This is a genomic window from Nitrosospira multiformis (assembly GCF_900111585.1).
Classification (GTDB): Bacteria; Pseudomonadota; Gammaproteobacteria; order Burkholderiales; family Nitrosomonadaceae; genus Nitrosospira; species Nitrosospira multiformis_B.
On the sequence record NZ_FOHI01000001.1, the window covers coordinates 57,672 to 115,342 of the forward strand.

Sequence of the window (57,671 nt, forward strand, 5' to 3'; positions counted from 1 at the left end):
GTCATCGATTGAAGCCACGTTCGCCAAGCCTAGAACATAATCGCGCGGATCACTTAATTCAAATGAAAACGTGGTAGATCCACTAGGACTAAGCGTGATAGATGTCGGCAGGCCTGGCACCGAAGTGCCTGTCGGTACGAGGAAGTTGTCGATGTTAAAGTTCGCATTATCATTGTCCACGAAAAAAGCTATGTCGCTGTACATTATCGGGAATGGGTCATGGTTCGATACTGTCACGATCGCTTCCCCAGTTGTCAGATTAAATGATAGACGCAGTGGTTCACCGGCTATAGTAATGTTGCCTATATCGTTACCGTCCTCTGTCCATCTACCCGAGGTTATCCTGCTTGCCGGGTTATCAATAATGGTTGTTCGGCTGTTATCAAAATCGATATCAACCTTGCCTTTGTCGGCCAGAGTCCCGAATGTATTTTGCGCAAAGGTAGCTTGCGTCAAATCTGATGATAAACCGCCTCTTTGTGTCCTCGGTGGCTCTGTTCGCGTGGTAAGTCGGGCTTCTCTGGTTTGATTGTCGAACGTCACGCGGACATCGTTTACGTCCTGCCCTGTGTTGTTTTGGATGGTTTGCCGCAAGAATCCGGCGAATACAACATCAGGAAAACATAGGCTCCCAAGGCCAATGAGTGACGAGACAGCGAGATACAACATGAGTTCAAACCGGCAGATTTTCATACCATAATCCCCTCAAAACGGCTCTCACAAGTTGATACATCTCCTCCGCGTCGTCCAGTACGACGGACTGTAATGAGATATCTCTATTTCATTGAGATGTGGCATCTGCATTGCGCCGTCTCCTTACAGTTCGACCGGCTGATCTCTCATGGTTAAAAAATAGTGGAGATTCGGGAGAATGCAAGGTGAAACAATTCAAGGACTAGTTTCCGACTGGGACCAGATACAGATGTATTGATGACGGAAGTTTTTATCGCCCAAAAATCGCTCTGCTAGAGCGTCGTGGTATGCCTATATTAATAACGAGAGCGGGCATTTTCGAGACATGCCCACATAAGAGTGAGTCTGACCGGATAAAAAAATGAAATATTCTCGGTAAGTCTTGGTACGTCTTGGTACGTCAAACGAGTGTCATCTCCATCGACGTTTTCGAGGAGACGGACGGCATACCTTTGCGGATCGCTTTACTACGACTATTAAATTCCAATCAATCGAAAGGAGGTATGAAATGAGCATTATAAAAATGCCAGGCTTTACCACGGAAGCATCGGTCTACACTGCGACTAACTATTCCTTAAGAGCCAAATGACTCGCGAAGTAGAGAGACCGTAAATTTGCAGTCATCAGGTGAATCCGAATTTAACCTTTGCACGTGGTATTCGTTCTGTTGCAGGGAATACAAGAATCCGCAGTGCTGCAGAGAAATGCGCTTATGCGCTCTAATGTAATACTGCTAATTCGCTTCCCTTTTATCCTTGATAACCTATTTTTTCATGAATAAACGTCATGGCTGCTTCCTTCTCCAGATTCAAAGAAGATGCCTCCATCAGCAAAAGGAAAAACTCGATCAGAAAAAGAAAAGGGCTCGTGACACGTGGGGTAATGTGTGACGAGCCCAAATGTAGAAGGAAAATAATGCGTAAAACAAACACGGTACTACTGGCAACTTCAAAGAGAAATCACAGGCAGAATAATGGATTTTTACCCCTCTGGGAATGTGGCAAATTGTCGCACCATTATCGCAGGGATTGGGGGATGGGAATATTCCATTTACAGGTTCAGAGAATCTATTCAAGGATTCTTGAGAGCACATGCGTGAAAACGCAGGTGCTCTCCGATAAATGTGCTGATAAAGAAATAGCTGTGATCGTAGCCTTCGCGCATGTTGATTCGCACAGGGTAATTCGCCGTATTACATGCTGCGATAAAGCGTTCGATTTTCAGTTGCTCGGGCAGAAACTCATCGGCAGAGCCCTGGTCGATCAGCATGGGTAGATACTCCCGTGGACGTGCAGATTCTATAAGCAAAGAGGCGTCATAGTTCCACCAGTTCTTGACGTCATCTCCCAGATAGTGACCGAAAGCCTTTATGCCCCACGGACTGGTGGTGGGATTCACAATAGGTGCAAAGGCGGATACTGACCGATATCGCTGCGGATTGCGCAAGGCGATCATCAAAGCGCCATGCCCTCCCATCGAATGACCGCTGATCGACCGCCGGTCATCGAGTGGAAAGTGTTTCTCCATCAGGACCGGCAACTCATCGACGATATAGTCATACATCCGGTAATGCCGGCTCCATGGCTCCTGCGTGGCATTCACATAGAAACCCGCGCCCAGGCCCAGATCGTAGGCATGATCGATTGCTCTCGCGACCTTTTCTCCTCGCGGACTGGTGTCGGGCATGATCAGCGCGATGCCGGATTCTGCTGCCACTCGCTGCGCCCCGGCTTTAATCGTGAAATTCTCGTCCGTGCAGGTCAAGCCCGACAGCCAATAGACAGCGGGCACCTTTTCGCCCTGGTTTGTTACTGGTGGAAGATAGATGGAAAAATTCATTTCGCAGTTCAGCGATGGCGAAAAGTGTCTGTAGCGTTTTTGCCATCCGTCGAACGAACGATGCGATGAGAGAAGTTCCAACTCCTCTGGATTCTGATTCATGGATACAACCCTTGTTAACGGAAACCGCACAGATCATTTGTCGAAATGTATCACCGTGCGGATGGACCTGCCCTCATGCATGAGGTCGAATGCATTATTGATATCCTCCAATCCCATCGTGTGGGTAATGAAGGTATCCAGCTCGAATTCTCCATCAAGATAGCGCTGTACATAGCCGGGCAGTTCGCTACGGCCCTTCACTCCCCCAAAAGCGGAGCCGCGCCAGACGCGGCCGGTAACGAGCTGAAAGGGGCGCGTGCAGATTTCTTCTCCCGCCGCGGCAACGCCGATAATCACTGATTCCCCCCAACCCTTATGACAGCATTCCAGTGCCGATCGCATGACCTTTACGTTGCCGATGCATTCGAAGGAAAAATCCACGCCTCCACCGGTCATCGCGATGATCACCTCCTGGATCGGTTTGTCGTGATCTTTGGGATTCACCACGTCAGTAGCGCCCAGTTGGCGCGCAATTTCAAACTTTTCTGGATTGATGTCGATAGCGATGATGCGTCCAGCTTTGGCCATCGCAGCGCCGATTATCACGGCAAGGCCTATGCCACCCAAACCGAATACCGCTACCGTATCGCCTGCCTTTACCTTTGCAGTATGGGTCACCGCCCCTAAGCCGGTGGTAACGCCGCAACCGAGCAGGCACACCTTTTCCAGCGGCGCTTCCTTGCTGATCTTGGCCAATGCAATCTCAGGGATTACCGTATATTCGGAAAAAGTCGAGGTACCCATGTAATGATAAATGGGTTTTCCATCCTTCGAAAAACGGGTAGTGCCGTCCGGCATCAGCCCCTGTCCCTGGGTTGCCCTTATCGCCTGGCACAGATTGGTTTTCCCCGATCTGCAGAACTTGCACTCGCGGCATTCGGGGGTATACAACGGGATGACATGATCGCCTGCCGCCACGCTGGTTACACCCTCGCCGACCGCCTCGACGATGCCTCCGCCTTCATGCCCCAGAATAGCTGGAAATTTGCCTTCGGGGTCTTTTCCGGACAAAGTATATGCGTCTGTATGACAGACTCCCGTAGCGACTATGCGCACCAGTACCTCACCTTTCCTTGGCGGCATCAAGTCCACTTCCTCGATCTTCAAAGGCTGGCTTGGCCCCCAAGCCACTGCCGCGCGGGTTTTTATCGTATCCATGTAACGCATGCTCCTTATTTTTGCATGATCTCGTTAGTATGCAGGAGGATGCGAGCGACTTACAAATGTGGTACGGGTAAATCAGTATCCATCATTTTCTGATCCCCCACTGGGAGCGTCGGTTTGCTTTTTCGGTTGACCTGTCCTATGCTGAAATCAGCCGGTTTTGAATATTTTGAATATTCTGCACGCTGGTGATTTGCCTTGTTAACTATTATCAGGAGATCATGATGCGAAGAATATACTTTCTGGTTCCCGACATTTCGACGACCAAACGCATTGTCGATGAGTTGCTTCTATCCCGGATAGAGGAAAAACACATTCATGTGGTCGCCAGGCGCGGTACCGAGCTCGAGGATCTGCCCGAGGCCAACCTGTTGCAGAGGACCGACTTCATTCCCGCGGTGGAAAGGGGACTGGCGGTAGGCGGTACCGCGGGCGCTCTGGCCGGACTGGTTGCGGTCGTTCTGCCGCCGGCGTCTACGGTAATTGCGGGCGGTATCGTGCTGGGAAGCGCGCTTGCAGGAGCAGGTGTCGGCGCCTGGGCGGGAAGCCTGATTGGTGTGAGTACGGCAAGCTCGAGAATTAAGCAGTTTGAACAGGCGATCGAAGCAGGTCAGTTGCTCGTACTGGCTGATGTGCCAAAAAGTCGTGTCGAGGAGATCGAGGCGCGCATAAAAAATCATTTGCCGACTGTAGAGATTGAAGGAACCGAACCGAAACAGCCCGCCTTTCCGTGATCGGGCCTGCGCCACCGGCGCTTTGAAATTGCTGCGAGGTGAATGGGAAAGGTAGCCTCGCACAACGACGAGGAACAATGAGAATCGCATACGCTGCATAGGATCTTATCGGCAGATAATTTGCATTGATCCTCAGCACGGCAGCGGCAAAGGTGAGCGCGGACAGGCAGGTTCTCGTAACGGTCGGAAGTCGCTGGAATCCTGCTGGTCTATTTCCGAATCCTCCCTTCTGTCCCTGGTTTTTTTGCTGGAAATCACATCCAATTTGCCGTCAAGGTTTTAGTTTGGCTCCTACTGGTTTATCATTCGCCATTCCCCACCGGGATCAAACTGGAGAAAGGCAATGGCTGGCTTGAGTAAAAACACGCCTGTTCCCGTTGAAATCAAGCTACACCGAAAATCACGGCTGCTGGAAATCACTTTCAGTGATGGAAAGACGTTCCAGTACACCAGCGAGTTCCTGCGGGTGTATTCGCCCTCGGCAGAAGTGCGAGGTCATAGTCCCGGCCAGGAAGTACTGCAGACCGGCAAGAAAGAGGTGAATATCAATCGTATCGATCCGGTAGGCAACTATGCGATTCAACTGACTTTTTCTGATGGCCATAATACCGGGCTTTATTCCTGGGATCTGCTCTACGAGTATGGTCTGCAACAGGATGAAATGTGGCAGCGCTATCTGCGCCGAATGGAAGAAGCGGGAGCCAGCCGGGAACGGCTCGGGTATTTATCGGACTGGAACCGGGAATCAGCGGCAAAAAGCTGAGGCTATCCGGAACCAGGCTTCTTCTCCCTCTACCCTTTATTTAAGTTTGAATATCGATGACGAGAACTACCCATTTCGGCTTTAAGACCGTGTCGGAAACGGAGAAAGCACGCGAGGTAGCAGGTGTGTTTGATTCTGTCGCGGACCGTTACAACCTGATGAATGACCTGATGTCGGGGGGCATGCATCGGCTGTGGAAACGATTTGCTGTCGAAACGAGCGGAGTCCGGACAGGGGACCGTGTACTGGATATTGCCGGGGGAACGGCGGATCTGAGCTCGCTCTTCCTTGAGCAGGTGGGGAGCAGGGGAGAGGTCTGGCTGACCGACATCAACAATTCCATGCTGACCATTGGTCGCGATCGGCTGCTGGATGAAGGTACTGCGGTACCGGTTGCGCAATGCGATGCGGAAAAACTGCCGTTCCCTACCAATTACTTCGACTGCGTAAGCGTTGCTTTTGGTCTGAGGAACATGACGCACAAGGATGTTGCGCTGAAAGAAATGCTGCGCGTATTACGTCCCGGGGGCTGCGTTATCGTGCTTGAATTCTCCAGGATATGGAAACCTCTGCAACGGCTCTACGACCTCTACTCGTTCAAGGTACTTCCCGCGATGGGGGGTCTCGTCGCAAAGGACCGGGACAGCTATCGGTATCTTGCTGAATCCATCCGCGTGCATCCAGGGCAGGAGGAGTTGAAGCAATTGATGCAGAAAGCCGGATTCGAGCGCGTGGAATATTTCAATCTTGCTGCAAACGCCGTAGCATTGCACCGAGGATACAAGTTTTAGGACCTGCTAGCATTTGTTTCGCATTTCGCACACGCGCGTATGTCTGCTATCGCACAGAAACCTTTCCGTAGCTGATAATATTGTTGGTTATTCCGTTTTCACAGGAGGATGGAAAAGAGGCAAAAGAAGCGGTAATCATTACAAATAAGAGCGGAGTGCTCTTCATTTTTCCCTGAATTTTCTCCTGATGCTTCCTTCTTCCTTTATTCATAGCGAGGAGAGGAAGGTAATAAGCTTCTGAATCGGTGCCATATGCACCCGCTTTAAAAAGGTTCGGACAGGCGGTGCTGGAGATGCTTGTATAGCAGGCAATATCCCTCTTTTCCCATGGCTTCACACGGAAGTATAAGCAAGACCCACTCATGTGTGTCGGCGAACTCGGAGTAGATTCGCGACGATTTTTTTCGAGCTATCATGATGATCGAGGTTCGTCACTCAGTGCTTCTTTTTGGCGAAATACTGATAGACCGGTTCCCCGACCGGGACGTGCTCGGTGGCGCACCTCTTAATGTAGCCTGCCATTTGCACGCTTTTGGCTGTGCGCCTATTCTCGTAAGTCGAATAGGCCAGGATGCGGAGGGGGCGCGTCTGTTGCAGACGATGGAGAGCGCCGGATTGAGTATGCATGGCATACAGCTTGACTCGGTTTATCCTACAGGCGTGGTAGCGGTTCATCTGGGGGCAGAAGGGCATCGGTTCAATATTGTCCCTAACCAGGCTTACGATCATATTCATCCACGTCTGGCACGGATGGCCGCGCTTGCGGCAAACCCGAAAATGGTCTATTTCGGAACGTTGGCTCAGCGCGCCGACTCGCATCGCGCTCTGCGTCATATGCTGCGCGCAACCAGCGGTCAATGTTTTTTTGATGTCAATCTGCGCGATCCCTGGATTTATGGCGAACGACTGCACTGGTCGCTGCGGCATGCCGATATCGTTAAAGCGAACAACGATGAGCTGGATCGTATCGCTCAACTGATGAATATGGATGAGTCTGGTGCCGAGACTCAGGCCAGAGCGCTGATTGAGCGATATCAGTTGCGCGGCATGCTCATTACCTGCGGCGGAGCCGGTGCCTGGTGGCTGGAGCGTGGGGGAGAAAAAATATCGATTGTGCCGGACAAGGCAGTGGATGTTGTCGACACGGTGGGAGCGGGGGACGCGTTCTCCGCGGTCTTTATGTTCGGCCTGTTGCGGGGATGGGATATGCCCGTCACCTTGATGCGGGCACAGCAATTTGCCAGTGCGGTTTGCGGAATACGGGGAGCCATTCCCGAACACGGCGATTTTTACGAGCCGTTCATCAGACAGTGGGCAGTGGACGGTTAGGAGACGGATGAAAGAGTTATACGTACTGATGCTGAGCCTGCACGGCCTGATTCGGGGCAACGACATGGAGTTGGGGTGCGACGCGGATACCGGCGGCCAGGTGCTGTATGTAGTGGAGTTGGCGCGAGCACTTGCGCGTCAGCCGCAGGTTGGCAAAGTGGATCTGCTCACGCGAAGGATAGAAGATCCTTCGGTTTCCCCGGATTATTCCCGTCTTGAGGAACCGCTGGGCAACAATGCGCGCATTATCCGCCTTCAATGCGGTCCCCGTCGCTATCTGCGCAAGGAAAGCCTTTGGCCCTACCTGGATCAACTGGTGGATCGCGCGCTGCTTTTTCTCCGCGGGCAGAAGCGCTTGCCGGATGTTATCCACAGTCATTATGCCGACGCCGGTTATGTCGGCATGCAGCTTTCCCAACTATTGGGCATCCCTCAGATTCATACCGGACACTCATTGGGACGCAGCAAGCAACAACGCCTGCTGGCACAAGGCCGGAAGCCGCAGGCACTGGAGCGCCAATTCAGCTTTTACCGGCGAATAGCTACCGAGGAAGCGGTATTGCAACATGCTAGCCTGGTCATAACCAGCACCCCTCAGGAAAGCGTCGAGCAATACGGGTTATACACCAACTATCACCCGGAACGCGCGGTTGTCATTCCACCGGGGACTGATATATCGCGTTTTTCTCCTCCCCATCGTCAAAAACCAGTGGAGGTGGAGACTGCGGGCCTCATTGATCGCTTTCTCACCCACCCGCGCAAGCCCCTGGTATTGACCATTTGCCGTCCTGAAATTCGGAAAAATCTGGGGGCGCTGGTCGCCGCCTTCGGCAGTTCGCCCAAACTACATGAACAGGCCAATCTCGCCATCGTAGCGGGCAACCGGGATGACATCCGTCAACTGGATGCTGCCCAGAACGAAGTGATGACCGATCTGCTGCTGGATATCGACCGCTACGATTTATGGGGCAAGGTGGCCCTGCCCAAGCACCACAAGCCTTCCGACATCGCCGGTTTCTACCGTCTTGCAGCCCAGCGGCGGGGCGTGTTCATCAATCCGGCGCTTACCGAACCCTTCGGTCTTACACTGATCGAAGCTGCCGCCAGCGGACTTCCCATTGTTGCGACAGAAGATGGAGGACCGCGCGATATCGTGGCGAACTGCAAAAATGGGATACTGGTAAATCCATCGGACACCGGCGCGATTGCCGGAGCGATCGAGTATGCGCTTGCTGATCCTATGCGCTGGCGGCGCTGGGCGCGAAACGGCGTTTCAGGGGTAAAAAACCACTACACGTGGGAGGCGCATGTCAGGAAATATCTGCATGTTCTGTCGCGTCTGCTGCATCACGAGCGCAAGCGCATCCGCCGAAACCTGGCGATATATCAAAGGCAACCGCGCCCGCTGCCCTTGATATCGCATATGCTCATCACGGATATAGACAATACGCTGCTTGGCGACCGTGCTGCGCTGCGTCGCCTTCTCGCTATCCTGCGAGCGACGCCCCCCAACCTGGGCTTTGGTGTCGCCACTGGCCGCACGTTGGAAAGCGCCGTGAAAATATTGAAGGAGTGGGGCGTACCCTTGCCCGATGTGCTGATCACCGCAGTGGGCAGCGAAATCTATTATGGTCCCGAGCTTCGTCCGGATATCGGGTGGCAAAACCTGATCAAGTATCTATGGCGCCGCGATGCCATTGAAAACGTATTGCAGAGAGTGCCGGGACTCACGCTGCAGGCGCGCGAAAACCAGCGTGAATTCAAGCTCAGCTACAACGTGGATCCGGAAAAAATGCCGCCAGTAGCCAAAATCCGCACATTGTTGCGCGAGCAGAATCTGTCAGCACACCTGATCTACTCGCGAGGGACTTATCTCGACGTGTTGCCACTGAGGGCGTCCAAAGGGCGGGCAATACGTTATCTTGCGTACAAGTGGGGACTGCCGCTACGCGCATTTCTGGTCGCGGGGGATTCCGGCAATGATCATGAAATGCTGATCGGTGACACCCTGGGCGTTATAGTCGCCAACCATAGTCCCGAACTCGCAAGCCTGAAAGGGAATGAGCAAATCTATTTTGCCCGGTCCGCATATGCCGATGGCATTGCAGAGGGTATGGCGCATTATGAATTTGGTACTTCCATCATGGAGACTGCAAATGCTGCACAAATTTGAAGCCTGGGCTGTCGATCATCGCGGTGATATGTATACGCTTCTGCGCAGGTGGTTCGAACTGGAAAGGCCACTTTTGCTTCATTCCGATCTAGGAGCGGTTTTTGATGCGTTGAGCGCAGATCATGCGCCTCTGCTTGCTGATTCACAGATACGAGAGGTCGTAGACACTTTGCAGGAAGCGGTGTGCCGGCCTCCAATGGTCTATATGGCAGGTCGCGAGGACGCGGGGTGCTGGTGGTACGCCCGCCTGCATCTGGATCGGCTAATCCCCGAGTCTGTCACCGTGTCGGAATATCTCGCTTTCAAGGAACTGCTGGTAAATCCGGAGGGGGCGAATGAGCCCGTGCTGGAAATTGATTTTGCACCTTTTAATCGCAGTTCTCCAAAGCTCAAGGAAATCCGGTCTATAGGGCAGGGTGTGATTTTCCTCAACAAGCAACTTGCCGGGGGGCTGTTTGGGCAACTGGGGTTGGGGTCGGACAAGCTGCTGCATTTCCTGGCAGTACATTCCATGGACGGAAAGCAGTTGATGTTGGGCGGCAATTTCACCGATGTGCCGGCGCTGCGTTCCGGGTTGCGCAGGGCTCTGAGCATGCTTGAGAAGTATCCCGACGATACCGAGTGGAAGGATGTTGCCGAGTCCCTCGGAGGTATCGGTTTTGCACCCGGCTGGGGAAATTGTGTGGGCCGTGTGAGCGAGACGATGAGTTTGTTGGTGGATATTCTGGAAGCCCCCTCTCCCCAGATCCTGGAGAGCTTCCTCGCCCGCATTCCGATGATCTCGAAACTGCTGATTCTGTCTCCCCATGGCTACTTTGGCCAGGATAACGTGTTGGGACTGCCGGACACGGGCGGACAAGTGGTATACATCCTCGATCAGGTGCGGGCTCTGGAACGGGAAATGAGCGAACGCCTGATATTGCAGGGAATAGATGCGGCGCCAAAAATCCTGATTGGTACGCGCCTCATTCCCGACGCGGGCGATACACTCTGCCACCAGCCTCTGGAAAAAATCCACGGTACCCAGAATTCATGGATCGTGCGAGTGCCATTTCGAAAAGCGAGCGGTGAAATCGTTCGCCATTGGATTTCCCGGTTCGAGATATGGCCATACCTGGAAAATTTTGCGCATGACATTGAACGCGAAGCTCTGGCCCAACTCAGCGGTAGTCCCGACCTGATCATAGGCAACTATTCCGATGGAAATCTTGTCGCCTCGCTGATTTCCAAACGGATTGGTGTAACTCAGTGCAATATTGCGCATGCACTGGAGCAGAGCAAGTACCTGCACTCGGCGTTGTATTGGCGGGAGAACGAAGCTCAGTATCACTTCAACTGCCAATATACCGCCGATCTCATCGCGATGAACAGTGCTGATTTCATCATCACCAGCACCTTTCAGGAAATTGCGGGTACCGAGCAGACGGTAGGCCAATATGAAACGTACCAGAACTATACGATGCCCGGCTTATACCGGGTGGTGAACGGCATTGACCTTTTCGATCCCAAGTTCAATATCGTTTCGCCGGGTGCGGATGCAGAAGTTTATTTTTCTTATCTCGATCGCGAGCGGCGCCTGGACGCCCTGATTCCGGACATCGAGCGTCTTTTGTACGGGGAGGATCCGGGCGTGCCCTGCCGGGGCTACTTCGCGGATCCTGCGAAGCCTTTGATTTTTACAATGGCGCGCCTGGACACTGTGAAGAATCTTACCGGCCTTGCCGCATGGTTCGGGCAGTGCGAGTCCTTATCGACTGCCGCCAACCTTCTGGTAATCGGGGGGCATATCGATCCAGCAGCCTCCAGTGATGGCGAGGAGCGTGCCGAGATCGAGCATATGCATGCCCTCATGAACGAGTACAAACTGGAGGGACGCATGCGCTGGCTTGGCACCCGGCTGGAAAAGAATCTTGCCGGCGAGCTGTACCGGCACGTGGCGGACCGTCGCGGCATTTTTGTTCAGCCGGCGCGATTCGAGGCATTCGGGTTGACCATTATCGAGGCCATGGCCTCCGGCCTGCCTGTATTCGCCACCTGCTATGGCGGCCCGCGCGAAATCATTCAACATGGGGTTTCGGGCTATCATTTCGATCCCAACAATGGATTGGCGGGAGCTTCCGCCATGGCAGATTTTTTTGAGCGGGTGGCGGTTGATCCAGGTTTTTGGGACAAGATTTCGCAGAGAGCCTTGCAAAGGGTCGAAGCGCGCTATACTTGGCGCCTCTATGCCGAAAGAATGATGACGCTATCGCGTATTTACGGTTTCTGGAAGTTCGTCAGTAAGCTGGAGCACGAAGAAACCGTGCGTTACCTCAACATGTTCTATCACTTGCAGTTTCGGCCTATGGCACAGGCGCTTCCCCAATAAAAGGCGGTCATGCTGGCGTTTTTAAAGAATAAGACCGTTCCAATGCGCATCGTGCCGTCAATGGGGAAAGCTTATTTGTTGTTCGGCGATGTTTTCTCTGCTGTCGGCATCACTTGAGAACGGTCGGCAGCATGCAGTTTCTGGAATAGATCCAGCAGGCAGTTTTTTACCGTAAAAGTGCTGACTTCCAGTATCGCCGCCGTTTCAGAAACCGTTTTACCCATCCGGATCCACTCCATTATCGCGATTTCGCGAGGACTGAATCCATACTCCTCCGGATTTAACGGAACCAGGCTGCGTCGATTGTTCCGGGGCGGTGGATCGATGCGGCCGAATGCCGCGTCGATATATGGAAGCAGTATTCCGATGACATCCATCGAGGAAGGGGACATATTCCTGCTCGAACTGAACATTACGTACAGACAATCATGCTGCCAGCGTTTGTCGCTGATGCCATGTACCAACATGGAATGCATACCTTGCAGCGCCCCTCCCAGAGGACATTGCAGGACGCGTTCTTCCATCAGGAAACCATATTCGCCGCTACCAAGAGCGTAAGGAACCCTGTCGAGTTGGAGCCAGCGGTGGAACAGACCCTGGAGTAAGGGTAGCAGCGCCCTTGCATCGGAGTTTTCGCTCCTCACTTCGAGCAAGGCAGAGACAACGTCATGACACACAGCATCTGCCTCGAAATCTCCCCATGCAGCGAGCATGATCTCGTGAGGCAGATAGTGTTGCATCTCGCCTTGCAGCCACAGCAATAGATCATAGTGACAGCTTACTTCCAGCCATTCCTGGATGATATGGTGGTACCGCTCCACGTGTTCCACAGAAAAAGAGGCCGGCCAGTTCATTGGGAATATTGATTGGAGTTACGGTGGATATCCATTCACACTATATGTAAGCAATCTTCATACCAAGAGGTAATTCGCGGATTTCAAAGGTCGAAAAGACGTTTGATGGAAGAAATATGGGAAGAATGTAAAGATTTCTGACAGACGATCAGGCCTATTTAAACTTGCAGCACCGAAGCTCCTGGATTATTTTTACCCACTGCGGCGCTGGAATACGGCGTTTCCGCAACTGGTATTTTCTTGTTGACCCCTTTCTTTGTTGATAAAATAAATTGGATTTAGTCCTAGAGAGTTCTTGAACCAGAGCTATTTGTTCCCGAGCCGGGGAACAGGGCAGGTTGGGAACAGAGCGAGCCACGGTTCCTCCCTGAGGTGGAGAGGCGCGTTTTTTTTTATTGCCGATTTTGACCAGTGCGGAGAAATTCCGTAAAGGAGTATCATGAACAAGAGAGTAAAGGACAAGAGAGTAATAGCGATTGCATTCTCTATTATTCTGTCGTGGCCCGTCTCTGCCTTCTCGTTGCAGCAACCGGAATCACAATCACAGTCACAATCGGCTTCATCCCGGGAATTGCCTCATGGAGACGGTTGGCGCCTCGTGCGCTCAATTCAGCTTGGCAACTCAAAAAACTATATCCATATGGTCCTGATCGATGGCAAGCGGGATATGGATAAGGCCGTTTATGGCGCTGCGCTCAGCAAGATATGCCGATCGGAACCCGATTTCTGCAGGGTCAGATTCTGGAATGAAGAACGTTACGTAGCTGACTCGATTTCGTTTACAGATGCTCAATTTAAAGCGCTGCGGGCCGAATACATATTCAATCGTGCCGGACACGTGCAGCAAATGAAATATGCATGCACGGTCGTATCCGACAAGAATCAATGTTTCTCTCACTGAGGAACACGATCGGCTGCATCCGGGAAAGCGGGAGAGGTTCGTCCGCCTGCTGACCAAAAAAAACAGGAAGCTCAAATGACACGCAGATTGATCAGTTCAGGCTCCACCTTCGAACAGGAGATCGGTTACTCCAGGGCTGTAGTTGAGGGTGACTGGGTCTTCGTCTCAGGCACGACAGGTTTTGATTACAGCAAAATGACAATCTCGGACGATCTTCTTGAGCAGGCTGAGCAATGTTTCAGAAATATCGGTGCTGCTCTGGATGAGGCCGGGGCAAGCATGAGAGATATTGTGCGCGTCACCTATATATTGCCTGATGCTGCCGATTTCCCCAAATGCTGGCCCATATTCCGGAAATATCTTGGGGATGTAAAGCCAGCGGCAATGATGTTGGCTGCCGGCCTGTCGGATCCGCGTATGCGTATCGAGATACAGGTAACCGCAAGGCGCGGCTCAGGAGCGTGAGATATTTGAACGATCAAGGGAGAGCCTGTCGCTGTTGGCAGAGAGGATGGTTGGGATTTAGGATTCCACGCTAATAACAAATGAAGGGGGTAATTGATGGCTGAAAAAACAAACAAGATCTTTATCAGTTTTGCACTCAGGGACAGAAGTGCTCACGATCAGCTTCTGGAGCAATTGAGGGAGCAAACAAAGTTTTCCTTTGAGGAAATGCCCGTCAAGCAGTCCTGGGAGCCTTCCTGGAAAGACGAGTGCCGGGAGACGGTGAGGGGATGTGATGGCGTGATTGGCCTGATTACCAAAAACTACGTCAGAGCGGACGGCCAGCAATGGGAACTGCACTGCGCTTACGATGCGAGAATGCCTGTACTGCTTATTCACGGAGATTCTGATAAGCTCCCCTCCAAACTGCCTGAACCCGTTGGAGACCGCGAGATCGATGCGTGGACCTGGCCGACGATTTCATCGTTCCTCAACAGACTATAAGCATTTTTTCCTGAGCACTCCGGGCGGCAAAAAACCGCATATTGCCGACCGGAGCATGTCAGTTTTTCATATACCACCTTCCATAGCCTGGGGAAACCTGTCGCCTGGGGAAACCTGTCAGAAGGCGCCAGCAGCCCTGAGCCAAGTTCGACCGCTGCCTTTGTTGAAAGTGGGACCGCACGTTAAGAGTATTGCTGAAGAGTATCGATGCTCCCGCTGGAACCGCCCGGTGAGTCGAGAAAACTCTTATTGCAACACGCCCAGATCCGCTACCCGTTGCTCGATAGTTCGCATCATTTCTTCATAGGTTGGCGTTCCGGTTCCTCCGAAGCGTCTTTTGAACTCGGCCTCCGGCATGAATTCCGGCAGATCGGACCAGAAGGGCATCAAATCCGTGTCCCCAATGCCGGAGAGGACGCGATACTGAAGTTGCTGGGCTGATGTCTCGCTTGCTACCGCTTTTTCTCCAAATTTTGTGCCTGCGTGATCTGCAGCAAGATCGTTAAAGGAGAAGCCGCTGCCATGGCGGGAGTCCTCGAATTCCTTGTATAACCCGATTGCATCCGCGAGTGCGGTGTCGGCATAGGCAGCGATGGCGGCGGAAACCATGAAGTGCTTGGCAAAATCATCACGGCCATCCAGTGTTACAACCTGAGGCTGAGCTCGGGGCCACGCTGTTTTTCCTGGAAGAATCCGCTTCAGGGAGATACCCAGCACATGTGCTGTGGCCACCAGAATAAGGGCGCGGTTTTCAGCACGCGAGTCAGCCTCCGTCGATTGCCCAGCTGCTGCGCGCATGAGCGGTGAAAGCACATCCGACAGCGGTAATTCTTTCTCGCCAGCTCTGCTGCTTTCCACCAGCAGACGTTGATAACGAAGCAAGCGTTCGCGCTCCTCTTCGCCGATGATCGAGGCCTTCATTCCGTGGGAGAGCCCGCCGCGCCAACGATAAACAATGGTTAATTCATCCGGGGAAACCTTTACCATCCGAAGCGAGTCCAAACTGGCCTTGTATTCCGGGCTCTCTCTTAACCACTCCAGTATCCGGGGCATGAGCATGTCCGCAAGCGCGTCGGGCAACGAAAGTTTGCCGATCTGGATCGATCTGAGGTGGGGCAGGCGATCGGTCTCGACTAAGGATGCTTGAATGTTGAGATATCTATCCGAGTAGTGCCTGAGTGGAGTCTCGGAAAGGGGGATGCTTAGGCGGACCACTGCGCTTCGATGGGCAAGGGTGAGGTGAGCGCTGCCTTTCAGGAGCCTGCGCGCCAGATAATTTACGGCCAGATCCGCATCCGCCGGCATTATCCTTGCAGCAGCGAACATTCCCGGACGTACCCAGTAACGATGCTTATCCACAATGCGCTTTGCGCGTTCTACGTGATCCGGTGTCAGGACGACCTGACGGTTGACGCGGGGGCGATCTTCAATGGCGAGTGAGATTACGACGACCAGGATCAGGGAAAAACTCAATAGCAATCCAGCCGATACAATCAGAAGTTTGCGCATGAAATTTTATTGAAGTGTCGCTCAGGACAGAAGACGCCCGATGCCGTGTTCCGGACCCTGGCATCTGCGTCCTTGGAGATTTGCCGGGAGAAGATAAAGAAAAACGACGTTTTGACCGATACTCAAATCGCTTTCTCAAAAAAGGCGGAACAGATCACAACGGTCCCAATGGCATGCAAACCGCGCCGTACAGGCGGCGCATGCCGCATCCGGTGATGATTATCCCGACTTTACCGAGAATGCTCAAGGAGGACTTATCAAACGGTTTCTAATACCACCAGTAGGGGCGGTAGAATCCTCCCCAATAGGGTCCGCCATAATAATACCCATATCCGAAGTATGGACTGAAGCCGTAGCCGGGCCCACCATAAGCGTAAGGCTGATATTGGTACACCGGCCATAAATAAATGCCTTTAGAAGAAAGCAGAGGCAGACGTACGTGTTTTTTTCCTATCGTACGCTCGATATCACCTTCGATTGTTCCCGCAACTGTGATTTCTCTATCCTTTGCATAAACGGCGGGATCCAGAAATTCGGAACTCTTGATCACGAAACGTCCCTCGCTCTGTTTGTTCAGTTGCGGCCGTCCGGAATAATTGAGAGGATAGGACAGCACCTGCACCAAGGTGAAGTTTTCTTCATTTTCAACATCAATCACCACGCCTCCCCAACGGACGGACGTATCCTTATAGCTGTTCGGGTTCTGGCTCACTTCGCCATAATCGACTTTTGCCACCGGTACGTCTCGCACTGCTGCCGGCAGTCCGACGCACGCGCTCAAGAAGATACAGACGAATAACAAGTATGGTCTCATCTTTTTTTCCTTTCATGAAAACACGGTCCATGGATTGTTTATTTGCCATCTTCGCCTAGAATTGGAATTTCTTAATAGAGCCACTACAAGCATAGTTTAATCTGGATTAAAAACACGACGCTATTAATAGGGCGCCTTTGAATCTCTCTCATGACTGGGCAAGCTGTCAGGGGATTCCTTCGGGTGTTATGCCGTCCGTGTCGTGAGGAGGAGGATGCTTTCCTGAAGCCGGCTTATGCCTCGTTGTTGAAAGCGCGGATTCTCCGTCAGCACGTCGAATTTTGCGAGCAGTCGAATATCCGTGTGTTTTCCGTAAAGCGCCTCTACCTCGACTGTGGAAACCGCAAAAGGCGGACCGGACATTTCAGCTTGGGGATAATCGAAAGTAACGAGCAGTATCCGGATTGCGGGCGGCAAGATGGACAGCAAGTGGTCCGTGTATGCATCGCGGGTTTCCGGGGGCAAGGCGACGAGGGAGGCGCGGTCGTACACTGCGTCCACCTGTGCCAGATGGTCTTTTTTCAGGTCGAAAAAATCTCCGCACAGAAGGCGGATGCCATCAGCATCCCACTGATCGAATTTCTCGCCCATGATGTGGCGAGGGGAATATCCGTTCTCCTTGAAGAACGCCTCTACTGCCAGAGGGCTTAATTCCACCCCCAGCACGGAAAGATTCTGCTCGCGAAGCCATATCATGTCACGGTTTTTACCGCAGAGAGGAACGAATACCTGTTTTCCGGGCGCAACCTGTAATTCCGGCCAATATCGGCTTAAATATGGATTGATCTCGCTCTGGTGAAAACCGATTTCTTCCTGCCTCCAGCGTTCCAGCCAGTACTCTTTCTTCATTTTCCTGTGTTCTCCCGGCATTATTTAAGATAAATTTATCCTGTCGCCATCCACTTGAGCTCGTAAAAGATTAGGCCGACAATGGTTCGTCGATATAAAAATCCGCCAAAATTATCTCGCTGACAACTACGAAATGCTTCAAAAACTTGCTGCACTTTTCAAGGAATTCGGATTTTTTGCTGGTCTGCTGTATCTGTCAGATCGTTTTCTTGCCAGCATTTCTCCCAGCCTGCGACTGTATTTCTACGACATTATGGTCCAGCCCATTCACAAAGAGCCGCTTATTCCAGAGCGGTTAAGCAGGAACCTAGAAATTCGCGAGATCAAGCGAGGTGATCCCGAAGTGGAGCTTATGCCGGCACGACCAGACATAAAGGAGGCTCGTTTCGAGCAGAATGCGGTTTGTCTTGGTGCTTTTCAAAAGGGGAAATTTATCGGGTATATGTGGTTTTGTCCCCATACCTATATAGAAGATGAAGTTCGCTGCATCTTCCTGGTGTCGCCCTCAGGCGAAGCGGTCTTCGATTTCGATTTCTACCTTTTTCCCGAATATCGCATGGGTCGAGGATTTATCGGCATGTGGAGCGGAGCCAATCAATATCTCAACGAGCGAGGGATAAAATATACGTTCAGTCGTGTCACCCGGACGAATATCGCCTCGCGCCGGGCGCACAGTCACCTCGGATGGAAATGTGTAGGACGCACACTATTCCTGCAGGCCGGACAATTGCAGTTCATGGCTGCCACTATTTTTCCCTTCCTTCACTTGTCGTTTGGGAAGTCCGGACGTGTTCAGCTAAAATTACGTCCCGATGCTCTGCTGGTCCAATAATCCCTCCCTGAAATAAATGTGGAACTCGGGCTCGCCAGGACAATCGAAGGCACCAGAATAAACCAGAATAATCAAGGGCCCGAAGTTTGCGAAGGGTTGAAGTAACCTCAGGTCTTTTTACGCAGCACCGTGGTATGAAGCATCAGGCGGGAGAGCGTCAGCAATTCGAGTGAAACTCCTCTTCACTGTGCTGTCATGTTTTTCAGTGCAGAGTTCTCTGATCCATGTTCTTGGCAATAGTGAGGCAATGTATCCGGGTGTACACTTCGTTTATTTTATATTGAGAGGCTATCCATAACCGAGGGTGAACATGAATTTGAATGCAAAGAAAACAACCACAGCTGTTCAATCTGCTTCCGAAAACCCCAAGTTGCGTGTAATGCCCAAACAACTCTTTTCCCGAACTCCTGTTCTTGCCGGAGGTAATGCTGCGGCAAAGCGTGAGGAAATACGCGAATACTTTCATTCCACGCTGGACCGTTACGAGCAGCTCTTCGAAACGTTGCGGGGAGATGCGGCCTACTTCAAAAAGCCCATTTCTTTGCGTCACCCGCTCATATTCTATCTCGGCCATACGGCAACCTTCTTTACCAATAAACTACTGCTCGCAGGTCTGATCACTGAACGTATCAACCCCAAAATGGAATCGATGTTCGCAGTGGGTGTCGATGAAATGAGTTGGGACGATCTGGATACGACGCATTACGATTGGCCTTCTGTCGAGGAGGTGCGAGCCTATCGCAGAAGGATGCGGGAAACTGTCGATCGACTCATCCGTGAAACGCCTCTGACCTTGCCCATTGAATGGGACAGTCCCTGGTGGACGATCATGATGGGTATCGAACACGAACGCATTCATCTCGAAACTTCGTCCGTCCTTATCCGGCAGCATGCGCTGGAATATGTTGCCCCCCACCCTGCATGGGAGCCCTACCGTAAATCCGGAGCGGCGCCCGACAATCAGTTGGTGAAGGTGCCCGAAGGCACCGTGCAGCTTGGCAAGAAAAAAGATGATCCTTTCTACGGATGGGATAACGAATACGGTACCCACATTGCGGACGTTGCAGCCTTTGAAGCCAGCAAATACCTGGTAAGTAATCAGGAATTCCTGGAGTTTGTTCAGGCAGATGGCTATGGAACCGAAAGTTACTGGGAGGAGGAAGGGCGCGCCTGGCTGAAGCATGCGGGCGCGAAGCATCCCACCTTCTGGATTCGGCGAGGCGCCGAATGGGAGTTGCGCCTGATGACCAAGGAAGTTTCCATGCCCTGGGATTGGCCCGTGGAGGTGAATTATCACGAAGCCAAGGCCTTCTGTAACTGGAAGGCGGCCGCAAGTGGCCAGCCCTACCGCCTCCCGACCGAAGACGAATGGTACCGGCTCTATGAGGTGGCAGGATTATCCGAGGTTCCGGCTGCTGCACCGGCCGAAGCCAACATTCATCTCGATCATGGGGCATCCAGCCACCCTGTCAACGAATTTGCTCAGGGCGATTTTTACGATGTGGTCGGGAATGTGTGGCAGTGGACCGAAACGCCCATTTATCCGTTCGATGGCTTTGATGTTCATCCCCACTATGATGATTTCACAACACCAACCTTCGATGGCAGGCATAACCTCATCAAGGGAGGTTCCTGGATTTCCTGCGGCAATGAATCCTTGAAGAACTCACGTTACGCGTTTCGGCGCCATTTCTTTCAGCACGCGGGTTTTCGCTACGTGGTCGGCGCTGCCCCGGCGATTCAGCATGGCTCGCACTATGAAACCGACAAGCTGCTCTCCGAATATGCGGAATTCCATTATGGAGACATCTATTTCGGTGTGCCAAATTTTCCGAAAGCGCTGGCGGAACTCGCTATTGCCGCCATGGGAGATAAGCCTGCATACAAGGCGCTCGACCTGGGCTGTGCTTCGGGGCGAGCTGCTTTTGAACTGGCGCGGCATTTCGATGAGGTGACAGGGGTAGATTTCTCCGCCCGCTTCATCGGACAGGGAGTTCAGCTGGCATCGCAAGGGGTGTTACGCTATACCCTGACTGATGAAGGCGATCTGGTCTTTTACCGGGAGCGGACGCTGGCCGGACTGGGCCTGGATACGGTCAGGCATAAGGTGGCGTTCTATCAGGGCGATGCCTGTAATCTCAAGCCCATTTATACAGGTTACGACCTGATCCTCGCAGCGAATCTCATAGACCGCCTTTATGATCCGGCCAAACTGCTCACATCCATACACAACCGCCTCAATCCTGGTGGTATTTTGCTGATTGCCTCTCCCTATACCTGGCTGGAAGAACATACCAAGCGGGAAGCCTGGATCGGCGGATTCAAGCGGGATGGTGAAAGTTTCGGAACGCTCGACGGTCTGAAAGAAATTCTGGGTGCCCACTTCAAGCTGATTCAGGGCCCTACGGAAGTTCCATTTGTCATTCGCGAAACACGCCGTAAATTCCAGCACACGCTCTCGGAAGTAACAATCTGGGAGAAAATTGCTTGAACAGAAGCGCTTCCATCGGGAACCAGGATTTTGATAAGGAAATCGACCGGACCGGGACAGCCAGCCTGAAATACGACAGGCGCCAAAGTATGTTCGGCGCAGCGGGAGTGATTCCCCTATGGGTCGCGGACATGGATTTTGCCGCTCCAGCCGCGGTCACCCAGGCGCTTTCCCGACGCGCCGCTCATCCGGTGTATGGGTACACTGTTTTTCCCGACAGTTTGTATGAGGCGCTGACTGGTTGGCTGAGGCGTCGTCATGGCTGGGAGATCGAGCGGGACTGGATCATGATGTGTCCCGGCGTGGTTCCGTCGTTGCATGCCGCCATCATGACCTTTGCGCAACCCGGAGAATCGGTTATCGTGCAACCGCCGGTATATTTCCCCTTTTTTTCTGCTGTTACCAGTACCGGCAGGCAACTCGTACAGAATCCGCTGCGGTTGCGGAATGGCCATTATGAGATCGATTACGATCATCTCGAGCAGTGTGCGCAAGGCGCCCGTCTCCTGTTGTTATGCTCACCGCATAATCCCGTCGGCAGGGTATGGAGCAGGGGAGAACTCGAACGCATCCTGCGGATAGCGGATAAACACAATCTCGTGGTATTTTCCGACGAAATCCACGCTGATCTGGTTTATCCTGAAGCCAGGCATCATGTACTTTCCCGGCTGGCGAAAGCATGGGCCGGAAGCAAGGCGAATGTCATAACAGCTGTCGCTCCCAGCAAGACATTCAACATTCCCGGATTGAATCTTTCCGCACTCGTCGTGCCGGATTCCAGGCATCGGGAAGAGCTTGCGCGGACGTTCGATATCCTGCATGTCAGCGCATCCAATCCTTTCAGCATTGCTGCTTTCGAGGCAGCCTATCAGGAAGGTGAAGTCTGGCTGGATGAATTGCTGGTTTATCTACAGAAAACCCGTGATTTTGTCTCAGAGTATCTGGCGATCCACCTCCCGGAAATCCACCTCATCGAGCCCGAAGGCACGTATCTGCTCTGGTTTGATTGCCACGAACTGATGAACGCATTGGGGATGACGGATATCCAGCTCAGGCATTTTTTTGTGCATGAAGCGGGGATCGGCATGAGTCCCGGCACTTTGTTTGGCGAGGAAGGCAGCGGTTTCATGCGCATGAACATCGGTGCGCCCCGTAGCATCATTGAAGCAGCACTTGAAAGCATCAGAAAAGCTGTGCACAAAGCAAAGCAGGGGAGCACCTGAGCGTATGGAAGTTCCGGCAGTCCTGTTTTCCCAGGAAGGGAAGCTCCGCTCGTACTCATGAGACAGCCGCAACAAAGAACAACCAGACAATAACGAGCGCTGTTTCAACCTAGAAACCGTAGTTGGAAGTGGAACGTGTGGTGATCCAGGTGCGAGGCAAGGCGCGATGAGGCCGCAGGGCCGCTCCCTGCAACGAAGAACAACGCCACGTTTTCGACAATGCCTCTATATCCCATCGGCTTGGCTCTCTAATTAAGCGGTCAACTGCGGTTTCTAGGTTCAATACATGAGCGAAGCACTCAAATCCTGGAGCGGCTGGATAGCGGTCTTCTTTTCCATATGCATCTGGACCGGTTTCATTCTTGTCAGCCGATACGGAGGAATGGGGACGTTGACAAGCTGGGACATTGCCCTGCTGCGATTCGGAGTAGGTGCTTCGATCGCCGTCTTTTTTTTGCCGCGCATCCTGTTGCCCCCACTCAAGGTGATAGTCCTGTTCTCGCTGTTCGGCGGTATCGGTTACGCTGCGGTGGTATACGCTGCCTTTCGCTGGGCGCCGGCAGCTCATGCTTCCGTGCTGCTCCCCGGCACGCTGCCTTTTCTGACTGCGATCATTGCGTGGCTGTGGTTCGGCGAAAGATTTACCGGGGCGCGCCGACTGGCGCTGCTTATTGTTTTTGCCGGTATCCTGCTGACTGCCGCTGACTCGCTCTCACTCGGAACACATGTATCTCCCACGCAGATTCTCGGTGATGTGCTATTTCTTTGCGGCTCCTCATTATGGGCGATATTCACGCTGCTGCTTGCACGCTATCCGATGCCGCCGCTTGCTGCCACTGTAACGACCACCCTGGGCAGCGCCGCAGTTTACCTGCCCGTTTGGCTGTTATTTCTGCCCAGCAATCTCGCACAGGCACCTGTCCGCGAAATCATCCTCCAGGCCGCGTATCAGGGCGTGCTGGTCGTCTTTATCGCGATGCTGCTCTATACGTTCGCGGTGCGTCGCCTCGGGTCACAGACGGTCGCCCTGCTGATGGCATTCGTGCCCGTCATATCCGCATTGGCGGCTGTGCCTGTTCTGGGGGAACCTCTGCCTCTGCTCACTTTGGCGGGATTGGGGGCGGTTACCGTGGGCGCCGTGCTCGGAGCGCGGCGGGTATGAATATTCGGCGGAAGCAAATGCGGAGACACAGTATCCCCGATAAGGGCATAATGAGCATTATCTGATACTCTAGCCGACCATACTCGGGTTTCGGGTGGAGGTAGTCATCGTGCTCGTGTTCATGTGAATCTCGCTCTGCGAATAGCTCTTGAACGATGACGCCTCAAAGCGAGGCGAAGATGCCTGCCGCGAACTGGGGCGGACGAAGAGACAGGACTGCTCCTATTCGCTATTTTTGAATCTCTGATATTGATTTCCCCTATATAGAGTAATGCCGGAATCCGGGCTTTCGCCGATTTCTCCCGATGACATGCTTTCAGCCGCAGGGGCGCCTGCTCTGCCGGCTACCTGGATTGCGGCTGTTGAATCCCGGCTTTCCAAGGAAGAAAAGGTGGCGGCATGGCTCGAAACTGACCTCAATGGCCGATTGCATTTTGATCCTGGACTAGTAGTCGTCACCAATAAACGTCTGCTCGTCAAGGCGGAGGCGGAGGCGGGGGCGGCGACAACGTTACAGGAGTGGAGTTACCGGCCCGGATTGACGCTTGTGCGCAGTGATCATGCAGGCGTCGGCAGCCTTGAACTCTTCGATGAGAACGCACTGCTCGCACGCTGGCGCTACACATTGGGGAGGGATGCTGCGGCCACCCGGCTCATCGATAATTTCCGGGAGCAACTTCATTATCACTTGACAGGGGAGTTTCGCCCTTTACCTGTACAGATTCTCTGTCCCAAATGTCACAGGGTACTGGATGTCCCACTGGCTCCGGGGCAGGAGGAGTGCGAAGCGTGCCGCAAGCAAGTGCACGCGCCTCCGTCTACCTGGACTCTGTTACGTTTGTGGCGTTTCGCCAGACCCTACAAGTGGAGGCTTTTTGCCGGTTTTCTTCTGACGCTTGGCAGCACGGGAGCGGCGATGATACCTCCGTACTTGACCATGCCCCTGATGGACAACGTACTGATTCCCTACCAGAACGGTAAGCCAATTGACGTTGAACTAGTTGAGTTTTATCTGACCGGACTGCTCGGGGCCGCGATTGTGGCCTGGGGATTGGGATGGGCACGCACTTACGTGCTCGCACTGGTTTCCGAGCGTATTGGCGCTGATTTGCGCACAGCCACTTTTGAGCATCTGCTCAAACTCTCGCACGCCTATTTTGGCGGCAAGCGCACCGGGGATCTCATGGCGCGCATCGGGTCGGAAACAGACCGCCTCAACATTTTCCTGTCGCTTCATCTGCTCGATTTCGCCACCGACGTGCTGATGATCGGCATGACGACCATTATCCTGGTTTCGATCGAGCCGTGGCTTGCGCTGGTGACCCTGACGCCATTACCGATCATTGCTTGGTTGATCCATCTCGTTCGCGACAAGTTGCGGACCGGGTTCGAAAAGGTCGATCGCGTTTGGGCTGAGTTGACCAGCGTGCTTGCCGATACCATTCCTGGGGTGAGGGTGGTAAAGGCGTTTGCACAGGAGAAGCGTGAAGCAAGCCGCTTTCGTGGCGCCAATGAACGCAATCGGGAAGTCAATGACCGGGTCAACAAAGTCTGGTCGATGTTCACGCCAACGGTCGTGCTGTTGACCGAGGTCGGTTTGCTGGTGGTGTGGGTTTTCGGTATCTGGCAGGTATCAAAAGATGAGATCACGGTAGGGGTGCTGACGGCTTTTCTCACCTACATCAGCCGTTTCTATGTACGACTGGATGCGATGAGCCGCATCGTCTCGTTTACGCAAAAGGCCGCTGCCGGCACCAAACGCATCTTCGAAATTCTCGACCACGTTTCCAGCGTTCCAGAGCCTGCCCACCCCGTGCACCTGCCCATTGTAGACGGGCGCATCGAGCTGCGAAATGTCGAGTTCCGCTACGGTACCCGTACAGTCACGCACGGCATCAATATAACCATCGAGCCAGGTGAAATGGTGGGTTTGGTAGGGCATAGCGGCTCAGGCAAGAGCACACTCGTCAATCTGATCTGCCGTTTCTACGACGTGACGGAAGGCGCAATCCTGCTGGATGGCGTGGATATACGCGCGCTTCCGGTCGCGGAATACCGGAAGCATATCGGGCTTGTTCTTCAGGAACCCTTTTTGTTTTTCGGCACCATTGCCGAGAATATTGCCTACGGCAAACCGAACGCGACGCAGGAGGAAATTATTGCGGCCGCGCGAGCCGCGCATGCGCATGAGTTTATTCTCCGCCTGCCGCACGGCTATGACTCCCTGGTCGGCGAACGGGGACAGGCGCTCTCGGGCGGAGAGCGGCAGCGCATATCCATTGCAAGGGCGCTGCTAATCGATCCGCGTATTCTGATCCTGGATGAAGCGACATCCTCCGTGGATACGACCACAGAGAAAGAGATCCAGAAAGCGCTCGAGAACCTGGTACGGGGCCGGACTACCATCGCGATTGCCCATCGGCTCTCCACATTGCGCGATGCCAGCCGGCTTATCGTGTTTGACCGTGGGAGCGTTATCGAAATAGGTAATCATGATGAACTCATGGCGCGTGAAGGGCATTATTACCGGCTTTACCAGGCGCAAGTGCGTAATGTAGACACAGAGGACGATCTGCGCAGGCCGAGCCCGGAGCCAAGGGCTGAAGGTGGCCGGGAATGACGGAAAAAACGCCCTTATACTACTCCCTGCACCGTAATGCCTTTGGACGACTGGTATTTACCGGGGAGAACGGGGAAGTGCGAGAGGACGTGTTTCCGGTGCGGGCTTTTCCCATTACCGCTCCCAGCCGCGGTATCTCGCTGGTCGATGCGGATGGCCATGAGCTGGCGTGGATCGAGGCGTTGAGCGACCTTCCCGATGAAACGCGCAAGCATGTTGAAACGGATCTTGCCAACCGGGAGTTCATGCCGGAAATCAAACGCATCGAGGCAGTTTCAAGTTTTGCTACCCCCAGCACCTGGCGGGTTGAAACCGACCGCGGTGCTACGTCATTCGTTCTCAAGGGCGAAGAATACATTCGCCGTCTGACTCCAATCGCTTTGCTGATCACCGACAGCCAGAACATCAACTTCCTGATACGCGACCGTACGGCGCTCGATCATTACAGCCGAAAGATCCTCGACCGCTTCCTCTGATTCAAAGTACAGATGGCAAGGGTATCGATTCCGCTACTTGCAGTTGGAGCATTGTTTCGCAGTTCCGTGCTTACAGCATCCCGCTGCAAAGTCTGTCGCTGGCAGGAGACATATAACATCGCGTGATATCAACGGCATATTTTCGCCGGGAAGCCAGTTGTCGGCAAATGGCGACAGAATTGCCTCCTTTCCTGCTCCAAACAACTGTTTTGCAAAGACTATTTTAGCTGGCATAATCCCTGCTTGATTTCTTACGGATGGGGACTTCGTATTGAAAGTGAGATTCTCGTGAGAAAAACCATTTGCTTTTCATATTAATTTATCTGGTTGTAAACCTATTGTAGTCAGCCGCGTTAGTTCAACCTTAACTTATTTCTTGTGAGAATCTCACTTTATGCTGGCTTACGCAGATACCAAACCTGACTACATAGCGGTAAATCGAGATATCAAGTTTATTGAAATACGTCACCTCAACGGACCCAATATCTGGAGTGTTCGTCCCGTACTTGAAGCCATTGTCGATATCGGGGAACTTGAAGACTTTCCCTCCGACACAATTCCCGGTTTCTATGAATGCCTGTCTTCCTGGCTTCCTTCGCTCATCGAGCACCGCTGCAGCTATGGGGAGCGGGGCGGATTTCTGCGCCGTTTAAAGGAAGGTACCTGGACCGGTCATATTCTCGAGCACGTTACGCTTGAACTGCAAAATCTGGCAGGAATGCCCGGCGGCTTCGGCCGCGCGCGCGAAACATCCCTGCGCGGTGTCTACAAGGTGGCCGTGAGCGCCTGGCAGGAGGATGTCGCGCGCAATGCTCTCGCAGCGGCAAGGGAATTGCTGCTTGCGGCAATGGATTATTCGCCGGGGGATGAACCTTATGATGTGAGAGGCGCTGTTGCGCGTCTGCGCGGCATGGTCGATTCGCTGTGGCTCGGACCATCCACTGCCTGCATTGTTGACGCTGCCGCCAGCCGCAACATTCCGGCAATTCGCCTTCTTGCCAAAGGCAATCTGGTACAGTTGGGTTATGGCATCCGAAGCCAGCGCATCTGGACAGCCGAAACGGACCGCACTCCCGCGATTGCAGAAAGCATCTCGCGCGATAAGGATCTGACCAAGGCGTTGCTGCAATCGTGCGGTGTCGCTATCCCTGAAGGACGCATCGTTCACAGCGCTGAGGATGCATGGGAAGCGGCACAGGAAATCGGTCTGCCGGTGGTGATCAAACCGTGTGATGGAAATCATGGACGTGGCGTTTTTATCGAGTTGAGCAAGCGTGAAGAAATCGAGTCCGCTTATAGGGTAGCTCTGGAAGAGGGTAGCGGTGTCCTGGTCGAGGGTTATATTCCCGGTACGGAACACCGCCTGCTGGTGGTCGGGGGCCGTCTGGTCGCCGCAAGCCGGGGTGATTCCGTTTCGGTTACTGGGGATGGAATTTCCACTATAAACGAACTGATCCAGCAGCAGATCAACTCTGATCTCCGGCGGGGAGAAAGTGAAGAGCATCCGCTGAATCCGGTCAGTGTGGATGGGGTAACGATAATGGAACTCCAGCGGCAAGGTTTCACCACGGATTCAATACCGCTTGCGGGACAGGAAGTCATCATTCAGCGTAACGGTAACCATGCTTTCGATGTTACCGACGAGGTGCACCCCAGTACGGCGGCAGCAGCCTCGCTGGCGGCGCGTGTTGTCGGGCTAGATATTGCGGGCGTCGATCTTGTCGCGACGGATATTGCGCGACCGCTTGCAGAACAGGGTGGCGCCATTGTCGAAGTCAATGCCGGACCCGGTTTGCTGATGCACATTAAGCCCGCTATTGGTACCCCACGGCCGGTCGGTGAAGCGATCGTCGAGCACCTTTTCCCGAGCCACGAGGACGGCCGCATTCCGATTGTAGGTATTACCGGCAGTTATGGTACAACCAACCTGGCTCATCTCATTGCCCAACTGCTCGCGCTATCCGGAAAGCAGACGGGTCTGGCATGCAGCGATGGCTTCTATCTTGACCGCAGACAAGTGAAAAAAGGTGACCAAGCCAACTGGAAGGCAGCGCGCAACATCCTCATGAACCGGTCAATCGAGGCGGCGGTTTTTGAAAACGGCAGTGACAGCATGCTGCGCGAGGGATTGGCCTACGATGGCTGTCATATCGGCATCGTTACCAATGTGGAGTTGACCCGTCATTATGGAAAATATCTCGAAACCCCTAAACAGATCTTCGACTTGTTGCGTACCCAAGTGGATGTAGTCGTGCCCGCAGGGGCGGCAGTGCTCAATGCCAGGGAGCCGATGCTGGTGGAAATGGCTGCGCTGTGCAATGGGGAGATTATTTACTTCAGCCTGGATTCCGATCTACCGGTAATAAAAGAGCATTGTTTACACGGTACCGCTGGTATAAACGGCGTTCAAGGCAAACGGGCGGTAACAGTTCGAGACGGAGAAATTTTCCTTGTTAACGGATCCAGTGAACTGCCACTGAGTAAATTGAACGATGTTCCGGTTACATGTAACGGGCAGGCGGCTTTGGAGGTGGAAAATATACTTGCGGCAGTAGCCGCCGCATGGTCACTCGGCATCGACCCGACCGTCATACGGTCGGGAATTGAAAGCTTCCATGCGTTTAGCAAGGTGTAAAAACATATCACTAAGGCGCATGAATAAGAAACGCTAGGAGAACTGTCGATGCAAGTATCATGTCTCCGCGCTCTGCGCGGGCCCAATTTGTGGAGCCGTCAGACAGCCATAGAGGCAGTCGTTTCCTGCGACACTCCTGAATCCCTGCCGGATGGCATGCTGGGTTTTCTGGATCGCCTGTACGCACGATTCCCGCAAATCGATTTGCTTCGAGCCGCATCTTGCCCTGAAGCGGAAATGCTTGCACACGCGCTTGAGCGCACTGCACTCGGACTGGAAATACAGGTGGGTTGTCCGGTGGCTTTCAGCAAGATCGCCCCGACGCTTGAAGCCGGCGTCTACCGGGTTGTCGTGGAATACAGCGAAGAGGCGGTTGGCAGGCTCGCCTTTGATCTTGCACAAGCCCTATGCAGCGCGGCTATAGAAGATACTCCTTTCAATCTGGCCGATGCCCTGCAGCGTCTGCGTGAGCTCTTCGAGGACATACGCCTGGGGCCGAGCACCGGTTCAGTAGTGCGGGCAGCGATTGCCCGCGGCATTCCCTTCCACCGGCTGACTGATGGCAGCATGGTGCAATTCGGCTGGGGTAGCAGGCAGCGCCGTATTCAGGCTGCAGAAACCTGTCTCACCAGCCTCGTAGCCGAGTCGGTTGCGCAGGACAAAGAGCTTACCCGATTCTTGCTGGATGCGGCCGGCGTACCAGTCACACCCGGAAGGCCGGTCACAAGTGCGGAGGACGCATGGGTGGCGACTTGTGAAATTGGCAGCCCTGTCGTCGTCAAGCCGCAGGACGGCAATCAGGGAAGGGGAGTCCGCGTGAACCTCGTGAGCCGTGAACAGGTGGAAGCAGCGTACGCCGTTGCAGTTGAAGTCACCGGAAAAGTAATGGTTGAGCGCTACATTCCCGGCCACGACTATCGCATGCTGGTAGTCGGCAACAAGTTGGTTGCCGCCGCGCGACGTGAGCCACCCCAGGTTGCAGGGGATGGGATTCACACGGTTGAAGAATTGGTGGAGCAGATCAACCGTGACCCGCGACGCGGTGAGGGACATGCCAACGCGCTTACAAAAATCCATTTTGATGAAATCGCTCTTGCGCACCTTGCAACTCAGGGCTTGACGTCTGACTCCGTACCGCCCGCGGGCACGCGAGTAGTTCTCAGAAATAATGCGAATCTCTCGACCGGGGGAACGGCGACAGATGTTACCGACGAAGTTCATTCGGAGTTTGCGGCACGGATGGTCGAAGCTGCGCAGATGATTGGCTTGGATATCTGTGGAGTAGATGTTGTCTGCCAAAGCGTATCCAGACCTTTGGAGGGACAAGGCGCTATTATCGAAATCAATGCAGCGCCGGGTTTGCGCATGCATTTGCAGCCTTCCTTTGGCAAAGGGCGTGTGGTGGGAGAGGCGATCATTGCGAACATGTTCAAGAAGGGTGATGATGCCCGCATCCCGGTAGTGGCGGTAACAGGCACCAACGGCAAAACGACTACCGTCAGGCTGATTGGCAATATTCTTGATTGCCAGGGTCTGCGCGTCGGCATGACAAGCACGGACGGCGTCTATATTGAGGGGCAGCGTATCGACACCGGCGATTGCAGCGGTCCCAAGAGTGCAAGAAAAGTGCTTCTTCATCCGGATGTGGACGCGGCAGTGCTTGAAACTGCCAGAGGGGGTCTGCTGCGCGAAGGATTGGCTTTCGATCGTTGCGATGTCGCAGTGGTTACCAACATCGGGGTCGGTGATCACCTCGGTCTTTCCTACATCAATACCGTGGAAGACCTGACCGCCGTCAAGCGCATCATTGTGCAGAATGTGAAGCCCGGTACAGGTGTGGCGGTGCTGAACGCGGCCGATCCGTTTGTCGCAGGCATGGCCGCTCATTGCCCTGGCAAGGTCACTTTTTTTGCGCGTGATCCGGATAATCCCGTGATCGCGAAGCATCACGCCCAACGTAAACGTGTCGTTTATGTCGATGGCGATGCAATCGTCGCTGCGGAAGGCAATTTCGAATATCGCCTTCCATTTGCAGGCATTCCCGTGACACAGAATGGCGCGATCGCATTCCAGATTGAAAACGCCATGGCCGCCATAGCTGCGGGCTGGGCGCTGGGTCTTGACTGGCAGATCATTCGTGGCGGGCTCGCGAATTTTGTCAGCGACATGCAAACTGCCCCTGGCCGTTTCAATTTCTTCACTCATCGGGGCGCTACACTTATTGCTGACTACGGCCATAACGTCGATGCGATTCGCGCGCTTGTAAATGCGATCGACAAAATTCCGGCGAAACGTCGCTCCGTGGTTATCAGCGGTGCTGGCGATCGACGCGATGAGGATATTCGGCGTCAGACGGAAATATTGGGCGATGCTTTTGATGAAGTGGTGCTTTATCAGGATCAGTGCCAGCGGGGACGTGCGAATGGGGAAGTACTGAGCCTGCTGCGGCAGGGGCTGGAAAAGGCGAAACGCACCCGGAACATCAAGGAAATCTACGGGGAGTTCGGAGCTATTGATGCCGCGTTTGACAATCTGAAAGAGGGAGAATTGTGCCTTATTCTCATCGATCAGGTGGATGAAGCGCTCGGATACATCACCAAGCGGGTGGTAGCTGGCTGATAGAGGCGTTCTGGATTCCCCGGGGGTCGCGGAACACCTCTTGACCCGAGCGTTTCAAGGGTTTCTTACCCCGGTTTTACGCAACGTTGAGTCCTTCTTGTGTGACTACAGCTCAGGACAGGCTTGCCCAAGGTCGAACGGGCGCAGCCTTGTCGAAGAATTGAGACTGAATTAGAGGCCTCGCCATTTCCCCTCCAACGTTTCCCGAAATCCGCATTCTTCCCAGGAGAGCCAGGGAGGATGCCCAGCTTAAATTCTCGGCAGGTTGCAATCCGCAAAAGTTAACCTAAACTGAAATCACATCAGTAGAGGTGCTGGACTTGTCAGCGCCAAGTTTTCGTTGCTCACCCATCCGAGGAGAAATGTCATGGCAGGAGATAGTGTTTACAAAATAACGGAGATAATCGGAACCAGCACGACTTCCTGGGAAGACGCCGCCAAGAACGCCGTGGAAACAGCATCAAAGACATTGAGAGACTTACGCGTCGCGGAAATAGTGAAGCTGGATCTGGTGGTTGAAGACGGCAAGGTGGTTGCTTATCGTGCGAGAGTAAATCTGTCTTTCAAATACCAGCCCGGCAAATAGCCGGCTTCCGGTACTCATGAGGTATAAGGAGTTCCTAGGGAGTCCATGGAGGTTATGGTGGACGCCAGGGTGCGTAGTGATCTCGGTTAAATCAGCCTGCGAGGAATAATCGGGACAACAGCCGAGGCAAAATAAAAAAGAGTAAAAAAGACAAACAAAGAAGGCGTGGAAATTCGCGCCTTCTTTGTTTTCTACCTGAGAATCGAGTTTAAGTTTATATCGCTGCTGCTGCCTCTTCCTCAAACTGAAGCTTTACCTTGTTATCGGAATCGATATCCACAGTCACTCTGCCGCCATTGGCCAGACGTCCGAACAGTAATTCATCCGCCAAGGCGCTGCGTATGGTGTCTTGAATGAGACGCGCCATCGGCCGTGCGCCCATGAGAGGATCCGCACCATTACTGGCAAGATACTCTCTCAGTGCATCGGTGAATATCGCATCCACTTTCTTCTCCTGCAACTGTGCTTCAAGCTGCATCAGGAATTTATCCACTACGCGCAGAATCACTTCTCTGTCTAGCGGCGCAAAGGAAATGATCGCATCCAGCCGATTGCGGAACTCAGGGGTAAACATCCGCTTGATATCGGCCATCTCGTCACCTGCCTGCGCGGCCTTGGTGAAGCCCATGGTAGCCTTGCTCAAGGCTTCCGCTCCAGCATTGGTCGTCATGATGATGACGACATTACGGAAATCCGCCTTGCGGCCGTTATTGTCCGTTAATGTGCCGTGATCCATCACCTGCAGCAGGATATTGAAAATATCGGGATGCGCCTTTTCAATTTCGTCCAGCAGCAGCACGGAATAGGGTTGCTTGATGATAGCCTCGGTGAGCAAGCCACCCTGATCAAACCCGACATACCCCGGCGGCGCGCCGATCAGACGCGAAACAGCGTGCCGTTCCATATATTCGGACATGTCGAAACGGTGCAAGTGAATCCCAAGTGCATAGGCCAGCTGTCGCGCAACCTCGGTTTTGCCAACTCCGGTCGGGCCGGAAAAAAGGAAAGACCCCACCGGCTTTTGTGGATTGCCGAGACCGCTTCTCGCCATCTTGATCGAGGCTGTCAGCGCGTTGATGGCCTTGTCCTGTCCGAATACAATTGCTTTCAGGTCACGGTCAAGCGTCTTCAAGGTGTTGCGGTCATCACTGGAAACATTCTGCGCCGGAATGCGTGCAATCTTGGCAATAATGGCCTCTATCTCATGCCTGCTGATTACCTTGCGTTGCTTCGATTTGGGTAAAACACGCTGTGCTGCACCGGCTTCGTCGATCACATCGATCGCCTTGTCAGGCAAGTGCCGGTCGTTGATAAAGCGTGCCGATAACTCCGCGGCGGTCGTAAGCGCGGTAGCGGTATATTTGACACCATGATGCGCCTCATAACGCGCTTTCAAGCCACGCAGTATGGAAACCGTTTCATCCACGCTCGGTTCGAGCACATCAATCTTCTGGAAGCGCCGCGAAAGCGCATGATCCTTTTCGAAGATTCCGCGATATTCGCTGTAGGTGGTGGCGCCAATACATTTCAGCTGTCCGGTATTCAGTATTGGTTTCAATAGATTGGAGGCGTCCAGCGTGCCTCCGGAAGCCGCACCGGCCCCGATCAGGGTGTGAATTTCGTCGATGAACAGTATGGCATTCGAGCTTTCAAGCAACTGTTTGAGCACTGCCTTCAGGCGTTGCTCGAAATCACCCCGGTATTTGGTACCTGCCAGCAATGCGCCCATATCGAGAGCATAGACTTGATGATGTGCAAGGATCTCGGGAACGTCGTTCTCGATGATTCGCCGCGCCAGACCTTCAGCGATAGCTGTTTTGCCTACCCCTGCTTCCCCCACCAATAACGGATTGTTCTTGCGTCGGCGGCACAGTGTCTGTATCAGGCGCTCCAGTTCACGCTCGCGTCCGATCAACGGATCGATCTTGCCTGCCAGCGCCTGGGCGTTGAGGTTGACCGCATAACTTTCCAGCGCGCCCCCCGCATTCATTTCCTGCTCGGTATCACCTTCGCTTTCGGTTTTGGCGTTTGTTCCCTGCGGAACTTTGCTGATGCCGTGAGAAATATAGTTCACGACATCGAGTCGGGTTACCCCCTTTTGATGAAGAAAATAAACTGCGTGGGAATCCTTTTCGCCAAATATCGCTACCAGTACGTTTGCGCCCGTAACCTCTTTTTTCCCCGAGGACTGCACATGCAGAATCGCGCGCTGGATAACGCGCTGAAAACCAAGAGTAGGCTGCGTATCTACCTCTCCACTCCCTCCCACAGTCGGCGTGTTTTCGGTGACATGCTCAGTCAGCAGCCGGCGTAGATCGTCCATATCAACCGAGCAGGCGCGCAATACCTCTGCGGCAGTCGGATTATCGAGCAGGGCGAGTAACAAATGCTCGACCGTAATGAACTCGTGGCGCTTCTGACGCGATTCCACGAATGCCATATGCAGACTTACCTCTAATTCTTGAGCAATCATTTCAGTTCTCCTCCATCACGCACTGTAGCGGATGCTGATGCTGCCTTGCAAATGCAACCACTTGCTCGACTTTTGTGGAAGCCACATCATTGGGATAAACTCCACATACTCCAGCTCCGTCCATATGGACTTTGAGCATTATTTGTGTCGCCTGTTCTCGGTTCATGGAAAAAAAAGTCTGTAATACAGTCACCACGAAATCCATGGGCGTGAAGTCATCATTCAGTAAAATAACCTTGAACATTGGCGGCGGCTTGAGTTTACTCTTTTTAGCCTCAAGTACAACCTCACCATGATTTCTTGCAGCCATGATCCTGTATTCTTGCCTTCAATTAAAACGGAAATATAACAACTTCCAATCTTTATATTTGATGATTGCGCTGAAATATTCAAGTACCTTTTAGAAAATTTTCTGCTGCATTTCTACCAAATAACGGGACCGACTACTTGACTTGAACAATGGATTTGCGTAAAACAGCTCTTGGCGTTTGGCTTCAAGTTCTCTGCAGCACCGGTTACAGCCGTTTTGCGGTCTTGAAACTCAAACAGTGTTCGGGTTTCCGGCCCGGTTTTATTTATAGGAAGCAATAATGGCAACTGGTACAGTAAAATGGTTTAATGATTCAAAGGGTTTTGGCTTCATTACACCCGATGATGGAAGCGAGGATTTATTCGCGCACTTCTCCGCAATCAATATGTCCGGATTCAAAACTCTCAAAGAAGGTCAAAAAGTAACGTTTGAGGTTACCCAAGGTCCGAAGGGCAAGCAAGCATCAAATATTCAGTCTGCTTAAAGATTTCATGCCGGGGCGTGCGAGCGCACTGAGCAGCATGTGATCCATCACAGAATTATACAAAGCCCCTTGCTGTAAATCAGCAAGGGGCTTTTTCTTGTCGAGGATAAGCAGCAAGCTCAGCAATGCGCTTGACGCTTGCTTACCCTTCCGCCCCCAAGGCGGCAGATTTTCAATGCGCCATGTTTTCACGGGCCATGTTTTCAACGGGCCATGTTTTCGATCAGGGCCTGCCCGAATGCTGAACAGGAGACTTTTTGCGCGCCGGCCATCAGGCGGGCGAAGTCATAAGTTACGGTTTTATCCTGAATGGTTTTTTCCATCGACCGCGTGATGAGATCAGCGGCTTCCGGCCAGCCCATATGCCTCAGCATCATCTCCGCGGACAGAATGATGGAGCCTGGATTAACCTGATCCTTGCCGGCATACTTGGGGGCGGTTCCATGGGTCGCCTCGAAAATGGCTATCGAGTCGCTCATGTTTGCGCCGGGGGCGATCCCGATGCCGCCCACCTGCGCGGCCAAAGCATCGGAAACATAATCACCGTTCAGATTCAACGTGGCGATGACATCGTATTCCTCCGGCCGCAGCAGAATCTGCTGAAGAAAAGCGTCGGCGATCACATCTTTGATCACTATACCGCCTTTATCCTCGGGCAGCTTCATCCATGGTCCGCCGTCGAGCAGGCTTGCCCCAAACTCTTTTGCTGCAAGCTGATAGCCCCAGTTCTTGAACGCACCCTCGGTAAATTTCATGATGTTGCCTTTGTGCACCAGTGTTACCGAGCGCCGTCCGTTATCTATCGCATATTGAATTGCCTTGCGTACCAGCCTCTCGGTACCTTCGCGGGATACCGGCTTTATGCCGATCCCTGCAGTTTGGGGAAAGCGTATCTTGGTGACGCCCATGTCGTTCATTAGAAAATCGATAACTTTTTTCGCGCCTTCCGACCCGGCTTCCCATTCAATACCGGCATAGATGTCCTCCGAGTTCTCGCGAAAAATGACCATGTCGGTTTTTTCCGGGTTTTTCAAAGGGCTAGGTACTCCCTGAAAATAGCGAACAGGGCGAAGGCATACATACAAATCCAGTTCCTGACGCAAAGCGACATTGATGGAGCGGATTCCGCCTCCCACCGGTGTGGTCAACGGACCCTTGATCGAAACCACGTACTCTTTCGCCGCTTGCAGGGTTTCCTCGGGTAGCCAGACATTTTCGCCGTAAATACGCGTCGATTTCTCTCCGGCGTAGATTTCCATCCAGGAAACCCTGCGTTTGCCTTCATAAGCTTTTTCTACAGCGGAATCCACCACCTTCCTCATTACCGGCGTAATGTCCACCCCGATTCCGTCGCCTTCTATATAGGGTATGACCGGATTGTCCGGCACATTCAGGGAATAATCCGCATTTACGCTGATTTTTGAGCCTTCCGCTGGTATGCTGATGTGCTGATACATGCTATCTCCATTTGTTGAGCTGGGCTTGGTTCCATAATCCGGAACAAGCCGGAACCGGATCGGCAAAATTCGTATATTTTAACCGCCTTTCAGATAGAAGCGCTTGCTTTTGCCCGCAGGTTTTCCCGATATATCCTGAAAGCGTTACAGACGGCAGCAGCGGGACGGCTTCCCTTATAATAGGAGGATGATATTTCGCGCCCGTATCCGGTTGTATCCACGTTCCGCTATTTGATAATTAAAACGGTTGAAATAACGAAATCATGATCTGGAAACCCAACGTGACAGTGGCAGCAGTGGTGGAGAAAGACGGGCAATATCTTCTGGTGGAAGAGCAAACAAGTAACGGCTTGTTGTTTAATCAGCCGGCGGGTCATCTGGAGCCCGGCGAGTCAATCATCCATGGCGCGATACGAGAAACTCTGGAAGAGACGGGCTACATGTTTGTCCCCCAATCCGTACTCGGCATTTACCACTGGCATTCCCCGGCGGAAGATACGACATTTATACGCTTTGCTTTTTCCGGCTCAGTGAGCGACCACGATCCCGGCCGTGACCTGGATGCAGGCATCGTACGCGCTGACTGGTTTGACATCGATGAAATCCGCAGCATGATCTATTGCCACCGTAGCCCGCTCGTTATGAAATGCATCGAAGACCATCTGGCGGGGAAGGGGTGCCCGCTCGACATCCTTACTCATCTGGCTTGAAATGAGCAAAGCACGGGTAGTTGTCGGAATGTCCGGCGGCGTGGATTCCTCTGTCGCCGCTTTGTTGTTGAAACAGCAGGGGTATGAAGTAATCGGCCTCTTCATGAAGAACTGGGAAGATGACGATACGGATGAATACTGCTCCTCCCGACAGGATTTGATAGATGCGGCATCAGTGGCGGATGTTATTGGAATTCCCCTTGAAGCGGTGAATTTCTCCACTGAATATAAGGAGCGGGTATTCAGCCATTTTCTTGCCGAATACAAGGCAGGCCGGACACCCAATCCGGACGTGCTATGCAACGCAGAGATAAAGTTCAAGGCGTTTCTGGATCATGCGGCGGGGCTGGGTGCGGACTATATTGCGACAGGCCATTATGCCCAGGTGCGCAATACGCATGGTGTATTCCAGTTGCTCAAGGGTGAAGATGGAACGAAGGACCAGAGCTATTTTCTCTACCGGCTCAACCAGGCGCAGTTGTCCAGGACACTGTTTCCCATCGGGCATCTTTATAAGCGTGATGTGCGAAGAATCGCGAAAGACTACGGGTTGCCTAATTTCTCCAAGAAGGACAGCACCGGCATCTGTTTTATTGGCGAACGGCCTTTTCGGGAATTTCTCAACCGCTATTTGCCGAACGACCCAGGCGAAATCCGGACACCTTCCGGGGACGTCATGGGCAGGCATGCTGGTCTTATGTATTACACCATCGGGCAACGGCAGGGATTGGGCATAGGCGGAACAAGGGGGGGCGACGGCGAACCCTGGTTTGTTTCGGAAAAGGACGTGAAGCGGAACATCCTGACGGTAGTACAGGGCCACGATCATCCCGACCTGCTCAGACCCGCGCTTACCGCAACCGACCTGACATGGGTGAGCGGCAAGATGCCTCGCTGCAACTGGGTGTACGCGGCCAAAATCCGTTATCGCCAATCGGACGCTCCCTGCTCGATTACTTACCTTGATCGCGATAAATGCGAAATCGAGTTCGCCCAACCGCAGTGGGCCGTGGCCCCCGGGCAGTCAGTGGTGGTGTACGAAAGCAAGGTGTGCCTGGGGGGAGGGGTAATTACCGCTACGCAGGATGATTGAGAGGGAAAGCAGATAAAACGGCCAATGTACGAACATACCATATATGCTAACTTTCTGGAATCTGCCCTGCACAGAGGCGGGATATAGACGGAGCAGAGGTGGTATGGATCGCGGCTTTCCGTTTCCACCCTTCAGACTACCACCTATACCTATATAGCTGTGGAATCTGCGGCGCAAAACAAGTGTTAGCAAGCCCTATATCCACTTTCCGTGGTATGGGCCATCATGGCAATACCGCTGTCAATCCTGTGGCGCGGTTTCCATGAACGCAGGCCGTTTTTCCAGACGATCGGAAAGCTCTGCAAGGTTGGGAAAATTCTCCCGCCACTTGATCTCCGGAAACCGGAAGGCAAGATAGCCCAGCGCACAGCCCAGTGCGATGTCAGCCAGTGAATAGGCATTTCCATCACACCATTTTCTGTCCCCAAGTTCCCTTGCCGCCGCTTCCAGGCCTCCCTCAACCTTTTTCTGCTGGCGGGAAATCCACTGTCCGCTTTGCTGCGTCTTGCTGCGCTTGCGCTCCAGGAAAATGGCGGCGGCGGCGTCACAGATACCGTCCGCCAGCGCTTCCCAGCGTTTTACCGCGATGCGCCGCCGATTGCCGTCCGGAATCAGACGCGATACGGGATTGACACTGTCGAGATACTCGACGATCACGCGTGAATCGAACACGCTCGTCCCGTCATCCATGATCAGCACCGGCACCTTGCCGAGCGGATTGTAGTCAGGTACCTGGCTATCATCGTTCCAGGGGACATCCAGTTCGAAGGTATAACCAACGTGCTTTTCGGCGAGGACAATACGTGCCTTGCGTACGTAGGGGCTGGTAAGTGATCCAATAAGCTTCATGGCGAATCTTGAAGAGAGTGGTCAGCGCGCATTATATCGGCTTTCCGCACTGCATGGCATAACGGGCCCGAGGCCTACCTGTGTTAAAATTTCGCCGGAAACCAAGCTATGAATTCATCCTTTCTCACCGCACTCTCTCCTCTTGATGGCCGCTATCACGGCAAAGTCGATGCACTGAGGCCCTATTTCAGCGAACTCGCGCTGATCCGCTACCGCGTCCGGCTTGAGATCGAATGGCTCAAGGCATTGAGCCGGGCTTCCGCCATTGCTGAAGCACTGCCGTTATCCGCAGATACGCTTGCACAGCTCGATGCTCTGATAACGGATTTTTCCGAAAGGGATGGCGAAGCGGTCAAACTCATCGAGGCGCGCACCAATCATGACGTGAAAGCCGTGGAATACTGGCTTCGCAACCAGTTAACGGAAAATGCCGAGATTGGCAGAATCGAACAATTCATTCATTTTGCCTGCACTTCAGAGGACATCAACAATCTTTCCCATGGATTGATGCTGATGCACAGCCGCGACGACATCATGTTGCCGGCGCTGGATAACATCATTGGCAGGCTCGTCCGGCTTGCGCGCGAACTGGCCGAAGTGCCCATGCTTGCGCGCACGCACGGGCAGGCTGCCACGCCGACGACGGTGGGGAAGGAGTTCGCCAACTTTGCTTATCGTTTGCACCGGGGACGCCGGCACTTAGCGCAGGTGGCTATTCTCGGAAAAATCAATGGCGCCGTGGGAAATTACAACGCCCATCTGGCGGCCTACCCCGACTTCGCATGGGAGAAATTCGCGCAGGATTTTGTGGAAAAGCTCGGCCTGGAATTCAATCCTTATACCACCCAGATAGAACCGCACGACACCATAGCTGAACTGTTCGACGCCTATGCCAGGATCAACACGATCCTGCTGGATTTCAACCGTGATATGTGGGGATACATCTCGCTAGCCTACTTCAAGCAAAAAACCCGAAAAGATGAAGTCGGTTCCTCAACCATGCCGCACAAGGTCAATCCGATAGATTTTGAAAATTCCGAAGGCAATCTCGGGATTGCCAACACGCTCCTGCGGCACTTGAGCGAGAAACTGCCGATATCGCGCTGGCAGCGCGACCTTACCGACTCCACTGCGCTGCGTAATATGGGTGTGGCATTAGGGCACACTTTACTGGCATATGACTCCTGCAGCAGGGGTCTGGACAAACTGGAAATCAACCCAGGCCGTCTGGAGGAGGATTTGAGAAATGCCTGGGAAGTGCTGGCCGAGCCCATCCAGACAGTGATGCGTCGCTACGGCATGCCAGATTCATATGAGCGGCTGAAAGAACTGACCCGTGGCAGAGGCGGCATCACTCAGGGCGCGCTCCATCAGTTTATTGACAGTCTTGCCCTTCCTGATGCAGAAAAAAAACGATTGCGTGAAATGAGACCCGAAACATACCTGGGGAATGCTGCTGCATTAGCGAGAAAAATCAGTACGGAACTCTGATTCTCGCGTCCTTTCCTTTTCTATCAAGCTGTCCCCTGCACACATCATAGAGCCTGAAAATTTTGGGCTTGAAATTCGAGAAACCATCCCGATATGTTTAGGGATAGAAAATCAGGAGAAAGCCATGACAGAAGAAAACCGACCTCAACCAGACCAGCCCGAGCTGACCGTAACAAGCGAAAGCAGTGTACAGGAAACCGGGGAAAACAAGGCCAAGACGCCTGAGCAGGAGGGCGAAGCCATGCCCAGCCTGGAGCAGTTACTGAAAAAAGCCGAACTCGATGCAGCGGAACATTATGATGCATGGCTTCGCGCCAAGGCTGAGGGCGAGAACATAAGAAAGCGCGCCCAGATGGACGTCACCAACGCGCACAAATACGCTATTGAAAATTTTTCCACTGAACTGCTCTCGGTCATGGACAGCCTGGAAGCTGCATTGGCGGTGGAGAATGCAACAGTCGAAAATTTCAAAAGCGGCATGGAATTGACGCTCAAGCAGCTTACTGCGACTTTCGCCAAGTTCAATATCAAGCAGCTCAGTCCCCAAGGTGAAAAATTCGATCCGCATTTGCACCAGGCCATGTGCATGGTGGAGTCCGAGCTTCCGCACAACACCGTAGTGCAGGTTATGCAGAAAGGGTATGTGCTGAATGATCGTGTTATCCGGCCGGCGCTGGTTTCGGTTTCGAAGGGAAAAGAGTCTTGAAATCACGATCTTTATCCCCATTTCAGCGGTAACAAGCGAATTATTCAACGGATATCAAGAATTAACCAATACAAGGATCAATTATGGGAAAAATTATCGGAATCGACCTGGGAACCACTAACTCATGTGTTGCCGTCATGGAAAGCGGCAAGCCCAAGGTGATAGAAAACTCCGAGGGGGCGCGCACCACGCCTTCCATCGTCGCCTATACGGAAGATGGCGAGATTCTGGTGGGGGCGTCTGCCAAACGTCAGGCGGTTACCAATCCGAAAAATACCTTGTTCGCCGTGAAACGCCTGATCGGTCGGCGCTTTAACGAGGAGATGGTGCAAAAGGACATCAAAATGGTGCCTTACACCATCATCAAAGCCGACAACAACGATGCATGGATTGAGGTGCGCGGCAAGAAAGTCGCGCCGCCCGAGGTGTCGGCGCAAGTGCTCATGAAGATGAAAAAAACGGCGGAGGATTATCTGGGTGAACCCGTGACTGAAGCCGTCATTACCGTTCCGGCTTATTTCAACGATTCCCAGCGGCAGGCCACAAAAGACGCAGGCCGCATCGCGGGACTCGAAGTCAAGCGTATCATCAACGAGCCGACCGCGGCCGCGCTTGCTTTCGGAATGGATAAAAAGGAAGGAGATCGCAAGCTTGCCGTGTACGATCTGGGCGGCGGAACATTCGATATTTCCATTATCGAAATTGCAGAAGTCGAAGGCGAGCATCAGTTTGAAGTGCTGGCGACCAATGGCGACACCTTCCTGGGCGGGGAGGATTTCGACGCCCGCATCATCGAGTATCTGGTGGATGAGTTCAAAAAGGAAAACGGTATCGATCTCAAGAAGGATATGCTTGCTTTGCAGCGGTTAAAGGACTCCGCGGAAAAAGCCAAGATCGAACTCTCTTCCAGCCAGCAAACCGAGGTCAATCTGCCGTACATCACGGCGGATGCCAGCGGCCCGAAGCATCTCGCGGTAAGAATCACCCGCGCCAAGCTGGAAAGCCTGGTGGAAGATTTGATCACGCGCACGGTGGAGCCTTGCCGTATCGCCATCAAGGATGCGGGTATAAAGGTTTCCGATATCGACGACGTCATCCTGGTGGGGGGTCAGACCCGCATGCCCAAGGTACAGGAAAAGGTCAAGGAAATTTTCGCCAAAGAGCCCCGCAAGGATGTGAACCCTGACGAGGCGGTGGCCGTGGGCGCAGCGATCCAGGGCGGCGTGCTGCAGGGCGCGGTGAAGGATGTGCTGCTGCTGGATGTGACCCCGTTGTCGCTGGGTATCGAAACGTTGGGCGGCGTGATGACCAAGCTGATCCAGAAGAACACGACTATTCCGACAAAGGCGCAACAGGTATTTTCCACCGCGGATGACAATCAGACTGCCGTAACCATTCACGTGCTGCAAGGCGAACGCGAGATGGCATCCGGCAACAAGAGCCTGGGCCAATTCAACCTGGCCGATATCCCGCCGGCTCCGCGCGGCATGCCGCAAATCGAGGTGACATTCGATATCGACTCGAATGGCATACTGCATGTGTCGGCCAAGGACAAGGCGACAGGCAAGGAAAGCAAGATCAAGATTCAGGCGAGTTCCGGTCTGTCGGAAGAGGAAGTGCAGCGCATGGTCAAGGATGCCGAAGCCCATGCCGAGGAAGACCATAAGGCGATGGAACTGGTCACGGCGCGCAACCAGTGTGATGCGATGATCCACTCTGTGCAGAAAACCATGAAGGAGCATGGGGATAAACTGGCCGATGAGGAAAAATCCCAGATAGAGGCGGCACTGAAAGAGGCGGAAGATGCGTTGAAGTCCGGCGACAAGGAAACCATCGAAGCCAAAACCCAGGCATTGGCCGAGGCTTCGCATAAATTGGCGGAAAAGATGTATTCACAGGGGCAGGGCCCGCAGGCCGGGCCCGGTGAGGAACCTTCCGGCCAGAGCGGCGGGACCGAAAAACCTGTCGAAGGAGAAGTTGTCGATGCGGAGTTCGAGGAAGTAAAAAACAAGAAGTAAATCCGCGAAGCAGCCAAAAAAGCATCAAGGCATTCTAAGCGCAGCGGTGCGGGAAAGGGGCGTCATTCCTTTCCGCATCCTGCGTTTTGGCGTGCCGGAGAGGAAGCTGGGTTAAGCTGGTCCGCTACTTTCCGTACTGCCAAATTTTCAAGAAGACTATATGAGCAAACGCGACTACTACGAAGTGCTGGGCATTAATCGCGACAGCAGCGAGGATGAAATAAAAAAGGCATATCGCAGGCTGGCGATGAAATATCATCCGGATCGCAATCCGGATAGCCCGAAAGCAGAGGAACACTTCAAGGAAGCAAAAGAGGCCTACGAGGTACTTTCGGACCCCCGGAAGCGGGCAGCGTACGACCAGCATGGCCATGCCGGAGTGGATGCCAGCATGGGCGGCGGTGGAGCCCAGGGGTTTGCTGACGCATTCGGCGATATATTCGGTGATCTTTTCGGGGGTCGTAGCGGGCAAGCCAACGTCTACCGGGGAGCGGATCTGCGCTATAACCTGGAAGTTTCACTGGAACAGGCGGCGCGCGGAACCGAAACGAAGATTCGCATTCCTACCATGGATGCCTGCGGCACCTGCCATGGCAGCGGCGCAAAACCTGGCACCTCGCCCACCACCTGTCCTACCTGCAATGGCCACGGACAGGTGAGGATGCAACAGGGATTCTTCTCGATTCAGCAGACGTGTCCCAAGTGTCATGGCAGCGGCAAATTCATTTCCAGTCCATGCAATACCTGTGGCGGTTCCGGTCGCGTCAAACATCATAAGACGTTATCCGTAAAAATTCCGGCGGGTGTGGATGAAGGTGATCGCATCCGTTTATCGGGAGAAGGCGAAGCGGGTGTCAACGGCGGTCCTCCGGGGGACTTGTATGTTGTCATTCACCTGACGCCTCATTCAGTCTTTCAGCGCGATCACAACGACCTGCACTGTGAAATGCCCATCAGTTTCACGACCGCAGCGCTGGGAGGCGAGATCGAGATTCCCACGCTGGAAGGGCATGCAAAAATCCGGATACCGGCGGAAACACAAAGCGGAAAAATCTTCCGACTGCGTGGCAAAGGTATCAAGGGTGTGCGCAGCAATAACCCGGGCGACCTGTTGTGTCATGTCGTGGTGGAGACGCCAGTCAAGCTTACTCCTCGGCAGAAAGAGCTGTTGCAGGAGCTGGAAGCGATCAACCAGGAAGACGGCTCTCGTCATAGCCCGCGCGCAAAATCCTGGATGGACAAGGTCCGGGAGTTTTTTGCGGAGTGAGTGCATATATTCGAAGTCATATAAACCACAGAGTCAGTGTGGCTTCCCACATTGACTGATATCCTTTCCCCTTTGCTGCAGTAGAGAGCGTTCCTGTCCGGTTTCGCAAATCGGGCAGTTCTCATAAAATCAGTTGCATTTGCGGGAACACCGGAGTGATGAATTCTGCACCGGATTCATCATCAAGGTTTTTTCCAAAAGATTCTGCCCTTACAAAGCAGCTGTCTTTTGCCCATGCAGTTCTCCGGATTGCCACTCATTTTATTCCGGACAGTAGTACACATCCTCGTCGCTTCATACAAGCTCATACCCAGCAATTAGCGGCCTCTTCCCCTTCTTATTCCCCGATTTGAATCCAGTCCGGCGGTGCTAACCTTTCGGAACGCAGTTGTATCGATGTCGCTTCCTTGTGGCGAGGGACTCGGGCACTGCGCTTTCATAATCCAAGAAAAAGAAGCCTGCTGGAAATACCTCATTCTGTCAGTAGTCGGTATCAAACCGGAAGAAGCTATTTTTGGCATCCCGATTCCCTGATGGAAATTTCTTCCAGTACGTTGGATTTATTCATTCAAAGCCTATAAGGGGAATCTCAAATGACTTTAATCAAGAAGAATTCTCGCCTGTTTTTACAGGCGAGTTTGTGCATGCTGACGCTCTCTGTGAGCGCAATTCATGCTGCAGATAATCCCTCCTTCTTAAAAGAGAGCACTTCACCAAGCGTCGCTGTTTCAACGCCAAACGCCGGCAAGATGCGCACGAGAGTCGACAGCCTGCGTGCAAAAGATGACAAGATACTCGCCGATGATGACGATTATGCGGATAAGGGGCGTGGAAGAGGGGATCGCGAGCCGTTGCCGTTCGACCAGTATCCCAACGTCTATAACGGTTATGTTCAGCCTATCGCAACCGCAATCGACTACCACAACGGGATGGTCTATCTCTTCAATTATGAAAACGACGGGCTGATCATCCTGGATCCCACCACACTTCCCGGTTGGCCCGGAAATGTTCCCCTGCAGCATACGGTAGTGATGCCCGAAGGAAACAGGATTTATCTCACTTCCGACAATACGCCGGATCACCCTTCCTATATCATCGCCCTGGGTGTGAACGAAATCAATTGGGATACCCGCTACGCTTCTCTGAGGGTGGATGCCGTGCTGGCGACTGATTCACCCAATAATCCCTCGGAATTACCATTTGTCACGCCGGTCAATCCCGTACAGGCCGTTCCCAATTGGCTCATAGGCAGGGGAACGCAAATTCACGGCCCAACCCTGTTGCCGTACTCCGATTTTCTCTACTTTACGGAATTTACATCGGACAGGATACGTGTCATCAACCACAAAACGAATCAGTTCCTGAGTTTTGATCCGATCGTCATACCCGGCTACACTGAGCAAACCCATGGGGTTAACTTCAATAAATCGGGCACCATTGGTCTTGGGACAGGCTACTTTTTCGATAACAGCGTAATCGATGTATACAAGCCGAACAGGGAAACGGGTGAACTGCAGACGGTAGGCCAGATCATGCTGGGCAACGAAAAGAGGCATGCAGCTTTTACCCATTTCGTATACTGGCTGGACGAGCGGTATGCGGTCACCGCATCGATGCAATTCGACAAAACTTCCCTGACACCCTCCAGCACTCAGCAGATCATTCCCCCAGGCGTGTGGCTGATCGACACTCACTTGGGAACGGCAAAGGAAATAGTCAAGACTGCGCATCACGCCAATAGTCCGGGTGTATTCCGCTCCGCATCGGATATCGCCGTGGTGAATGGCAAGCTTTACATCGCAGAAGAGGATACGCTTGATTTTACATTCGGCAATGATGGCTACATCTCGATATTCGATTTGACCGACCGCGAAAAGCCGAAGTTCATCAAGAGACTGCGGCCCGGTTTCGAACTTCCGAAAGGATACGCCGTCGCTCATACGATCAGTCCGACATCGGATCACCGTTATTTACTGGTGGCAAGCTGGGTTTCCGGATATGTCCTGAAGATTGATACTGAAACCGACACGGTAGCCAAGGTATGGGGTCCGCGTGACGGTCTTGTCAAGCCGCATGGCATATTTGCCGCTGGCGGTCTGCGCTGATCCCGGCAATCCCGCCTTTCCTTTATACCTTCGTATTCCGGCCCATCTTCTCCTCCGGGATTCTTCCCGGAGATTGAACAGGATGGGTCGCTTCCGGAAGCCAAGCAGAAGAATTCATTGACTTGACTATGAAATACATCAGCAAAATCCGCTCGGGGATATACCGGAAATACTTCAGCGCTATGCTAGCAATCTTGCTTCTGGCGGCGAGTGCCGGAAGTGAGGCGGCTACAGTTCTCCTGCGCCGCCCGATACCCTTGCTTCCCGAGGCTGCCGCCCGGTTGAATCAGGTACATGCGGGCAAGGATCCCCGGATGTGGCAATTGGTCGTTTTCGGGTTTGCCCACTGCAAGGATGTTTGTCCGGCGTCGCTTGCCAATCTATCCATGCTGGTCAAAGCTGGCACTGCCGAGCGGATCAGGCTTAGTGGAATCTTTGTAACAATAGATCCGGACCGGGACACCGATGCAACTCTGTCACAGTACATCAAGGCCTTCGGAACCGATCTTGGCTATTTGCGGCTCGAGGGTGAGGAACTGGAGCGGTTCAAGGCTGCTTTCAGTGTGGAAACCGCCTTCTATACGAAAAATGCCGGGAACATGCTGAATTATCAGGTAGATCATAGCACTACTGCGTTTCTGATCGATCCTGCAGGAAATATCAGAGTGATATTCGATGCATTGACGGACTCTACCGATATAGAAGATTTATTTCGCAGAAACAGGACGTTGTTTGAATCATGATTCGCCCTGGTACGTTGCTCCCACTGCTGATGGTCTTCTCTCTCACTGTATCTGCCATGCAGATCGATGCCGATCCCCGTACTATCGTATCTTTCATGGACAAGGCGCTGTCTCCGGAGCTCGATATTCTATCTGTGACTACCGATATTTCTCTGGATGATCACCTGGTATTTCAAGTTAAGACCAGGGGAGAAAGAGAGCGGGGGGAAGCTGCCGATCACTTGCTGCTGCGCATACTGCACGGGAAAGTGTACGTTCTCCTCGTTCCGATAAATAAGGGAGATGGCGATAAGGTTCTGATGTATGAAAGCATGCTTCAGCCTGATTATCCTCTGTTGCCGCAAGTGTTGGAGCAGTCCCATGAAAATGACATGTCCCGCCATTTGAAGGTAGAACGTCTCGCCAGGGGAGTGGAACTTACACTCCCTCTCGAGTGGATCGACTTCGGTAAAGAGTTCAGTTTCGATGCCTACACTGTAAGTGCGTACGTACGGGGAAATACTCTGGAAATAAGCAGAGTCCATGATCAGGCAGGAAAAGGCCGCGATGGAAGCAACAAGTTCTCTGCCATTACCCTGCTCAATAAACTTTGTACGCCCCAGCGGCTGCGATCACGCGCAGATTAAGAGGGGCAGGCCAAGTTTTTTGAGCTAAAAGTTTTGGGCAGGTGCGAACTCACCTGATCTGTCTGCCGCCACATCCCGAGTTCCATCTGTTTCAATATCGCTACGGTCTGTTCTATCGAAAAAACTGATTCTTTTTCACGGCAAATGAGAGTGTCTTTCGAGGTCAAGCTTGCTGGAAAACTCGGTCGATCACGTTTTCACAGCTCGGCCGTATTCCCGATTAAACCCTGCGTTCGATGAAGAGCGAATTTCCCCGCATTTTTTTTGCTTCCGATTTTGCGGAAGTAGCGGCTTCCGCAACCTGATAACTTGTAAGGGTGGCCGCAGCATCGATCTGTACCGCTCCCAAGGACATGCTGACCAGCTCGGTAAAGGATTGGCCACCTTGACGATTCTCGGACATATATCCGCCCAGAGCCAGATGCTCATCACTATAAAATCGCCTGGTCGCGGATGTGAATGAGTGCAGCATTCGTCGACAGCGGGTTTCCCAATCGCTGCTCTTGAATACAATGATGAAATCGTCACCTCCGACATGGCCGATAAAATCAATATCCTGATCGGTATGACTTTTCAATACATCGACAGTCACCTGGATTATCTCATCTCCCCTGCGGTATCCGTACAAGTCATTAAATGCTTTGAAGTGATCCAGATCACAATAGCAAATAACGAAATCGTCTCGAGTTGAAAGCAGGAAATCGATATGCTCATTGATCGGGACGTTGCCTGGCAATTGAGTCAGAGGATTGGCATAGCGTGCGGCGATTATTCGTATCTGCGTCAGTTCACAAAATAAATCATGGCCTGTTCCGACACCGATATACTTACCCCCATCGGTGACGATGAATCCGTTAGACAAATGCTGTGGATCGGATTCCACCATCAAGTGACTCAGGGCCTGTACACTGGTTTGATGCTCGACTATCAACGGCAGGGAGTCGATAAAATGCACGCAACACTTTTTTCCATATAATTCTCTCTGATATGGTCGTGCGAAACGGTCAATCATCCGGAATCGATTGATAAGCCCAATAGGAACGCCAGCTTCAAGAACCGGGATAATCTGTAAATCAGGCTGCCTCAAGAACAGGTCATACACATCGTTTGTAGACGTTGCGCTCGTCACAGGAGTCACCTCATGCGTTATCTTGCGCACAGTCTGTGCATGCCTTTGGCAAGGGTTACTCCGTAAATATTGCTTGCTGGGTGCTTTGCGAAACAAGGCAAGTATTTGAGATGAAAGTTCTTGTGACGGTGAGGCCGTGGGACGCGCCAGGAAATAACCTTGGCCATAATGGATTCCCAAGTCCCTTACCACTGTCAATTCCGCTTCCGTTTCAATGCCCTCAGCAATCACAATCGAATTGGATTCCTGGGAAATTTCGAGAATAGAGCGAATAAATTGTAGCTTGACCGGATCAAGATCGATCCCTTGAATGAAATGCCTGTCGATTTTTACGTATTCCGGACGCAGCTCCGACCACAGCCGGAGGCTCGAAAAACCTTCTCCCAGGTCATCAATCGCAATTTTTAGTCCATGGCCCCGGTAAAGTGCCGCGGCATTTCGAAGGCGCGTGTAGTCACGGGCAGCGTCGGCTTCGGTCAGTTCGATGACAAGGTTCTCAGGATCCACACCGATACTTTTCATCACCTGCAAAATGGCATTCACCTCTACTTGGGATATCATGAAGACATCCGGGCTCATATTAAGGAACAATTTTCCTTTGAGCCCCTGTGCGACAAACTGTTTCAAAAGTATTTTGCTGCTGGCTCCTTCAAGCTGAATCGTAAGACCGTGCATTTTAGCCAGCCGGAAAAGCGCGATGGGAGAATGCAGCGGCGAATTGGAAGGGCCGCGAATCAATCCCTCGTAACCTACAAATTTTCCCGATTGAAGATTCACTATCGGTTGATAGCGCGGCGTCAATAATTCTTCCTGAAGAATCTCGCTGAGGGTTATCAGCATGCGCTGCTCTTCTAAATCTTTACAGTCAAGACGCTGAATGATCGAACTGAGAATACTGGTTGTCTTATCCCACTGTTTTTGCATTTTGAGGTCCATCCTACTGTTGACGTATTACAGATTACTTCCTGCAAGTCCAGCTAATAATCATTTATCACACCCGATATCGCCTTAGGAAAAACTGGAGTTCCAACCTAAAGCTATCTGTGCATACAACCCCCTGATCCGAGTCGGAACTGATTCCTGTTGTTTCCTGCCTATAATCTACAAGCGAACGGGGGAACTGATTCTGCTTCATTAACGGCAGATTCCAAGGAAAACTCACTCCGCGCCGGTTGTAAGTCTTTTCGCTTTCGTAATTGACAGGGGTCAGCCTGCATGAACTTAGGCAAGCTTTCTGAATAAAATATTGGTTGACTTGCCGTGGGCGGGCTAGCTGGCTAAAAGATGACGGAAATGGGCTGAGCTTCATCCGCAACAGGTTCGATCTTAGAGAAAATAATATCGATATGTTTTTTACATAAGAGAAAATTAACTTGTAGCACATTTACATATCAAGTGTACGACATCGTTTTGCTGTCATAAACCTGTCATCCCGCTATGGGATATTAATCGTGGTTCTATCTTTCTCCTTTGATAGACACCCTTGAAGTCTTTCCGGCAATAGGAACGACAACCCGGCTCAATTGGTTAACTTGGGCCGGGTTTCTTTTTGCCTGGCTTTATCACTATGCATAATAAAAATTATTATTATCAGAAACCTGCATGAATATCCCTCACTTCTTCATGTATTAACTCAAATACGTTTGTCATACCCAGTAATACCTGCTTGAGAATAATCGGATGTGAGATCGGGTTTTCAAACCGGAAAACTGCAATCAGCTAATATGCCAAAAACATGAAAAGGCTTGTTTGGCATAGTCCTGGGCATTATTGCTCCGATAGGATCAAGATTTTTGTCAATAGAATGCAATGTTGTTATGCAAAAATCTTTTGGAATAAAAAATAAATATTACAAAAGCATAATAAAAGGAGGATATATTCTAATATAATCAATTAATTATATGAGAAAGGAACGAGTCATGATGAGTGACAAGAGGAAAGTCCGTGTAATAATAGAAGGGGGTATGACAAACTCATGTTTTATGGCACGGACTGCTCTGAACAGGAAGAGCAATCAATTGCCTGGAGTGTCGATACTGATGGTACTGGTGCTAAGTTTTCTGTTCTTGCTGCCCGAGGCATTCGCGATGAATGGTCATATTGCGGATAGCCCCAAGTGGGTTATCGATGACACCAAATGGTTCACCCTCGGCATCGGTTTCAGAGGTTCGGGCGTATGGGTCGAAAACAGGGATACTGGCAATTTCCAGACCAGTTTCAGCATTGACAATGCCCGTGTCTATCTCAACGGGCAGATCCACAAGTATGTCAAATTCGAAAGCTACACCGAATGTATTTTCTGCAATAACACCAGCCCCGGGGATAACCCCAGGATGTCCTACAACATTCTCGCCGCAATCGGAAAGGTCGAGATTAACCGCTTTGTTAATTTCTGGGGTGGGCGCATGCTGGTGCCCACGGAACGGGGCGAATTGAGTGCCCCTTTTTATCATGCGACACACGATGCCATCAAAACGCCGTTCTTCCCCCAGGGATTCAGTACTAAATTCGGCAGCCTCGGCGCAGGCCGGTATGGACATGATGACGGGGGGACTTTTTGGGGCAGTGTCGAGCCCGGCTTCATCAAAGGCACCTTGGGCTACGCGCTCGGCGTGTACAGGGGCTTGCAGTCATCCACGCCAGCGCGCATGGGACCCAATCAGGGTGATAGTGTCGCATGGGCCGGGCGTCTTACCTACAATTTCCTGAACCCCGAGCCGAATCCGGGCTATTACACCCGCAATACCTACTTCGGCAAGGCTGGTGACATTCTGGCGCTAGCAGCCGGTACTTCATATCAAAAGGATGGTGCCGGATCGTTTGCACATCCCAGTGATTTCCTGGGTCTTGTCGGCGATGTCCTGTTTGAAAAGGTCCTGCCAAAAAATATGGGTGTAGTTACCGTCAACGGTGATTACAAGCAATTCTATGCCAATTACTCGCCGCTGGCCTTTGCCGATCCGGACTGCTTCTGCATATTCGATGGGAAATCATGGGGTGTCACCGGACTCTACCTGATTCCCGTCAAGGTAGGGATCGGGCAATTTCAGCCTTATGGGAGATTTACCAGCGTTCAGCCTGATAACAGCAGCAAACGGGAAGAAATCGAGGCTGGGGTGAATTATGTCATCAGTGGCTTCAACGCCCGTATTTCGGCGTACTACCAGCACGGTGATCTTCGCACCAAAGGCATCAACTATGCGCCGGATGTAACAGGTGACAAGGTCGATGTTTTTAAACTGGCATTCCAGCTGCAAATCTGAATTTAATTTCTCCGTCATGCATATCCCCAATTGGCTGAATAAGCACTATGGCTGCAGTCATGGCTTTGTCATGCAAGTTGCGTAGATTACGTCACGGCGTATTGGATGATTGATAAAAAAGAAGATTTGAGCCTCTGGTCTTGTTCTTCGTCTGGTTTGGCTACAAACGAAGTTTCCATTTCGCCTATTCAAGACGACTGAACCGGGAGCAGCTTTTTCAATCCCGGTTTTTCATTTCTTATGAATGAGTAGAGCCGTTCCAGATCATCGGATCATTATAAATATCGTATAAGAGGAAAATTTAGAATGATTTCAAAGAAGAAAATGAGTCGCCTGCTTCCGCTGGCGGCTTTATGTGCGCAGGTGCTGGTGGTTGGCCCGATCCAGGCGGCAGATAATCTCTCGCCTTCAACACCGCGTACAAGAATCGACAGCCTGCGTGACGCAGATGGTAAGGTGTATGCGGGCGATGATAATTACGCGAACAAGGGGCAAGTACCCCCTCAGTCGCTTCCACTCGATCAATATCCCGATGTCTATAACAATTATATCCAGCCTATCGCGACCGCAATCGACTACCACAACGGGATGGTCTATCTCTTCAACTATGAAAACGACAAGTTGATCATCCTGGATCCCACCACGCTCCCTGGCTGGCCTGGAAATGTTCCCTTGCAACACACGGTGGTAATGCCCGAGGGGAAAAAGATTTATATCACCTCCGACAATACGCCGGATCACCCTTCCTACATCATCGCCCTGGGTGTGAACGAAATCAACTGGGATACGCGCTACGCCTCACTGACGGTCGAGGCAGTACTTGCGGCTGATACACCCAATAAGCCTGGGGAATTACCGTTTGTCAAGCCGGTCAACCAGGTCCAGGCTGTTCCCAACTGGTTGATAGGCAGAGGAACGCAAATTCACGGTCCGACCTTGTTGCCTTACTCTGATTTTCTCTACTTTACGGAATTTACGTCGGACAGGGTGCGGGTCATCAACCACAAAACCAACCAGTTTGTGAGTTTTGATCCGATCGTCATACCTGGCTACACTGAGCAAACTCATGGGGTTAACTTCAATAAATCGGGCACCATTGGTCTTGGCACAGGCTACTTTTTCGATAACAGTGTAATCGATGTATACAAGCCGAACAGGGAAACAGGTGAATTGCAAGCTGTCGGCCAGATCATGCTGGGCAACGAGACGATGCATGCGGCTTTTACCCATTTCGTGTACTGGCTGGACGAGCGGTATGCTGTCACCGCAACGATGCAATTCGACAAAACCTCCCTGACGCCCTCGACCACGAGTTACATCATTCCACCGAGTGTATGGCTGCTTGATACCCACGAAGGAACCGCAAAACAGATACTCTGGCCTACCAATCAAGTCGATAAGCAAGGGGTTCTTCGTTCTGCATCCGACATTGCCGTGGTGAATGGCAAACTCTACATCGCGGAGGAAGATACCCTCGATTTTACATTCGGCAATGACGGCTACATCTCGGTATTCGACCTGACCGATCGTAAAAATCCCAGATTCATCAATAGGTTGCGACCCGGTTTCGAGCTCCCGAATGGATACTCCGTAGCGCATACCATCAGTCCAACACCGGATAATCGCTATTTGCTGGTGGCAAGCTGGGTTTCCGGATATGTGCTGAAGATTGATACCGAAACCGACACGGTAGCCAAGGTATGGGGGCCGCAGGATGGTCTTATTAAACCGCATGGCATATTTGCTGCAGGCGGCTTGCGCTAATCCGGTTAGCTACTTTTATATCCCGGCTCATCCGTTCTTCCAGGAAATCATCCTGGGGCTGAACAGGGATGGGCCGCCTTCAGGTAGTAATACAGATGATCATCAAGACTGATAAGAAACGGATAAGCAAAATTCGATCAGAGGCATTCCGAAAATGCCATTTCCCCGCTGCTTTGGCAGCCTTTCTCCTATTTGCCCACACAAGCATCGAAGCCGCCACTGTTGTTCTGCCTCGTCCGATACCTTTGCTGCCTGAGACGATGGCTCAGTTGAAACAGTCGCTTGCAGACAAGGATCCCCAGTGGCAATTGGTCGTTTTCGGGTTTACGCACTGCAAGGATGTCTGCCCGACGTCGCTCGCCAATCTGTCCATGCTCGTCAAGGCTGCTGCGGCCGAGCAGATCAGATTGGGTGGAATCTTCGTAACGGTGGATCCTGACAGGGATACCAATGACGTCCTGTCGCGCTATACCAAGGCCTTTGGGTCCGCGCTTGCCTACTTGCGTTTTGAAGGTGAAGAACTGGAGCGATTCAAGGCCACTTTTAGCGTCGAGGCTGCCTTTTACACAAAAAATGCCGGAAACATGCAGAATTATCAGGTGGATCATAGCACTACTGTATTTCTGATCGATCCTGCCGGAAATATCAGGGTGATATTTGATGCACTGAAGGATTCGGCTCAAATAGAGCAGATGTTTCGTGGGAATAAGGCCTTGTTCGAGTCATGATTTGGACTGTCGTACTCCTCCCGCTACTGCTAATCAGCTCGCTCACTGCATCCGCCATGCAGATCGATGCCGATCCCCGTACGATCGTATCTTTCATGGACAAGGCGCTGTCTCCGGAGCTCGATATTCTATCTGTGGCTACCGATATTTCTCCGGATAATCACTTGGTATTTCAAGTTAAGACCAGGGGAGAAAGAGCGCAGGGGGAAGTTGCGGATCACTTGCTGCTGCGTATACTACATGGAAAAGTCTATGTTTTCCTCATTCCGATAAATAAAGAAAATGGAAATAAGGTTCTGATGTATGAAACGGCGCTTCAGCCCGATAACACTGTACTGCCCCACGTATTGAAAGCGCCACAAGAGAGCAGCTTGCCTGCTGGTTTGAATGCCGGGCGTATAGTAAACGGAGCGGAGTTTATTCTACCCATCGAGTGGATCGACTTCGGTAAAGAGTTCGGTTTCGAGGCCTATACTGTAAGTGCGCAGGTACAGGGAGATACTCTGGAAATAAGCAGAGTCCATGATCAGGCAGGAAAAGGCCGCGGTGGAAGCAACAAGTTCTCTGCCATTACCCTGCTCAATAAACTGTGTACGCCCCAGCGGCTGCGGTCACGCACAGATTAATAGGGGCAGCGAAGTTTTTTGAGCTAAAAGTTTTGGGTAGGGGACAGGCCGAATCTAATTAATCTGTGTGGTTTTTTCGATCCAAATGAAAAAACGCGACAGTCTTCTGCTACTTTTCTCCTCTGTTACTTTACTGCCCATTCGCCTCTCAATATCTTCTCCGCCCAGAACAAACCTGAAACCGATTTGTTGTCGGTAATTTTTCCTTCCTTTACCCATTCCAGTGCTTCTGCCGGAGGCAGGGTAAATATCTCCAGGTATTCTCCATCATCGAGGTTTGCCCCCTCAAAGGTGAGTTCCTGCGCGAGGTAATAGATCAGTTTTTCATTCGAGTAACCGATGCAGGGATGCAGGGTAGCGAGATAACGCCAGCTTTTCGCTGTGTAACCGGTTTCTTCCAGCAGTTCCCGTTGCGCGCATACAAGCGGATCCTCCCCGGAGTCGATTTTTCCAGCGGGCAATTCGTAAAAATCCCGATGCAGCGGGTAGCGGAACTGACGTTCCAGCACCAGTTCGCCATTGTCGAGCAATGGGATAATGACCACCGCGCCAGGGTGGGCGATGTACTCGCGTATTTTCACTTTGCCGTCGGGGAGGCGTGCATGGTCTTGGTAGACATGCAGCAGGTCGCCTTCAAAAGCCTTCTGGCTGCTGACAGTGGTTTCGGTAAGGTCGGGATGTTCAGGCCGGGTTCTGGACATAGGAACGGTACGTCTCTTCATGCAATGGATAGCGATATCTTGTCCGCAGTGGATCTGTTTATTCCACTGTTTGTTGCGTCCAATATCCGCTTTCCGGGGAAGTGGTAAGCAGCCGATTATACCGCGCGCAGCAGGCGCTATTCACTCCCCTTACTGTATCAGAAGCCGGGTAGCCGGAAACACCGCGCTGAAGCGACTGCCTTTGCCCGGTTCGCTGCTAATTTCCAGCTTCGCCTGATGACCGTTGAGCACGTGCTTGACAATGGCAAGACCCAGGCCTGTGCCTCCGGTTTCACGCGATCGGCCGCGGTCCACGCGATAAAAACGCTCCGTCAGGCGCGAGATATGTTCCGGTTCGATCCCTATCCCGGTGTCCTGTACCGAAAATACACCTTGCCCGCCCTGAATTGCCCAGCGCAGCGTTATATTCCCCCCATCCGGAGTATAGCGTATGGCATTGCTGATCAGATTGATGAAGGCGCTGCGCAGGTCAAACAGATTGCCCAGGAGCTTTGTGGTTGTATCGAGCTTGAGCGTGATGCGATGGTGCCCTGCACTCAGGGATTTCGCTTCCTCATACAGCGTTCGTAACATTTCCGGTATATTGACGTGCTCCTCGCGCACCTGGTTTTCCGTATCCTCGAGCCGCGACA

The 57,671-nt window shown here is 52.5% G+C and carries 47 protein-coding genes (2 of these 47 cut by a window edge); 32 read left to right on the forward strand and 15 right to left on the reverse strand.

Annotated elements, in window-relative coordinates; all coding sequences use genetic code 11:
* The 3 genes from BMW46_RS00255 to BMW46_RS00265 form a co-directional block, all read right to left on the reverse strand.
* Positions 1-693 carry the 5' portion of a PEP-CTERM sorting domain-containing protein gene (locus tag BMW46_RS00255; protein ID WP_074703705.1) on the reverse strand. 132 nt of this gene lie to the left of the window's left edge, so only the first 693 of its 825 coding nucleotides appear in the window; the start codon lies at positions 691-693; the stop codon falls past the left edge of the window.
* 1,071 nt (positions 694-1,764) lie between these two features.
* Positions 1,765-2,634 (reverse strand): S-formylglutathione hydrolase, encoded by an 870-nt coding sequence (gene fghA / locus BMW46_RS00260; protein ID WP_074703706.1) that lies wholly within the window; start codon positions 2,632-2,634, stop codon positions 1,765-1,767.
* Between the two features lie 33 nt (positions 2,635-2,667).
* The gene (locus tag BMW46_RS00265; protein ID WP_074704422.1) at positions 2,668-3,792 is read right to left on the reverse strand and encodes an S-(hydroxymethyl)glutathione dehydrogenase/class III alcohol dehydrogenase; all 1,125 of its coding nucleotides are present in this window, start codon (positions 3,790-3,792) and stop codon (positions 2,668-2,670) included.
* 230 nt (positions 3,793-4,022) lie between these two features.
* Between BMW46_RS00265 and BMW46_RS00270 the strand changes: the two genes are divergently transcribed.
* The 6 genes from BMW46_RS00270 (at position 4,023) to BMW46_RS00300 (ending at position 11,956) form a co-directional block, all read left to right on the forward strand.
* A complete protein-coding gene (locus BMW46_RS00270) occupies positions 4,023-4,532 on the forward strand; it encodes a DUF1269 domain-containing protein (RefSeq protein WP_074703707.1) in 510 nt (169 codons plus the stop codon).
* A gap of 343 nt (positions 4,533-4,875) precedes the next feature.
* Positions 4,876-5,295 (forward strand): gamma-butyrobetaine hydroxylase family protein, encoded by a 420-nt coding sequence (locus tag BMW46_RS00275; protein ID WP_074703708.1) that lies wholly within the window; start codon positions 4,876-4,878, stop codon positions 5,293-5,295.
* A 56-nt stretch (positions 5,296-5,351) separates the two neighbouring features.
* Positions 5,352-6,086 carry a bifunctional demethylmenaquinone methyltransferase/2-methoxy-6-polyprenyl-1,4-benzoquinol methylase UbiE gene (gene ubiE / locus BMW46_RS00280; RefSeq protein WP_074703709.1) on the forward strand — a complete coding sequence of 245 codons (735 nt, stop codon included), beginning with the start codon at positions 5,352-5,354 and terminating at the stop codon, positions 6,084-6,086.
* A 414-nt stretch (positions 6,087-6,500) separates the two neighbouring features.
* Positions 6,501-7,415, forward strand: a complete 915-nt coding sequence (locus BMW46_RS00290) for a carbohydrate kinase family protein (protein WP_256376892.1) — start codon at positions 6,501-6,503, stop codon at positions 7,413-7,415.
* A gap of 7 nt (positions 7,416-7,422) precedes the next feature.
* Complete coding sequence (locus BMW46_RS00295; RefSeq protein ID WP_074703711.1) at positions 7,423-9,588, forward strand: HAD-IIB family hydrolase; 2,166 nt, start codon at positions 7,423-7,425, stop codon at positions 9,586-9,588.
* On the forward strand, positions 9,572-11,956 hold the full coding sequence (locus BMW46_RS00300; protein WP_074703712.1) for a sucrose synthase: 2,385 nt from the start codon (positions 9,572-9,574) through the stop codon (positions 11,954-11,956). Before BMW46_RS00295 ends, BMW46_RS00300 begins: the two co-directional genes overlap by 17 nt.
* A 71-nt stretch (positions 11,957-12,027) precedes the next feature.
* Here BMW46_RS00300 and epsA read toward each other — a convergent pair whose 3' ends face one another.
* On the reverse strand, positions 12,028-12,810 hold the full coding sequence (gene epsA, locus BMW46_RS00305) for an XrtB/PEP-CTERM-associated transcriptional regulator EpsA (protein ID WP_074703713.1): 783 nt from the start codon (positions 12,808-12,810) through the stop codon (positions 12,028-12,030).
* Positions 12,811-13,249: 439 nt separating this feature from the next.
* Here epsA and BMW46_RS00310 point away from each other — a divergent pair, with 439 nt between their 5' ends.
* The 3 genes from BMW46_RS00310 (at position 13,250) to BMW46_RS00320 (ending at position 14,659) form a co-directional block, all read left to right on the forward strand.
* The gene (locus BMW46_RS00310) at positions 13,250-13,711 is read left to right on the forward strand and encodes a hypothetical protein (protein ID WP_074703714.1); all 462 of its coding nucleotides are present in this window, start codon (positions 13,250-13,252) and stop codon (positions 13,709-13,711) included.
* A 75-nt stretch (positions 13,712-13,786) separates the two neighbouring features.
* Entirely contained in the window at positions 13,787-14,176 is a 390-nt protein-coding gene (locus tag BMW46_RS00315) for a RidA family protein (protein WP_074703715.1), read from the forward strand.
* A gap of 96 nt (positions 14,177-14,272) precedes the next feature.
* Positions 14,273-14,659 (forward strand): TIR domain-containing protein, encoded by a 387-nt coding sequence (locus BMW46_RS00320; RefSeq protein WP_074703716.1) that lies wholly within the window; start codon positions 14,273-14,275, stop codon positions 14,657-14,659.
* Positions 14,660-14,905: 246 nt separating this feature from the next.
* On the opposite strand, the gene BMW46_RS00325 is transcribed toward BMW46_RS00320, so the two are convergent.
* From BMW46_RS00325 to BMW46_RS00335, 3 genes are all read right to left on the reverse strand, one after another.
* The gene (locus BMW46_RS00325) at positions 14,906-16,168 is read right to left on the reverse strand and encodes a hypothetical protein (RefSeq protein ID WP_074703717.1); all 1,263 of its coding nucleotides are present in this window, start codon (positions 16,166-16,168) and stop codon (positions 14,906-14,908) included.
* Between the two features lie 268 nt (positions 16,169-16,436).
* Positions 16,437-16,982: a Slp family lipoprotein gene (locus tag BMW46_RS00330; RefSeq protein ID WP_074703718.1), complete on the reverse strand. Its 546-nt coding sequence runs from the start codon at positions 16,980-16,982 to the stop codon at positions 16,437-16,439.
* A 186-nt stretch (positions 16,983-17,168) separates the two neighbouring features.
* A complete protein-coding gene (locus BMW46_RS00335) occupies positions 17,169-17,831 on the reverse strand; it encodes a thiopurine S-methyltransferase (protein ID WP_074703719.1) in 663 nt (220 codons plus the stop codon).
* Between the two features lie 133 nt (positions 17,832-17,964).
* On the opposite strand from BMW46_RS00335, the gene BMW46_RS00340 reads away from it, so the two are divergent.
* The 9 genes from BMW46_RS00340 (at position 17,965) to BMW46_RS00380 (ending at position 32,475) form a co-directional block, all read left to right on the forward strand.
* On the forward strand, positions 17,965-18,663 hold the full coding sequence (locus BMW46_RS00340) for a GNAT family N-acetyltransferase (protein ID WP_074703720.1): 699 nt from the start codon (positions 17,965-17,967) through the stop codon (positions 18,661-18,663).
* A gap of 379 nt (positions 18,664-19,042) precedes the next feature.
* Positions 19,043-21,154 carry a 5-histidylcysteine sulfoxide synthase gene (gene ovoA / locus BMW46_RS00345; protein ID WP_074704428.1) on the forward strand — a complete coding sequence of 704 codons (2,112 nt, stop codon included), beginning with the start codon at positions 19,043-19,045 and terminating at the stop codon, positions 21,152-21,154.
* The gene (locus tag BMW46_RS00350; protein ID WP_074703721.1) at positions 21,151-22,377 is read left to right on the forward strand and encodes a MalY/PatB family protein; all 1,227 of its coding nucleotides are present in this window, start codon (positions 21,151-21,153) and stop codon (positions 22,375-22,377) included. Before ovoA ends, BMW46_RS00350 begins: the two co-directional genes overlap by 4 nt.
* 286 nt (positions 22,378-22,663) lie before the next feature.
* Positions 22,664-23,539: a DMT family transporter gene (locus BMW46_RS00355; protein WP_074703722.1), complete on the forward strand. Its 876-nt coding sequence runs from the start codon at positions 22,664-22,666 to the stop codon at positions 23,537-23,539.
* Positions 23,540-23,849: 310 nt separating this feature from the next.
* The gene (locus tag BMW46_RS00360) at positions 23,850-26,159 is read left to right on the forward strand and encodes a cyanophycin metabolism-associated ABC transporter (RefSeq protein WP_074704431.1); all 2,310 of its coding nucleotides are present in this window, start codon (positions 23,850-23,852) and stop codon (positions 26,157-26,159) included.
* The gene (locus BMW46_RS00365; protein ID WP_074703723.1) at positions 26,156-26,635 is read left to right on the forward strand and encodes a cyanophycin metabolism-associated DUF1854 family protein; all 480 of its coding nucleotides are present in this window, start codon (positions 26,156-26,158) and stop codon (positions 26,633-26,635) included. The genes BMW46_RS00360 and BMW46_RS00365 overlap by 4 nt, the downstream gene beginning before the upstream one ends.
* A gap of 394 nt (positions 26,636-27,029) precedes the next feature.
* A complete protein-coding gene (locus tag BMW46_RS00370; protein WP_074703724.1) occupies positions 27,030-29,270 on the forward strand; it encodes a cyanophycin synthetase in 2,241 nt (746 codons plus the stop codon).
* Positions 29,271-29,318: 48 nt separating this feature from the next.
* Complete coding sequence (gene cphA / locus BMW46_RS00375; RefSeq protein WP_074703725.1) at positions 29,319-31,889, forward strand: cyanophycin synthetase; 2,571 nt, start codon at positions 29,319-29,321, stop codon at positions 31,887-31,889.
* A gap of 367 nt (positions 31,890-32,256) precedes the next feature.
* Positions 32,257-32,475, forward strand: coding sequence for a dodecin family protein (locus BMW46_RS00380; protein ID WP_074703726.1), 219 nt, complete (start codon positions 32,257-32,259; stop codon positions 32,473-32,475).
* 214 nt (positions 32,476-32,689) lie between these two features.
* On the opposite strand, the gene clpA is transcribed toward BMW46_RS00380, so the two are convergent.
* Positions 32,690-34,948, reverse strand: coding sequence for an ATP-dependent Clp protease ATP-binding subunit ClpA (gene clpA, locus BMW46_RS00385; protein ID WP_074703727.1), 2,259 nt, complete (start codon positions 34,946-34,948; stop codon positions 32,690-32,692).
* A 1-nt stretch (position 34,949) separates the two neighbouring features.
* Positions 34,950-35,258 (reverse strand): ATP-dependent Clp protease adapter ClpS, encoded by a 309-nt coding sequence (gene clpS, locus BMW46_RS00390; RefSeq protein ID WP_011381545.1) that lies wholly within the window; start codon positions 35,256-35,258, stop codon positions 34,950-34,952.
* A gap of 280 nt (positions 35,259-35,538) precedes the next feature.
* Between clpS and BMW46_RS00395 the strand changes: the two genes are divergently transcribed.
* Entirely contained in the window at positions 35,539-35,742 is a 204-nt protein-coding gene (locus tag BMW46_RS00395) for a cold-shock protein (protein WP_011381544.1), read from the forward strand.
* On the opposite strand, the gene BMW46_RS00400 is transcribed toward BMW46_RS00395, so the two are convergent.
* Both BMW46_RS00400 and icd read right to left on the reverse strand, forming a co-directional pair.
* Entirely contained in the window at positions 35,722-35,934 is a 213-nt protein-coding gene (locus tag BMW46_RS00400; protein ID WP_143049051.1) for a hypothetical protein, read from the reverse strand. The genes BMW46_RS00395 and BMW46_RS00400 overlap by 21 nt on opposite strands.
* An 11-nt stretch (positions 35,935-35,945) precedes the next feature.
* Positions 35,946-37,199, reverse strand: a complete 1,254-nt coding sequence (icd, locus tag BMW46_RS00405; RefSeq protein ID WP_074703729.1) for an NADP-dependent isocitrate dehydrogenase — start codon at positions 37,197-37,199, stop codon at positions 35,946-35,948.
* Positions 37,200-37,462: 263 nt separating this feature from the next.
* Here icd and BMW46_RS00410 point away from each other — a divergent pair, with 263 nt between their 5' ends.
* Positions 37,463-37,909, forward strand: coding sequence for an NUDIX hydrolase (locus BMW46_RS00410; RefSeq protein WP_074703730.1), 447 nt, complete (start codon positions 37,463-37,465; stop codon positions 37,907-37,909).
* A 1-nt stretch (position 37,910) separates the two neighbouring features.
* Positions 37,911-39,002 (forward strand): tRNA 2-thiouridine(34) synthase MnmA, encoded by a 1,092-nt coding sequence (gene mnmA, locus BMW46_RS00415; protein WP_074703731.1) that lies wholly within the window; start codon positions 37,911-37,913, stop codon positions 39,000-39,002.
* Positions 39,003-39,242: 240 nt separating this feature from the next.
* On the opposite strand, the gene BMW46_RS00420 is transcribed toward mnmA, so the two are convergent.
* On the reverse strand, positions 39,243-39,851 hold the full coding sequence (locus BMW46_RS00420; RefSeq protein ID WP_011381540.1) for a glutathione S-transferase: 609 nt from the start codon (positions 39,849-39,851) through the stop codon (positions 39,243-39,245).
* 108 nt (positions 39,852-39,959) lie between these two features.
* On the opposite strand from BMW46_RS00420, the gene purB reads away from it, so the two are divergent.
* The 7 genes from purB (at position 39,960) to BMW46_RS00455 (ending at position 48,807) form a co-directional block, all read left to right on the forward strand.
* Complete coding sequence (gene purB, locus BMW46_RS00425) at positions 39,960-41,342, forward strand: adenylosuccinate lyase (RefSeq protein ID WP_074703732.1); 1,383 nt, start codon at positions 39,960-39,962, stop codon at positions 41,340-41,342.
* 124 nt (positions 41,343-41,466) lie between these two features.
* Positions 41,467-42,048 carry a nucleotide exchange factor GrpE gene (gene grpE, locus BMW46_RS00430; protein WP_074703733.1) on the forward strand — a complete coding sequence of 194 codons (582 nt, stop codon included), beginning with the start codon at positions 41,467-41,469 and terminating at the stop codon, positions 42,046-42,048.
* 83 nt (positions 42,049-42,131) lie between these two features.
* Positions 42,132-44,066, forward strand: a complete 1,935-nt coding sequence (gene dnaK / locus BMW46_RS00435) for a molecular chaperone DnaK (protein ID WP_074703734.1) — start codon at positions 42,132-42,134, stop codon at positions 44,064-44,066.
* Positions 44,067-44,226: 160 nt separating this feature from the next.
* Entirely contained in the window at positions 44,227-45,333 is a 1,107-nt protein-coding gene (gene dnaJ, locus BMW46_RS00440) for a molecular chaperone DnaJ (RefSeq protein WP_074703735.1), read from the forward strand.
* A 593-nt stretch (positions 45,334-45,926) separates the two neighbouring features.
* Entirely contained in the window at positions 45,927-47,438 is a 1,512-nt protein-coding gene (locus tag BMW46_RS00445; protein WP_143049052.1) for a YncE family protein, read from the forward strand.
* A 182-nt stretch (positions 47,439-47,620) separates the two neighbouring features.
* Positions 47,621-48,181 carry an SCO family protein gene (locus BMW46_RS00450; RefSeq protein WP_074704433.1) on the forward strand — a complete coding sequence of 187 codons (561 nt, stop codon included), beginning with the start codon at positions 47,621-47,623 and terminating at the stop codon, positions 48,179-48,181.
* Positions 48,178-48,807, forward strand: a complete 630-nt coding sequence (locus BMW46_RS00455) for a hypothetical protein (protein ID WP_074703736.1) — start codon at positions 48,178-48,180, stop codon at positions 48,805-48,807. The genes BMW46_RS00450 and BMW46_RS00455 overlap by 4 nt, the downstream gene beginning before the upstream one ends.
* A gap of 220 nt (positions 48,808-49,027) precedes the next feature.
* Here BMW46_RS00455 and BMW46_RS00460 read toward each other — a convergent pair whose 3' ends face one another.
* Positions 49,028-50,860, reverse strand: coding sequence for a GGDEF domain-containing protein (locus tag BMW46_RS00460; protein WP_218141730.1), 1,833 nt, complete (start codon positions 50,858-50,860; stop codon positions 49,028-49,030).
* A 1,040-nt stretch (positions 50,861-51,900) separates the two neighbouring features.
* On the opposite strand from BMW46_RS00460, the gene BMW46_RS00465 reads away from it, so the two are divergent.
* The 4 genes from BMW46_RS00465 (at position 51,901) to BMW46_RS00480 (ending at position 56,317) form a co-directional block, all read left to right on the forward strand.
* Positions 51,901-53,199, forward strand: a complete 1,299-nt coding sequence (locus tag BMW46_RS00465) for a hypothetical protein (RefSeq protein ID WP_256376893.1) — start codon at positions 51,901-51,903, stop codon at positions 53,197-53,199.
* 306 nt (positions 53,200-53,505) lie between these two features.
* Positions 53,506-54,963, forward strand: coding sequence for a hypothetical protein (locus BMW46_RS00470; protein ID WP_256376894.1), 1,458 nt, complete (start codon positions 53,506-53,508; stop codon positions 54,961-54,963).
* Positions 54,964-55,223: 260 nt separating this feature from the next.
* A complete protein-coding gene (locus tag BMW46_RS00475) occupies positions 55,224-55,691 on the forward strand; it encodes an SCO family protein (protein WP_256376895.1) in 468 nt (155 codons plus the stop codon).
* The gene (locus BMW46_RS00480; protein ID WP_074703737.1) at positions 55,688-56,317 is read left to right on the forward strand and encodes a hypothetical protein; all 630 of its coding nucleotides are present in this window, start codon (positions 55,688-55,690) and stop codon (positions 56,315-56,317) included. Before BMW46_RS00475 ends, BMW46_RS00480 begins: the two co-directional genes overlap by 4 nt.
* A gap of 125 nt (positions 56,318-56,442) precedes the next feature.
* On the opposite strand, the gene BMW46_RS00485 is transcribed toward BMW46_RS00480, so the two are convergent.
* Positions 56,443-57,018, reverse strand: a complete 576-nt coding sequence (locus BMW46_RS00485) for an NUDIX domain-containing protein (protein WP_256376896.1) — start codon at positions 57,016-57,018, stop codon at positions 56,443-56,445.
* A 150-nt stretch (positions 57,019-57,168) separates the two neighbouring features.
* Positions 57,169-57,671, reverse strand: the final stretch of a protein-coding gene (gene phoR, locus BMW46_RS00490) for a phosphate regulon sensor histidine kinase PhoR (RefSeq protein WP_074703739.1). 790 nt of this gene lie beyond the right edge of the window; 503 of the gene's 1,293 nt are visible here — the last part of the coding sequence; the start codon falls outside the window, past its right edge; its stop codon occupies positions 57,169-57,171.

What these genes read in the sequence shown, in the direction of transcription:
- grpE (WP_074703733.1), top strand. Translation starts at nt 41,467, where the DNA reads ATGACAGAAGAAAACCGACCTCAACCAGACCAGCCCGAGCTGACCGTA.
- BMW46_RS00380 (WP_074703726.1), top strand. Translation starts at nt 32,257, where the DNA reads ATGGCAGGAGATAGTGTTTACAAAATAACGGAGATAATCGGAACCAGC.
- BMW46_RS00290 (WP_256376892.1), top strand. Translation starts at nt 6,501, where the DNA reads ATGATGATCGAGGTTCGTCACTCAGTGCTTCTTTTTGGCGAAATACTG.
- BMW46_RS00460 (WP_218141730.1), bottom strand. Translation starts at nt 50,860, where the DNA reads ATGCAAAAACAGTGGGATAAGACAACCAGTATTCTCAGTTCGATCATT.
- BMW46_RS00295 (WP_074703711.1), top strand. Translation starts at nt 7,423, where the DNA reads ATGAAAGAGTTATACGTACTGATGCTGAGCCTGCACGGCCTGATTCGG.
- BMW46_RS00325 (WP_074703717.1), bottom strand. Translation starts at nt 16,168, where the DNA reads ATGCGCAAACTTCTGATTGTATCGGCTGGATTGCTATTGAGTTTTTCC.
- cphA (WP_074703725.1), top strand. Translation starts at nt 29,319, where the DNA reads ATGCAAGTATCATGTCTCCGCGCTCTGCGCGGGCCCAATTTGTGGAGC.
- clpA (WP_074703727.1), bottom strand. Translation starts at nt 34,948, where the DNA reads ATGATTGCTCAAGAATTAGAGGTAAGTCTGCATATGGCATTCGTGGAA.
- BMW46_RS00340 (WP_074703720.1), top strand. Translation starts at nt 17,965, where the DNA reads ATGCTTCAAAAACTTGCTGCACTTTTCAAGGAATTCGGATTTTTTGCT.
- BMW46_RS00315 (WP_074703715.1), top strand. Translation starts at nt 13,787, where the DNA reads ATGACACGCAGATTGATCAGTTCAGGCTCCACCTTCGAACAGGAGATC.
- BMW46_RS00410 (WP_074703730.1), top strand. Translation starts at nt 37,463, where the DNA reads ATGATCTGGAAACCCAACGTGACAGTGGCAGCAGTGGTGGAGAAAGAC.
- BMW46_RS00485 (WP_256376896.1), bottom strand. Translation starts at nt 57,018, where the DNA reads ATGTCCAGAACCCGGCCTGAACATCCCGACCTTACCGAAACCACTGTC.
- BMW46_RS00300 (WP_074703712.1), top strand. Translation starts at nt 9,572, where the DNA reads ATGCTGCACAAATTTGAAGCCTGGGCTGTCGATCATCGCGGTGATATG.
- BMW46_RS00445 (WP_143049052.1), top strand. Translation starts at nt 45,927, where the DNA reads ATGACTTTAATCAAGAAGAATTCTCGCCTGTTTTTACAGGCGAGTTTG.
- BMW46_RS00420 (WP_011381540.1), bottom strand. Translation starts at nt 39,851, where the DNA reads ATGAAGCTTATTGGATCACTTACCAGCCCCTACGTACGCAAGGCACGT.
- BMW46_RS00335 (WP_074703719.1), bottom strand. Translation starts at nt 17,831, where the DNA reads ATGAAGAAAGAGTACTGGCTGGAACGCTGGAGGCAGGAAGAAATCGGT.
- BMW46_RS00330 (WP_074703718.1), bottom strand. Translation starts at nt 16,982, where the DNA reads ATGAGACCATACTTGTTATTCGTCTGTATCTTCTTGAGCGCGTGCGTC.
- purB (WP_074703732.1), top strand. Translation starts at nt 39,960, where the DNA reads ATGAATTCATCCTTTCTCACCGCACTCTCTCCTCTTGATGGCCGCTAT.
- BMW46_RS00270 (WP_074703707.1), top strand. Translation starts at nt 4,023, where the DNA reads ATGCGAAGAATATACTTTCTGGTTCCCGACATTTCGACGACCAAACGC.
- BMW46_RS00465 (WP_256376893.1), top strand. Translation starts at nt 51,901, where the DNA reads ATGACAAACTCATGTTTTATGGCACGGACTGCTCTGAACAGGAAGAGC.
- BMW46_RS00310 (WP_074703714.1), top strand. Translation starts at nt 13,250, where the DNA reads ATGAACAAGAGAGTAAAGGACAAGAGAGTAATAGCGATTGCATTCTCT.
- BMW46_RS00360 (WP_074704431.1), top strand. Translation starts at nt 23,850, where the DNA reads ATGCTTTCAGCCGCAGGGGCGCCTGCTCTGCCGGCTACCTGGATTGCG.
- epsA (WP_074703713.1), bottom strand. Translation starts at nt 12,810, where the DNA reads ATGAACTGGCCGGCCTCTTTTTCTGTGGAACACGTGGAGCGGTACCAC.
- BMW46_RS00355 (WP_074703722.1), top strand. Translation starts at nt 22,664, where the DNA reads ATGAGCGAAGCACTCAAATCCTGGAGCGGCTGGATAGCGGTCTTCTTT.
- dnaJ (WP_074703735.1), top strand. Translation starts at nt 44,227, where the DNA reads ATGAGCAAACGCGACTACTACGAAGTGCTGGGCATTAATCGCGACAGC.
- ubiE (WP_074703709.1), top strand. Translation starts at nt 5,352, where the DNA reads ATGACGAGAACTACCCATTTCGGCTTTAAGACCGTGTCGGAAACGGAG.
- fghA (WP_074703706.1), bottom strand. Translation starts at nt 2,634, where the DNA reads ATGAATCAGAATCCAGAGGAGTTGGAACTTCTCTCATCGCATCGTTCG.
- clpS (WP_011381545.1), bottom strand. Translation starts at nt 35,258, where the DNA reads ATGGCTGCAAGAAATCATGGTGAGGTTGTACTTGAGGCTAAAAAGAGT.
- BMW46_RS00470 (WP_256376894.1), top strand. Translation starts at nt 53,506, where the DNA reads ATGATTTCAAAGAAGAAAATGAGTCGCCTGCTTCCGCTGGCGGCTTTA.
- BMW46_RS00450 (WP_074704433.1), top strand. Translation starts at nt 47,621, where the DNA reads ATGCTAGCAATCTTGCTTCTGGCGGCGAGTGCCGGAAGTGAGGCGGCT.
- BMW46_RS00480 (WP_074703737.1), top strand. Translation starts at nt 55,688, where the DNA reads ATGATTTGGACTGTCGTACTCCTCCCGCTACTGCTAATCAGCTCGCTC.
- mnmA (WP_074703731.1), top strand. Translation starts at nt 37,911, where the DNA reads ATGAGCAAAGCACGGGTAGTTGTCGGAATGTCCGGCGGCGTGGATTCC.
- BMW46_RS00370 (WP_074703724.1), top strand. Translation starts at nt 27,030, where the DNA reads ATGCTGGCTTACGCAGATACCAAACCTGACTACATAGCGGTAAATCGA.
- BMW46_RS00320 (WP_074703716.1), top strand. Translation starts at nt 14,273, where the DNA reads ATGGCTGAAAAAACAAACAAGATCTTTATCAGTTTTGCACTCAGGGAC.
- dnaK (WP_074703734.1), top strand. Translation starts at nt 42,132, where the DNA reads ATGGGAAAAATTATCGGAATCGACCTGGGAACCACTAACTCATGTGTT.
- icd (WP_074703729.1), bottom strand. Translation starts at nt 37,199, where the DNA reads ATGTATCAGCACATCAGCATACCAGCGGAAGGCTCAAAAATCAGCGTA.
- BMW46_RS00275 (WP_074703708.1), top strand. Translation starts at nt 4,876, where the DNA reads ATGGCTGGCTTGAGTAAAAACACGCCTGTTCCCGTTGAAATCAAGCTA.
- BMW46_RS00265 (WP_074704422.1), bottom strand. Translation starts at nt 3,792, where the DNA reads ATGGATACGATAAAAACCCGCGCGGCAGTGGCTTGGGGGCCAAGCCAG.
- BMW46_RS00365 (WP_074703723.1), top strand. Translation starts at nt 26,156, where the DNA reads ATGACGGAAAAAACGCCCTTATACTACTCCCTGCACCGTAATGCCTTT.
- BMW46_RS00455 (WP_074703736.1), top strand. Translation starts at nt 48,178, where the DNA reads ATGATTCGCCCTGGTACGTTGCTCCCACTGCTGATGGTCTTCTCTCTC.
- BMW46_RS00395 (WP_011381544.1), top strand. Translation starts at nt 35,539, where the DNA reads ATGGCAACTGGTACAGTAAAATGGTTTAATGATTCAAAGGGTTTTGGC.
- BMW46_RS00475 (WP_256376895.1), top strand. Translation starts at nt 55,224, where the DNA reads ATGGCTCAGTTGAAACAGTCGCTTGCAGACAAGGATCCCCAGTGGCAA.
- ovoA (WP_074704428.1), top strand. Translation starts at nt 19,043, where the DNA reads ATGCCCAAACAACTCTTTTCCCGAACTCCTGTTCTTGCCGGAGGTAAT.